Below are 57,671 nucleotides of genomic sequence, written 5' to 3'. Positions count from 1 at the left end.
TGTATCAGCGCTGGGGCGAAAAGCGTGGATTCAAAGTTGAAACGCTCGATTACCTTCCGGGTGATGAAGCGGGAATCAAATCAGTTACGATTTTATTCAAGGGACACAATGCTTACGGTTATCTGAAAGCGGAAAAAGGCGTACACCGTCTTGTCCGGATTTCACCATTTGATTCATCAGGCCGCCGTCACACGTCATTCGTGTCATGTGATATTATGCCTGAATTCAATGATGAAATTGAAATTGAGATCCGTACTGAAGACCTGAAAGTGGATACGTACCGTGCAAGCGGCGCCGGCGGTCAGCATATCAATACAACTGACTCTGCCGTGCGAATCACACATATTCCAACAGGCTCAGTCGTATCATGTCAGTCTGAACGCTCGCAGATCAAGAACCGTGAATCAGCGATGAAAATGCTGAAGTCAAAGCTCTATCAATTAAAAATTGAAGAGCAGGAACAGAAGCTTGCTGATATCCGCGGTGAGCAAAAAGAAATCGGATGGGGAAGCCAGATCCGCTCGTACGTGTTCCACCCGTATTCAATGGTTAAAGATCACCGTACAAATACGGAATCAGGAAACGTGCAGGGTGTAATGGACGGAGATATCGATCCATTCATTAACGCGTACCTGCGTTCAAGAATCGAACATTAATATTGATTCGCTGCCTGGTGAGGGTGGCGGATTTTTTATTTGGGGGATGAAGAAGCACTTAGCAAGTGGAATGTGACAATCGATTCTGACGTCAAGACCTTCGATTTGGCTGATATGACCTTCGCGGACGATCATACGACCTCCAACCCGGGTGTATCCAACCTTCGCTCGGCGTAATACGACCACCGCCAGCAAGAATACGACTTCGAAGCCCGCGTGCAGCGAAGCCGCCCTGCATGCCCTTAGGAAACAAGCTTTTAGTTTCTTGAGGGCATGAAGAGGTGAAGTGTTGCAACCTGTGGATGGGGTGATTGCAGCCAATTCTTGTGTGGCTGCAATCGCGGACTGTCTCACTGCAGCCAACCCGGGTGTATCCTGCAGCGGGGAAGCAAAACACGACATCCACCAGCCGAAATACTACAACCGCCCTTCAAAAACACACACTTCACCGCACTAACGCTCTAGCATGACAATATTCACAGAAATGTCTCTACATGCTATACTCTCTAGCGGTGTAAACTTGAATAGAGAAAGGATGAACGTCAATGGGTAAGCGTAATCGCCGGGGACAAAGTGAGCCAAAAGCCTGGCATGGTGCGATTGACTATGTATACGTGATTATCGGGGCACTGTTTGTCGCGATTTCTTTTAATGTGTTTTTACTTCCGAATGCCGTTGCTTCAGGCGGAACTAGCGGAATCAGTACAATTTTAAACGGGCTGTTCGAATGGCGGCCGGCTATTGTTCAGTACTCATTTAATATTCCACTGTTTATAGCAGGTGTCATCCTTTTAGGGAAAAACTTCGGGTTAAAATCTTTTGTAGGAACGCTTGCGCTCCCGGGGTGGGTTTTTTTAACGGAGAACTGGGCACCATGGACAGAGGAGCCTTTACTTGGCGCATTGTTCGGTGGAATTGGTGTCGGGATTGGTTTAGGAATTGTATTTAGAGGTAAAGCATCTACAGGCGGTACAGATCTGGCTGCGCAGATTATACATAAATACAGCGGCCTTGGCCTTGGGACAAGTATTGCGATTATTGACGGACTCATCGTTCTCAGTTCAGCCATTGTATTCAGTATTGAGCAGGGATTATATGCACTGATCGCGCTGTATGTGACAAGTAAAACAATTGATCTTGTACAGGTGGGATGGCAGCGTTCGAAAATGGTGCATATCATTACGAATCGCCAGGAAGAGATCAGCCGTGCTATTTTTGATGAAGTGGACAGAGGTGTGACAAAGCTGTCAGCATATGGCGGTTACACAGATCATGAGCGTCCGATTCTGATGTGCGTGATTGATCAGACAGAATTTACAAAGCTGAAAAATGTAGTAAAAAAGATCGATCCAAAAGCTTTTGTCATTGTAAATGACGCGTCCGAAGTGTTAGGAGAAGGTTTTAAACGGGAGTAAATGTTATTTTAAGAAAATTATTAAAAAAATTGAAGATGAGGTGAAGTTTGATGAAAAAATGGTGGTTAGGTGCAGCGCTAGTGTCTTCGATGATGCTTGCAGCATGCGGCGGCGGTGAAGAAGAAGCAGCGGATACAGGATCTTCAGCAGGTGAAATGGATCCGGAAACTATTTTTATTGGCAATTGTGCAGGTTGTCATGGTGACAATCTTGAAGGTGCCAGTGGTCCAAACCTTGAAGAAGTAGGATCAAGACTGAGTCAGGATGAGATTCTTCAGGTGATTCAGGAAGGTCAGGGAAGAATGCCTGGGAATTTAATTGAAGGTGAAGAGGCTGAAGTTGTAGCTGAATGGCTTTCAGGAATGCAATAATGATTCATCCAAAAGCATCTTTTTCCAATATGGAGAAAGGTGCTTTTTTATATTTCACTGTCGAAATGAAACTGTAATATAATTGTCGTTAACAAAATTCGCTAGAATGATATAATGTTCTTGTGCCAAAAATCGATAAACTGATATATTTAGCTATTTATTCCTATTATATTGGCGATTTCGGGGCCGAAGACAGCCAGAACCAGTCATCGTGAAATTTACAGATAAGGTGAGTATTTTTTATATGATACAGATGAAAGAAGTATACAAAAAGTACCCGAACGGTATCATGGCTGCAAACGGTTTTGATGTGAAGATCCAGGCAGGAGAGTTCGTCTATGTAGTCGGACCGAGTGGCGCTGGTAAATCTACATTTATCAAAATGATGTACCGTGAAGAAAAACCGACAAAAGGGACGATTAATGTTAACGGCATTGATATTGCGAAGCTCAAGACCAATCGAGTGCCTTATCTTCGCAGAAATATCGGCGTTGTATTCCAGGATTTCAAGCTCCTGAACAAGCTGACCGTTTTTGAAAATGTTGCATTTGCTTTAGAAGTAATTGAGGAAGAGCCAAAGGTGATCAAACAGAAAGTAATGGAAGTGTTGGATCTTGTAGGATTGAAACACAAAGCCCGCATGATGCCCGATGAGCTTTCCGGAGGGGAACAACAGCGAGTTTCTATCGCACGCTCTATCGTGAATTCACCTAAAGTAGTGATCGCGGATGAGCCGACAGGAAACCTTGATCCGGAGACTTCATGGGAAATTATGAATTTGTTTGAAGAAATTAACTCACGCGGCACAACAATTATTATGGCTACGCATAACCGTGAAATAGTGAACACGATCCGCCACCGTGTCATTGCCATTGAAAATGGTGTCATTGTCCGTGACGAACAACGGGGGGATTACGGTTATGAAAGCTAGAACATTACTCAGACACTTCAGAGAAAGCTTTAAGAGTCTGGCAAGAAATGGATGGATGACATTCGCATCCGTCAGCGCTGTTACCGTTACATTGCTACTTGTCGGCGTGTTCACAGCATTGATGCTGAATATGAATAAGGCCGCTGATGATATTGAAAACGACGTTGAAATGAATGTCTATGTTGATCTTGAAGCAGATCAGCAGGCAGTCACAACGCTCGAACAGGAGATAGAACAGCTCTCCGGAGTCGAGTCGATTGAATACTCGACCAAGGAAGAAGAATTATCCGGCTTAATTGACAGCTTCGGTGAAGAGATGGCACTGTTCGAACAGAACAATCCACTCCGTGATAAATTCGTCGTCAAGGCCGTTGATCCGAGACAGACTGAACGCCTTGCATCCCAGATCGGCACATTCGAGAGTACGTACTCAGTTGAGTATGGGGAAGGCAAGATCGAACAACTATTCAGCGTACTTGAAGTCAGCAGAAATGTCGGTGCAGTTTTAATCTTTGGTTTACTGTTTACCGCAATGTTCCTGATTTCAAACACAATTAAGATCACAATTGTTGCAAGAAAAACAGAAATTGAGATTATGAAACTGGTTGGGGCTTCTAACTGGTTTGTCAGAATTCCATTCATTCTTGAAGGAATCTGGCTCGGTATCATCGGTTCCATTCTGCCGATCGCAGCCGTATCCATGATCTACTACAACGTGTATGAATATATGCAGCCACGGTTAGAAAATTCATTTATCCAGATCCTTGAATTCTCACCGTTTATATACCAGATTAACGCATTAATACTTCTGATGGGCGTCGTAATCGGCGTATGGGGAAGCTTTATGTCCGTTAGAAAATTCCTGCGTGTATAAATTATAAAGCTATGTAAAAGTTACATGTCGTTTTTGCACAGCTGTTGATTGAAGCGGAAGGGGACGACTCCAGCAGGAGAAGTCGGACAGGTGAGACCCCGCAAGCGCCCCGCGCTGAGGAGGCTCACCGCCGGCCCTGCGGAAAGCGTTCCCCTGGAGCGAAAATCAACAGCCAACTTTTATAAAGCCAAATAGAAAACAGTAATGCTAGATTCGAAGGGAGAACAGTTTTGTGAAAAAGTCATTCGTCAGCCTGTCATTGGCAGCAGCACTCGTTGCAGGAAGCATTCCGGCAATCAACACAGCTTCTGCTGAAACTTTAAATAACTTAAAAGAAGAACGTTCATCAATTGAGAACCAGCGTGAAGAAATCAGCGGTGAGATCAGCACAACAAACAACCGCATTGAAGAGATTATAAAAGAGCAGGAGAAAGTAACTGCTCAAATCAAAAAACTTGATAGCAAGATTGAAGATACAGAAGGTAAGATCAATTCAGTTTCAGGTGAAATTGATGATACAAACGCTCAGATTGAAAAGCTCCGTGGAGAAATCGAAGAGCTGAAGAAAAAGATTGAAGAGCGTACAGCACTTCTTGAAGAACGTGCACGTGCAATCCAATTGACAGGCGGTTCAGTCAGCTATGTTGACGTACTGCTTGGCGCTGAAAACTTCGGAGATTTTATTGACCGTTTCTCAGCAGTGAACACACTTGTTTCTGCTGACCGCAAAATCATGGAGGAACAGCGTCAGGATAAAGAGTCTTTAGAACAGAAAGAAGAAGAAGTACAGCAGCAGCTTGCTGAACTTGAAGCTCAGAAAGCTGAGCTTGACGGATTAAAATCAGAGCTTGATGGCCAGAAAGCTGACAAGGGTTCACTAATGGACGAACTTGAAGCGAAGCAGGCAGAGCTTGAAGATGAAAAAGCAGAACTTGTTGAACAGGATGAGCACCTGCACGAAATGGCAGCAGATGTTGAAGACAAAATCATTGCTGAGCAGGAACGCCTTGCAGAGCTTGCAAGACAGCGTGAAATTGAGCGCCAGAAAGAACTTGAGCGCCAGCGTCAGGCAGAAGAAGAGCGTAAGGCGGCGGCTGCTGCGGCAGCATCTGCATCACAGACAAGCGGATCTTCAGCATCATCACCTTCTCCTGCACCGTCTGCACCGGCAGTTTCAGCACCGGTATCAGGTGGAGACTGGACAAGTCCTTCTTACGGAAGAATGACTACTGAATTTGGTTATGATGTTTTAAATGGAAAAACAAGATATCATTACGGTATTGATATTGCGAATTCACCTGGAACGCCTGTTTCTGCAGCAGCTTCAGGCTATGTAGTTGAAGCCGGTTATAATGACGGTGGATATGGCAATATGGTATTAATTACGCATAACATCAATGGCCAGTCGATTACAACGCTATATGCTCACCTAAGCAGCATCGGTGTTTCTCAGGGAAGCTACGTTGAAAAAGGTCAGTATATCGGCGGCATGGGTAATACAGGTTACTCATTCGGCTCACATCTTCACTTCGAAGTTCACGAAGGTGGATGGAACGGATCTAAATCAAATGCTGTAAACCCTCGTAAATATATCTCATTCTAATCTGGTAAGCTCCCAAACTTCGGTTTGGGAGCTTTTTTGATGTCTAACTATTTTTACACCTGCATATACTCCCACCGAGGAGGGACTGTATATGTCTGTTCAAAGATTGAAGGCTGTGGGGTGGACATTTGCTGTCATGTGTTGTGCCGGATTGTTTTTAATAATCAATATAGAACCTGAAACCAGTGAGCCGGTGATGAAAGAACAGCGCATTGCAGCGCCGGATTTCACACTTCAGTTGCAGGATGGCAGCACCGTGACAAAAGAGGACTTGTCAGGTAAACCGCTGATCCTTAATTTCTGGACAAGCTGGTGTCCGCCTTGTATTGAGGAAATTCCGGAGCTGAAGTCTTTTGTGAAAGCGCATCCGGATATCACATTAATCGGTGTAAATATGACAAAGGAAGAATTCAAGAAAGAGTCTGCTGAACAGTTTATAAAAGATCATGAATTTAACTTTCCGGTTGCTTATGACGAAGAAGGTACAATGCAGAAAGCATTCCGGATTTTTACAATACCGGTTACGGTGATCATTGTGCCTGACGGATATGTGGGTAAGACGTTTTTCGGTCCGGTGACAGCCGCTAAGCTTGAGGAAGCGATGAATCAACTTCTAAGTGAAAATACTGCCTCATAGCGTATAAAAGGGAGGGGGAAGCTGGTGAAAAGAGTACTGATGATTATTTTATGTATGGTCCTTGGGGCCGGCGTTTATTACAGTGCTGACCGTTTTTTGATGAAGCGTGTTCCAGAAGAAGTGTCACTTGAGCAATCTAAAATTGAAAAGGCGCAGCAGATGATCAAGGACAGTTATGTTGAAAAGGTCGATGAACAGGTGCTGCTTGACGGTGCGCTAAAAGGCATGGTTGCAGCGCTTGGTGATCCTTATTCAGTCTATATGGATGAACAGGCGTCCAAGCAGTTTCACCAGTCACTGGATTCCACGTTCAGCGGAATTGGAGCAGAGATTACACAGGAGGAAGGAAAGTTTTTAATCGTGGCGCCGCTGAAAGATTCTCCGGCAGAAGAAGCGGGTCTGAAGCCAAATGACGTGATCACTCACGTCGATAACGAAGAAATTAACGGGCTGACGATCTATGAGCTGACAGCTAAAATTAGAGGTCCTAAAGGCAGCCGCGTGCAGCTTGGCATCGAGCGCAGCGAGTCGGAAAAATCACTGACAATCAATGTTGTCAGAGACGATATTCCTGTAGAAACCGTAACGCATAAAATGTATGAGCGTGAAGGAAAGAAAACCGGTTACATAGAAATTAAAACGTTTGGTGAAGGAACCGGTAAGGATGTGAGACTTGCTTTAGAAGAGCTTGAAAAATCAGAGCTCGCCGGACTGATTGTTGACGTTCGCGGAAATCCGGGTGGCCTGCTTTCAAGTGTGGAGGAAGTGCTCAGTCATTTTATTACAGATAAAAAACCATTTATGTATGTAGAACAGCGCTCAGGGAAACGGGAAGCACTGACTTCAGCAACAAAAGCTAAGAAGGAGTATCCGATCACGGTGCTGATCGATGAAGGCAGCGCGTCAGCATCGGAAATTCTGGCGGCAGCGATGTATGAAGTGGAAGGCTATACGCTGATCGGTACAACAACTTTTGGCAAAGGGACAGTCCAGCAGTCACTCGAACTTGGTGATGGCAGTCAGATGAAGCTGACTGTATCCAAATGGCTGACGCCAGACAAGCGCTGGATTCATAAAAAAGGCATCCAGCCGACACTTGAAGTCGTACAGCCTGATCTATTCGAACTTTCACCGGTGCAGTCATCGATCATTCTGAAAAGAGGGATGAACGATGAACGGGTGTCAGCACTTCAAAAGCTGCTCATTGGACTTGGATATGAAGTGGACCGCACTGATGGTTATTTCAGTAACAGTACGGAAAAAGCGATCCTTTCATTTCAAAAGAAATCTAATCTGAAAGAAACCGGTGAAGTGAATACTTCCACACTGAAAAAACTCACTACAACGCTTGAAGATTATAAGAAAAACCCGAACCACGATCATCAGCTTCAGTCAGCAATTGAATTTATCGCCCGTCATTAAGCGGCGAAATTCCTATACAGCGATTGCTCCCGGTCTGATACAATAAATAGAAGAATTTGTTTTTGACCGGGGGGATCGTATGTTAAGTAACTGGCTGAATGAATTGCCTGGCGCACTCCTGTCAGGCGTACTCAATCCGGTTTTCATCATTGCTGTACTTGCAGCCGTCATTGCAGGAGTAGTCAGAGTCAAAAGAGAACGGCGTGACTTAAGAACAGCTGTGAAGCCATGGTACATAGAAAGTTTCAGCTTAATTGGCGTTTCGCTGATTATCGGAATTGTGCTCTCCGGGGTGATCAGCGGAGCGGGTTTTGTGCTCGAAACATCGTGGATCTATGCAGTCAGTCTGCTGATGATTCTATTCACAGTGACTGGTCAGTTCAGGCTGCTATCTGCAGGTTTTATATTTCCAATCGCTTTTATAACAATGAATACAATGAGTTATTTTAATGTGACTCTGCCTGATTGGGTGCCATCATTGCCGCAAACCTTTGTTGCAGCAGGTATAATCATGGGTCTGCTGCTGATTGCAGAAGGGCTGCTCATTCAGATGAACGCAGTCAAACAGACGTCACCACGCTTTGTAAAAACGCCGCGCGGAATGAAAGCCGGCGCATTTTTCACCAAAAGAATCTGGCTTGTCCCTTTATTGATTCCCGTTCCTGATGGACTGATCAGCGAGGCAGGCTGGTGGCCACTGCTTAGTATGGGTGATTCGTATTCACTGATGATCCTTCCAGCAGTGCTCGGCTATCAGCTGACAGTCGTTCACGATCTGCCGCAAAGCATTCTGAAAGTAAACGCAGCGCAGGTCATCTGGCTCGGCGTACTGACTTCGGTTCTTGCAGCAGGCTCAATCTGGGCACCGTATTTGATTCTTGCTTCATTCGCAATCGCGTTTGCAGGTAAAGTTTTCATAATGCTAAAAACGCGTAAAGTCTGCAGAAGGTCCGGATATCATTTTATCAATGGAGATAAAAGCGTCATGATCATCGACGTCCTGCCTGGCACGCCCGCTGCTAAAATGGGTCTGCTGCGCGGTGAAATGATCCATAAAGTAAACGGTCAGATCGTCAGCAACGAACGCGAATTTTATCAGGCGGTCCAAAAAAGCCGTGCGCACTGCAAACTCGAAGTTCTTAATCATGCAGGAGAAGTCCGCTACACCCAGGCTGCCCTGTATGAAGGCCAGCACCACCAGCTCGGATTAATCTTAATAGATGACCGGAAACGTGAAACAGCCTGAGGGATCAGGCTGTTTTTTGTTTGTGGGGCCGGGGATGTGAGGGAGATGAATAATTAGCACAGGTGATAGTATAAATGAGGAAGGTGAGGGATAAATGGTAAGAGGTGTAACAATTATCATGATGTCAGGCTCATCAGGATGAAATAAATGAATAAGGTGATTGAATCATTCTAAAAGGTGATAGAAAAAACTCCTCCCACTTCCTCAATGCCATTGAGACAATTATTTTACAAACTCTGTATTGTACAACGTTACCTGTCAATGCTACTATTAGCTAAATTATATAATGGGGTGAGCTTATGGGGATCCATCATTACTTTAAAAGTCTGTCAGACATGGAAAAGCTGTACCGCTGTCCGGGTAAGTTCAAATACAATGAACATACAGTAGCAGCCCATTCTTTTAAAGTCACAAAAATCGCCCAGTTCCTCGGAACAGTCGAAGAACATCACGGTAAAACAGTTAACTGGAAAAATCTTTACGAAAAAGCATTAAACCATGATTACCCTGAAATCTTCACAGGTGATATTAAAACACCAGTGAAATACGCCTCCTCAGAATTGAACCGCCTCTTCAGTGAAGTGGAAGAGGAGATGGCGCACAAATTTGTACTGGCTGAATTCCCTGATGAATACCAGTCGATCTATCTGTCGCGCTTTAAAGAGGGGAAAGACCGTACACTTGAAGGAAACATTTTATCCGTAGCAGATAAAATCGACCTGCTGTACGAATCATTCGGTGAAATCCAAAAAGGCAATCCGGAGCCGATTTTTCTTGAGATCTACCAGGAAGCTCTTTCTACGATCTTAAGATTCCGTGAAATGACGAGCGTTGCATTCTTTCTTGAAAAAGTACTGCCGGATATGCTCGCTGAAAAGTTTATTCCACACTCAGAGCTGAGTAAAATTACGGAAAATCTTATTGCAGCATCAAAGTGAGTCCAGTATGATGAAAACGTGAGGTGATCATATGGGCACAAAAATTCTGATGGCCATGTTTCTGCCGGCACTGTTAGTCGTCCTTTTCACCCGCATCACCTACAGCCGCACGATCGCGATGCTGCTGACAATTGCGCTGATTGCAGGGTCTTCTTACAAAGGATATACAGGCAGCTGGTACGTCATCATCGTAGACGCTGCTTCACTGACACTCGGTCTCTGGTATGCCAACAGATATATGAAAAAATATACAGATAAACAGCGCGGAATCGCTTAGGTTCCGGGCTGTTTTTTGATGTTGGAGATGGGACGGCTGAGGAAGTAGCATTTTCAACATTCTGATGACCTGTTTATCTGCCCTGAATAACTAATTAGAATGTATGTTCGCTTTTCGCTGTCCTTTTTTATCTCAAGGTGGTAAACTTATTGAGACAATTAATTTGCCTAAAACCCTGTTTCATTTCATCATAAAGGGTATGAATATAGAAGAAGGTTTTTCACGGAATGATTTTTAGGAGGCGTTTGATACATGGTGCAGGAATTTGATTTGCAGTCAAAATATCAGCCGGCGGGGGATCAGCCTGCTGCAATTAAGAAACTGGTAGAGGGTGTTGAAAAGCAGAAGAAGCATCAGACATTACTTGGTGCAACGGGTACAGGGAAGACCTTTACGGTTTCAAATGTTGTACAGGAGGTAAAAAAACCAACGCTGGTTATTGCCCATAACAAGACGCTTGCTGGACAGCTGTATAGTGAATTCAAGGAGTTTTTCCCGAATAACGCAGTTGAATACTTCGTCAGTTATTATGACTACTATCAGCCTGAAGCTTACGTGCCTCAGACAGATACATTTATTGAGAAAGATGCAAGCATCAACGATGAAATCGATAAATTACGTCACTCTGCTACTTCTTCACTGTTTGAGCGGGATGACGTCATTATTATTTCATCTGTGTCCTGCATCTATGGTTTAGGTTCCCCGGAAGAATATAAAGAGCTTGTGGTCTCACTCAGAGTCGGTATGGAAATTGAACGGAATCAGCTGTTAAGAAGACTTGTTGATATTCAGTATGAGCGCAATGATATTGCCTTCACACGTGGTACGTTCCGCGTGCGTGGTGATGTTGTTGAGATCTTTCCAGCTAAAAATGATGAGCACTGCATTCGCGTCGAGTTTTTCGGTGATGAAATTGACCGGATCAGAATGGTTGATGCACTGACAGGTGAGATTCTTGGTGACCGTGACCACGTAGCTGTTTTCCCGGCATCCCACTTCGTTACACGCGATGAGAAAATGCGCAAAGCCATTGAAAATATTGAGATCGAACTTGAAGAGCAGCTGAAAATTTTAAAAGAAGAAGATAAGCTGCTCGAAGCACAGCGCCTTGAACAGCGTACGCGTTATGACCTTGAGATGATGAGAGAGATGGGATTCTGTTCGGGAATTGAGAACTATTCCAGACACTTAACGCTCCGAGAAGCAGGGGCTACCCCTTATACGCTGATTGACTATTTCCCGGATGACTTCCTGCTGGTTATTGATGAGTCACACGTGACGCTGCCGCAGATCCGCGGTATGTATAACGGTGACCAGGCGCGTAAAAAGGTATTGGTGGATCACGGTTTCCGTCTGCCTTCAGCTATGGATAACCGCCCATTAAAATTTGAAGAATTCGAAACGCATGTGCATAATGCGATCTATGTATCTGCAACGCCGGGTCCTTATGAAATCGAACACACAGATGAAATGGTCGAACAGATTATCCGTCCAACCGGTTTGCTTGACCCGACAGTTGAGATCAGACCGAGTGAGGGACAGATAGATGACCTGCTTGGTGAGATTCAGGACCGGATTGCGAAAAATGAGCGGACACTGATTACTACGCTCACGAAAAAAATGTCTGAAGACCTGACAGATTACTTAAAGGAAATCGGCATTAAAGTTCAATACCTGCATTCAGAAGTGAAAACCCTGGAACGGATTGAGATTATACGCGATCTCAGAATCGGGAAGTATGATGTACTGATCGGAATTAACCTGCTCAGAGAAGGACTGGATATTCCGGAGGTTTCACTCATCACGATACTGGATGCTGATAAGGAAGGTTTCCTGAGATCTGACCGTTCACTGATTCAGACGATTGGACGTGCAGCCCGTAACTCAAACGGCCACGTTATTTTATATGCAGATAAAGTCACTGATTCCATGCAACGCGCAATGGAAGAAACAGCCAGACGCCGTGAAAAGCAGATTGCTTATAACGAAGAACACGGCATTACGCCAGTGACGATCAATAAAGAAATCCGTGACGTCATCAGAGCAACGCATGCTGTTGAAGAAGCGGAAGAGTATGTATCACCTGCTGAACAGATGAAGAAGCTTTCTAAGCAGGAGCGTGCGAAAGTCATTGAGTCTATGGAAATTGAAATGAAGGAAGCAGCCCGTGCGCTTGACTTTGAAAAAGCGGCTGAGCTGCGTGACCTGATTTTAGAATTGAAAGCGGAAGGATGACCTGACAATGGGTAAAGATCAAATTATTATACAGGGCGCCCGTGCGCATAACTTAAAAAACGTTGATATTAAAATTCCGCGTGACAAACTAGTGGTGATGACGGGGCTTTCAGGCTCCGGTAAATCATCACTCGCATTTGATACGATCTATGCGGAAGGACAGAGACGATACGTTGAATCACTGTCTGCTTATGCAAGACAGTTCCTCGGTCAAATGGATAAACCGGATGTAGACACAATCGAAGGACTGTCACCAGCGATCTCAATTGATCAGAAAACGACGAGCCGCAACCCGCGTTCAACTGTTGGTACAGTAACAGAGATCTATGATTACTTACGTCTGCTTTTTGCAAGAATCGGACGACCGGTCTGCCCGGACCACGGTATCGAGATCACTTCACAGACTGTCGAACAGATGGTTGACCGCATCTATGAGTATCCGGAACGGACAAAGCTTCAGGTACTTGCTCCACTTGTGTCAGGACGTAAAGGTACACATGCCAAGATACTTGAAGATGTGAAAAAGCAGGGTTACGTTCGCGTTCGTGTTAATGGTGAGATGATGGACGTCGGAGATGAAATCGACCTTGATAAAAATAAAAAGCATTCAATTGAAGTCATTATTGACCGTATTGTTGTAAAAGAAGGGGCAGAAGCAAGATTAGCTGACTCTCTTGAAGCCGCACTTCAGCTCGGCGATGGAAATGTCATTGTTGACGTAATCGACGAAGAGGAAATCAAGTTCAATGAGCACCATGCCTGCCCAATCTGCGGGTTCTCAATCGAAGAGCTTGAGCCGAGAATGTTTTCATTTAACTCTCCCTTCGGTGCGTGCCCTGACTGTGACGGACTTGGAACAAAACTTGAGGTGGATCTCGACCTTGTCATACCGGACTGGACCCGTTCACTTAATGACCATGCCATTGCCCCGTGGGAACCGACAAGCTCACAATACTATCCATCTATGCTAAAAGCAGTGTGCGAGCACTATGATATTGATATGGATATTCCGGTGAAAGACATTCCGAAGAAAAAGATGGATAAAATTCTAAAAGGATCAGGCCGTGAAAAAATCTATTTCCGCTATGAAAATGATTTCGGTCAGGTACGCGAAAACAATATCAATTTTGAAGGGGTTCTCAAAAACGTTGAACGCCGTTATCGTGAAACCAGTTCAGATTATATCCGTGAGCAGATGCAGAAATATATGGCCCAGCATCATTGCCCGACCTGCGGGGGACACCGTCTGAAGCGTGAAAGTCTTGCGGTAAAAGTACAGGATCTGCATATTGGACACATTACTTCATATTCAATTGAAGAAGCTAAGGCATTCTTTAATGAAGTGGAGCTGACGGAAAAAGAAATGCAGATCGCACGTCTTATTCTGCGTGAAATTAATGAGCGTCTCAGCTTCCTTGTGAACGTCGGACTTGATTACCTGACGCTCAGCCGTGCAGCCGGTACCCTATCCGGTGGTGAAGCACAGCGGATCAGACTGGCTACACAAATCGGTTCTCAGCTGTCAGGTGTGCTTTATATCCTTGATGAGCCTTCTATCGGACTTCATCAGCGTGATAATGACCGCCTGATTGAAACATTGAAAAACATGCGGAATATCGGTAATACACTAATTGTCGTAGAGCACGATGAAGACACAATGCTTGCAGCGGACTACCTGATCGACGTTGGACCTGGCGCAGGTGTCCACGGCGGTGAAATTGTCGCGGCCGGCACGCCAAAGCAGGTAATGCGAAACGGAAAGTCACTGACAGGTCAGTATTTGTCAGGCAAAAAGTTTATTCCGCTGCCATCTGAACGCAGAAAGCCTGATAAAAAACGTCAGCTTCAGATTAAAGGGGCAAAGGAAAACAACCTGAAAGAAGTGGACGTGAATATTCCACTTGGCGTCTTAACATCTGTTACCGGTGTATCCGGTTCAGGTAAAAGTACGCTGATCAACAGCATTCTGCATAAGTCACTCGCACAGAAACTTCACCGTTCCAAAGTGAAGCCTGGTGAGCACAAAGAGATCAAAGGGATCGATCAGCTTGAAAAAGTCATTGATATTGATCAGTCACCAATCGGAAGAACACCGCGTTCCAACCCGGCGACTTATACAGGCGTATTTGATGATATCCGCGACGTTTTCGCTACAACGAATGAAGCAAAAGTCCGCGGTTATAAAAAGGGCCGTTTCAGTTTTAATGTAAAAGGCGGACGCTGTGAAGCCTGCCGCGGCGATGGGATTATTAAAATTGAAATGCACTTCCTGCCGGATGTATACGTGCCGTGTGAAGTCTGTCACGGTAAACGCTATAACCGCGAAACGCTTGAAGTAAAATATAAAGGTAAAAATATTGCAGATGTACTGGCAATGACTGTGGAGGACGGCCTGTCATTTTTCGAAAACATTCCAAAGATCAGCCGTAAGCTGCAAACGATTGTAGATGTAGGACTCGGATACATTACACTTGGTCAGCCCGCTACAACACTTTCAGGTGGTGAAGCGCAGCGTGTTAAGCTGGCTTCAGAACTGCACAGACGTTCAACAGGTAAATCAATGTATATTCTTGATGAGCCAACAACCGGACTGCACGTCGATGATATTTCCAGACTGCTGAACGTCCTTCAGCGTCTCGTTGATAACGGAGATACCGTGCTGATCATTGAACACAATCTGGATATTATTAAAGCATCAGACTATATTATCGACCTCGGCCCTGAAGGCGGGGACAGAGGCGGTACGATTCTTGCGTGCGGTTCACCTGAGGATATTGCTGAAGTGAAAGAGTCCTATACAGGAAGCTATCTGAAACCGGTTCTTGAACGTGACCGCAGCCGAATGGAAGAAAAAATGGCTGAACGTACCGGAGAAAAAGTAAATGCTTAAAAATCGTCCCGGGGCTTTAGGACAATCTCAGTCCTGAGACGGGTGGTCAGTTCCCTTTTTTCTGTCATGCTTATAATCAAATGAAACTTTTATTTCAGTCATTCGTATAAAAGGTAGTTCAGGATTGTAGAGACAATTTCAAAATCAGAGGAGAGTGTCAAATACATGGAAAACGAACGTCAAAGAATTTTAAGTATGGTGGAAAAGGGTACGATCACAGCTTCAGAAGCTTTAACACTTTTAGAAGCGCTTGAAAAGGATGGTTCAGCTAAAGCTTCGGCAGATAGCAGAACTTCATCAGAAAGCACAACTTCTAGCACGACGTCACACCAGGAAAAAACGTATGAACAGCAAAGCCGTTCATCTGATCAGTCACGTGAATATAATGATTCAGGCAGTTCACAGAAAAAAGAATTCCCATTCAATCTCGATGAAATGATCAATGATCTGTTTGGAACAATTGAGAAGAAATCAAAGGAATTCAAAACTGAACAGAATAAGAAAAACACCCGTCAGCAGCAGAAAGATAAACTGACAGATTTCGTTCAGACAGCATTTGAAAAAGTAAAAGGGCTTGACCTTGAATTCAATATGGGCCCGTCCCTTGAGTTCAAACATGTCTTTGAATCTGAAAAAGCTGAACTGATTGATATCGAAACAAGTATTTCAAACGGAAAGCTTACTATTCGTCCGTGGGATGAAGATTTTGTCCGTGCAGAATGTAATGTGAAAGTATTCCGCAGTGATGATGAATTTAAAGCCAAGCAGCAGCTGAAGGATTCAGTTATTTTTAACACGAACTTTAAAAAGCTTCGATTTGTCTCTGATCTCAAAATGATGAGCCTTGATACCGTTCTTTATGTACCAAAAGCGAATTATGAGAGATGGGATATCCGCCTGTTCAACGGTAAATTCCAGGCTGAAGGCGGAAACGTCAATAAAGTTAAAGTCCGTACAGCGAACGGAAAGATCGAGCTTTCAAATATGCTGATCGAAAAGGCAGAACTTGAAACAGCAAACGGCGGAATCAATGTTGAAAACACACGTGCTGATGTGATTGAAGCAGAATCAGTCAACGGTAAAGTCAATGTTGAAGGCGCCCTTGATGAAATTGACGCGCAATCTGTTAATGGAAAGATTGTCTGCAGCACATCAAGCTCCTCTGCGAGAAGAATCGAAGCAAAATCCCTTGCCGGCCCGATTGAAATCAACGTGCCGGAGACAGTATCTCTTGATGGAACACTCAGAACCAACTTTGGTAAGCTGAGAGTCGATTTTGACCAGATGGACCATGTTGAAGAGCGCGAGGAAATGATGCAGCGCAGATTGAATTTCAGAAAAGATCGTGAAGGCGCATCAAAGCTCTATATCACAGCAGATGCAAAAACAGGAGCCGTAACTGTCAAATCTTATTCAAAAAATCGTGAAACAAACGCGTAACTCATTCGTCTATATAGATGACCAGGATTCACACAAATAAAAAACAGCCTGATGCGCGTCCCCCCAGACATGCGTGTCAGGCTGTTTTGTTATGTAAACAGGGTAGAGATAGGGTTGTACTTGCGGGTTCATACCAGTTGCTGCGGTGTACGTTCCATGACAACTTAACCTCCATCCCCATAATACGCACAACATAATATGTTTCCCTACTCCTATTTCAAGGTATAATACAATAAATACATAAGGCGGGTGAGGATGATGGAGACGTTTATTAACCGGATCATGTGGTTTGGATTCAGTACAGTAGGTGCAGCTTTTCTTGGGACTGGTATCCTTTTTGTCGTGCTGGCTTTTGTAACAATGAATGCCGATATTATGGGATTCTTTAAATGGGTACTGCTCATTTTCCACTGGGGTGTAGGCGGGATCAGTCTGCTGTTATCCCTTGCGATTTTAGCGGTGGGGCTCAAACTGAGATTTTCATCAGGTAAAGAAAACCCTGAAGTATCTAACGCAAATTAAAAAGAAGTCGGGTGCGCATTTGACTGTGCATCCGACTTCTTTTTCGTTTACTTAATGATTGCTTCAAAGCCTGCTTTTTCTAAAGCGGCCACCTGTTTTTGAGCGAGTTCTTTCTGAGAGAAGGCGCCGGCCTGTACATAATAAATCTTTTTCGACCTTCCCAGATAATCAAGAATGCCCTCAGCTATAGCTTCCCCGCATTTGGTCCGGTAATCCTCACTTGCAAGCAGCTGCTTGTCTTCCCGGTTCGTCATAAACCCGCATTCAAAAAGTACAGCAGGCATTTTTGTTTCCCTTAACACGTGAAAGTCAGCTGTTTTAATGCCCCTGTCCGGTCTGTTAACTGCTTGTATCAGCTTGCTGTGTATAGTATGAGCAAGCTGTTTTTCATCATGCGAGTGAAGAGGGTGGATATAAGTCTCAATCCCTTTTACCCCATTCCACACGCTACCGCCGAATGCATTTGCATGAATAGAGACAAACAGATCTGCCTTACTGTCATTCGCAAGGTTTGTTCTTGCTGATAAAGGTACATCGTGATCATCACGGTGTGGTGTCAGCACAGTGATCCCTTCCTTCTGCAGCATTTGCTTAGCAGCCAAAGCAGCCGCCCTGTTAAAAGCATACTCATTCATCCCATCCGGACTTCTTTTACCCGGCGTGTCATAACTGTGCCCTGCATCAATACAAACAATCGTCATGTGTTCCCCTCCTGAATTTGTAGTGGAGTGTAAACTCCGTCCCCAAAGCCCTCCGCTCCGTGCCAAGTCTGTCCCCTTGGAGTGGAGTGTAAACTCCGTCCCCGGAGCCCTTTGCTCCGCGCAAAGTCTGTCCCCCTGGAGTGGAGTGTAAACTCCGTCCCCAGAGCCCTTTGCTCCGCGCCAAGTCTGTCCCCTTGGAGTGGAGTGTAAACTCCGTCCCCAGAGCCCTCTGCTCCGCGCCAAGTCTGTCCCCCTGGAGTGGAGTGTAAACTCCGTCCCCCGTAAAACAGATCGTTCCCCGCCACCCTTTCAGACACCTTTTGTCAAAACATTTCGGTTTTCTAATGTAGTCCTTCATTTTTCAAAGTGCTACAATAGACTGTATGTGAGATGAGCAGGGAGGATCGATATGGCTAAGGTAACGACGAATGAGATTATTGAGAAGTTTAAGATGGAGCTTGTGAGCGGTGAGGAAGGGATTCACCGTCCGATCACGACGAGTGATATTTCAAGACCGGGTCTTGAGATGGCTGGTTACTTCAGCTATTATCCTGCTGAGCGGATTCAGCTGCTCGGCCGGACGGAGATGTCATTTTATGAGCTGCTGTCAACGGATGAGAAGAAGGACCGGATGAGGCAGTTATGTACGGATAATACGCCTGGCATTATCTTGTCACGTGATATTGAAGTGCCAAAGGAATTAATAGAAGCTTCTGAGCTGGGCCAGGTGCCGGTCATGAGAACGCCTGTGAAAACGACGCGATTTTCAAGCCGACTGACAAATTTCCTGGAAAGTAAGCTTGCGCCAACAACGGCACTTCACGGAGTGCTTGTAGACATTTACGGCGTTGGTGTGCTGATTACAGGTAAAAGCGGCGTCGGTAAGAGTGAAACTGCACTTGAGCTTGTCAAGCGGGGACACCGCCTTGTTGCTGATGACAGCGTAGAGATTCGCCAGGAGGATACCGATACACTGATCGGGTCATCTCCTGAACTGATTGAGCATCTGCTTGAGATCAGAGGACTTGGCATTATTAATGTCATGACGCTGTTCGGAGCTGGGGCTGTGCGCAGTCATAAGCGTGTGACACTTGTGATTGACCTTGAGATCTGGGATAAGACGAAGCAGTATGACCGTCTTGGGCTGGATGAAGAAACGATGCGGATTATTGATACAGATATTACGAAGATCACGCTGCCTGTCAGACCCGGACGAAACCTTGCAGTTATTATTGAAGTAGCCGCAATGAACTTCCGTCTGAAAAGAATGGGCATGAATGCAGCAGAGCAATTTTCAAACCGTTTGAACGATATCATTGTTGACGGCGACCATGACGATATTTAATCAGGAGGAAAAGAGATGATGTTATTAACAGCCCAGCCGATCGATCCGGTTGCGTTCAGCATTGGACCGCTCAGTGTGGCCTGGTATGGACTGATTATCGGAACGGGGATTGTGCTTGGTTATCTTCTTGCCAACCGAGAAGCGGACAGGCTTGGGATGCCAAAGGATATGTTTGCTGACCTTTTAATCTGGGCAGTGCCGATTGCGATTATCAGTGCGAGAATTTATTATGTGATTTTTCAATGGGACTATTATTCACAGAATCCGGGCGAGATCGTCGCAATATGGAATGGCGGGATTGCCATTCACGGGGCACTGATCGGTTCAGTTGCAACAGGTGTTGTGTTTGCGAAAATGAGAAAACTATCATTCTGGAAAATTGTCGATATCGCAGCACCAAGTATTATTTTAGGACAGATGCTTGGGCGCTGGGGGAACTTTATTAATCAGGAAGCGCACGGCGGTGAAGTGTCGCGCAGTTTCCTTGAAGGACTTTTTATTCCGGACTGGATCATCAATCAGATGTATATAGAGGTAAATGGCAGCTTCGCTTACTATCACCCGACATTTTTATATGAATCTGTCTGGAACTTTGCAGGACTGATCCTGCTTCTGCTTCTTCGAAAAGTGAATCCGGTCCGCGGGGAGATTTTCCTCAGCTATGTGATCTGGTATTCAGTTGGACGTGCATTTGTAGAAGGGCTGCGGACTGACAGCCTGATGCTCACTGAGACGATCCGCGTTGCACAGGCGATTTCTATTCTGCTTGTGATCGTTGCGATCGCGCTGATTCTGTACCGCAGATTTGGCCAGGGCATCACAACCCGTTATGCTGATAAACGAAATTAGGTGAAGGACATGAACCAACAGACAATAAAAGACGGCTTGAAAGCAGGACTGAATACGACGTGGACACTGGGGAAGATCATTTTTCCGATCACGTTTCTGATTACGATTCTTCAATTCACTCCTGTGCTCGGCTTCATCACTGACCTGATTGCCCCTTTTATGGGACTGTTCGGCCTCAGCGGTGAAGCAGCCGTACCGCTCGTTTTAGGAAATCTCTTAAATTTATATGCCGGAATTGCCGGAATCCTATCGCTTGAAATGACAGTGAAAGAAGTATTTATCATTGCAGTCATGCTGTCTTTTTCACATAACCTGTTAATTGAAACAGGTGTTGCGTTAAAGGTGGGCGTGAAGCTTTGGGTGATTCTGCTTGTCAGACTCGGACTCGCATTTGGTTCAGCGATTGTCATCAATCTGGTCTGGAGCGGCGGCGAAGAGATCGCCCAGTACGGTATGGTGCCTGTGAGTGAACCGGATGTGAGCGGATGGGGATCGATTCTGATTCTGGGGCTTGAGAAGGCAGCGTTTGGTGTTCTGCAGCTGGCGATGATCGTGATTCCGTTAATGATTGTCATCCAGATCATGCGTGACCTGAAATGGCTGGACGTATTCTCACGCTGGATGGCTCCGGTTACGAGAGGGCTTGGCATGAAGGAAAATACGTCAATGACCCTTGTAGCAGGCCTGACAATCGGCCTCGCCTATGGTGCAGGTGTCATGATCAAAGCGGTTCAGGAAGACGGTGTCAGCAAAAAGGATGCCACACTTGCGTTTATTTTCCTCGTTGCCTGTCACGCAGTCGTTGAGGATACGCTGATCTTTATTCCGCTGGGCATTCCGATCCTGCCGCTTTTATTAATCCGTCTGATAACAGCAGTTTTACTGACCATTACTGTAGCTGCAATCTGGAATCGGGCTGAGAGGAGAGAACCAAGCTATGAGCAACCGCATTGATACTGTGCTGTTTGACCTTGATGGCACATTAATTAATACAAACGAGTTAATCATTTCTTCATTTTTACACGTGATGGATCACTATTATCCAGGTGAATACCGCCGCGATGACGTGCTTCAATTCATGGGGCCGCCGCTCGTTGATTCATTTCAGTCGCTGAACCCTGAAAAAACGCAGGAAATGGTCGACTACTACAGAGCTTACAATATGCAGATGCACGACGAACTCGTCACCCCTTTTGAAGGAGTGGATGAGGCAGTCAAAGCACTACATGAACGCGGCATCAAGCTCGCCATCGTATCCACAAAGCGTCATGACATGGTGCTAAAAGGGTTAAAGCTGATGAACCTGGATCAGTACTTTGACGTTGTGATCGGACTCGATGATGTCGAGCGCGCAAAACCGGACCCGGAACCGCTCAACAAGGCTCTTGATGCACTTGGGTCGAAAGCTGACTCCGCCATCATGGTTGGTGATAACCACCACGACATTGAAGGCGGAAAAAACGCAGGTACATTATCCGCAGGTGTCGCCTGGACTTCAAAAGGGCGGGACTACCTTAATATGTACCAGCCTGACTATATGCTTGAGAACATGAGTGAATTATTGAAGATCATTGAGGAAAGCGGCTCATGAGAAGAACGAAGCGCTATCCAGTAGAAGGGTCAAACTCGCTTTGGCAGCTCTATAAAACCGTTTCGTTTTTTAAAGTGGCCTGGAATTTTGCCGTGCTTCAGACAGCGAGGTACACCCCATTTATCAGCTTGAAAAACTGGATGTACCGCAACCTGCTTGGTATGAAAATCGGTGAGAAGACAGCTTTTGCGCTGATGGTGATGCCAGATACGCTTTATCCTGAAATGATTAAAGTAGGCCGGAATACGATAATTGGCTATAACTCTGTGATTCTGGCGCATGAATATCTGGTTGAGGAATACAGGCTTGGTGAAGTGATCATTGGCGATAACGTCATGATCGGTGCAAACTCAACTGTCCTGCCCGGCGTTGTCATTGGAGACGGCGCAGTCATTTCAGCTGCCACGCTCGTTCATCGTGACGTGCCGGCTGGTGCATTCGCAGGGGGCAACCCGATGCAGATTATCAAAATGCCTGAACAGAAAAAAGAGCAGCTGGATTAACTCCGCTGCTCTTTTTGTATTTATGCCGGGATACTCGATTTTGCCACGCGCGTTTGCGGGAATACCTGAAGCATTTTCGCCCCGACAACCGCTGCTACAAATGAAAGAATAATATCTTTTGGAATTGTCGGCAGCATCCATACCCATGCCATCACATACGTAAATCCTTCCGGTGCGTTAAACCATAGTTTATACGCCATATACATCCAGTTGGTGCCAAGCACGTAATTGATCACTGAACCGATCAGTGCTGCTGCAACAAGTACCGCAAACGACTTATGCTTTTCAGTCATCCATCCCACAAACCATGCGACAACTATATAAGAAAGAATAAATCCAAATGTCGGACTGATCAGCGTACCAAGACCGCCGCCCCAGCCTGCAAATACTGGCATACCGGCAAGACCAATCAATAAGTAAACGGTCATTGCGATCGGACCCCACTTTTTACCGAGCAGGATTCCTGCAATTAGACAAACAACTGTCTGCAGCGTGACCGGCACGTTGCCAATCACAAGGATCGGCACAATCGAAGTAATATTAGCGCCAATTGCCATCAGTGCAGCAAAAAGTGATGCCAGCACCATTCCGTGAACGGGTGATTTAACCATATTCATTCCTCTTTTCATATAAAATGTATTGTATTATGTACAAACCAAATTATATTGGACAGTGATTTTTAAGTCAACCTAATTTTTAAAAAGGTTAACTTAAAGTGGGGGGCTGGGACAGACCCCAACTTCGTTACACCGATGTTTCAATTTAGTGAAATTAAGTGTTAAAGGTTTGCTTTTTCTCTAATATTCGTTACAATGCAATCTAGGCTTAGAAATTAGAGATTTTGGAAATTCGAAAGGGGTTTTACCGAAATGAACTTTAAAAAAATCTTTCTTCCTTTCGCTGCAGGTGCACTGGCACTAGGGCTAGCGGCATGCAGTGATGATGAGGAAGCGGCAAATACAGAAGCTGAAGGTACAGAAGAACCAACTGCTGAAGAGCAGCAGGCAACAGAAGAACAACAGCAGGCAATGGAAGACATGCAGGCTGCACTTGAAGAACAGCAGGTTGCTGAAGATGAAGTGGTTCTGACAATTAACGGTGAAGAAATTCTGGGTGAAGAATACAATGCAGCACTTGGATCTGCACAAAACAACTTCCAGCGCATGGGTCAGGACCCTACGACTGAAGAAGCAGCAGAACAGATCAAAACACAGACAATTGAATTGATCACGAATCAGACACTGATTCTTCAAAAAGCAGAAGAAGCTGGACTTGAAGCAAGTGAAGAAGAGATCGATGAAGAATACGCAACATTTGCTGAACAAAACGGCGGCGAAGAAGCGCTGAACGAAATCATGACAGCACAAGGTATGGAAGAAGCTGAACTCCGTGACCGTATGGCTGATTCTATTAAATTCGATAAGTATATCGAGCAGGTAGCTCCAGTGGAAGAGCCGACTGACGAAGAAATTCAGACATACTATGACGAAGCAGCTGCCCAGGGAGAAGAAGCTGGACAGGAAGTACCTCCGCTTGAAGAAACACGCGACCAGATCGTTACAATCCTGACTGATCAGCAACAGCAGGAACTACTGATGGCTCACCTTGAAGAGCTTAAAGCAGAATCAGAAATTGAAACAATGATCTAAATGAATGAGAGGCATCTCCTTAGGGAGGTGTCTTTTTTAGTATGTCTGAGCTTCTGTAGCGAGGCGCATGGCGGGGGTCACTGCAGCTGCGGACTGTCTCGTGACAACTGCTTAGTGCCTCACTACAGTAAACCCGGGTGTATCCTACAGCTGCAAAGCAAAACACAACAGCTATCAGCCATAACACTGCAACCAAAGCCCGTGCACAGCGAAGCCGCCCTTCATGCACTCAGGAAACAAACCTTAGTTTCTTAAAAGCATTACGAGTGACCGGCGCAAAACGATTATGATGTATTCAAACACGCGGGTCCCACTGCTGCAGACCGGTCACAAAAAACATCTCCACCATCGCACACACTTCGAAACACACCCCTTGACTAACCACACCATCCCTAGTAAACTACACAATATCTTTATTTTATTATCGTATTAGCGAACTAAAGGATTCAGTCAATTATTCGAGTATCACAAGCTTGATAGGGTATAATAATGTACATGAATGAGCTCTGTGGTTTTATTTCTACTAAATAAAGTTGACCGCCGCTCGGAAAGCCTCCGCCTGAAGCGCAGGTCAACGGTTCTAATATACAAACCATGAAAGGTTGTGGAGACGGTGTCAAAGCTGTTTATGTTTGAAAAACCGATCGGAATGAGAGATACGTTTCCTCATTTATATAGCTTGAAAAAAGAAATCCGCATGAACATTGAAAACGAAATGATGAACTGGGGCTATGAATTCATGGAAACACCGGCGCTCGAATACGACGAAACAGTCGGTGAAGCATCAGCCATTTTAGATCAGCAGCTATTCAAACTGCTTGATCAGCAGGGCAGAACATTAGTCCTGCGCCCTGATATGACAACACCGATTGCACGTGTTGCAGCATCAAAGCTGTTAAAAGACCGCAATCCCCTGAGACTTGCGTATGCAGCAAATCTGTTCCGTGCACAACAGCGTGAAGGTGGGAGACCGGCTGAATTTGAACAGATTGGCGTTGAGCTGATCGGAGATTCGACTGTTAGTGCAGACGCTGAAACAATTGCACTTATGGCTTCAGTTCTGAAAGCCTCGGGTCTTAAAGACTTCACGATTGCAGTCGGCCACGTCGGCTTCCTGCAGGAGCTGTTCCTGCAGATTGTGGGTACAGAAGAACGTGCTGAAAAATTAAGGAAACACCTTTATGAAAAGAATTATGTAGGCTACAGAAAACATGTTGACTCATTGCCGCTTTCTTCTATTGATAAAAAGAGACTGATTGATGTTCTCCATATTCAGGGTAATGGCGGATCGATTGCGAAAGCGGAAGCCCTTTTAGAAGGGGAAGGCGGACGCGGTGCATTGCGGGAGCTTGAGGAATTATTGTCAGTGTTAAAGGATTATGGCGTTGAGGATTATGTGAAAATGGACGTGTCACTCGTCAGTCACATGTCATATTATACGGGCGTGCTGTTTGAAGTATACGCAGATCACGTAGGGTTTGTGCTTGGTAACGGCGGACGTTATGACAACCTGCTGAAGAAATTCGGTGCAGAAGTGGGTGCAACAGGGTTTGGCATTAGAATGGATTACCTGATGGAAGCACTCGGTAAAAGTGTGGAGCAGGCTCAGCCGGCGCTCATCTTATTTTCAGCTGAACGGAGAAAAGAAGCTGCGGCAAAGGCAGCTGAATTCAGAGAAAATCAACAGCCTGTGATTGTACAGGATGTAAAAGGTGTAACGGACCTGGATCGTTTTACTGCAGGATTTAAAGAAGTGTATTCGTTTATTGGAAAGGCAGGGGATCAGGCATGAAGGAATTAACGATTGCCATGCCAAAAGGGCGTATATTTGAAGAAGCGGTCGTCATGTTGAAAGAGGCTGGCTACAATCTGCCGCCTGAATTCGATGATTCGAGAAAGCTGATCATTGAAGTGCCGGAAGAGAATCTGCGCTTTATTTTAGCAAAACCAATGGACGTTCCGACTTATGTGGAGCATGGAGTAGCGGATATCGGCATTGCCGGTAAAGACGTGATGCTTGAAGAAGAGCGGCACGTATATGAACTGCTGGACTTGAAAATCAGCCACTGCTATTTAGCGGTAGCAGGGCTTCCCGATACGGAAATGAATGAAGTGGCCCCACGGATCGCAACAAAATATCCGAATGTCGCATCGTCTTATTTCAGAGAACAGGGCGAGCAGGTTGAGATTATTAAGCTGAACGGTTCGATTGAGATTGCGCCGATTATCGGATTGACGGACCGGATTGTGGATATCGTGTCTACTGGCCGTACGTTAAAGGAAAACGGCCTGGTAGAGTACAAGCATATTGTGGATATTACGTCACGGCTGATTGCCAATCCGGTGAGTTACCGCCTGATGCATGACCGGATCAGTGAAATGACGGACAGGCTTGAGAAGGTTGTGAACGGATAATCAGTATGATTTTAACAAGCTGGCGCCTGATCTACGTTCCAGGCGGACGCTTTCCGGACGGAGGTTGCTGAGCCTCCTCGCCTTCGGCTGTGGGGTCTCAGCTTCCCTCTAATCGTCCCGGAGTCGCCGCCTTCCACTGCGATCAGCGCTGCGGATCACATCCTACTTTGCAGATTTAAAATGAGAAAGGAATTGCTAACTTATGGATATTCGTTTTCTAAATGAGGGCAAAATCCCGCGTCAGTCGCTTGATCAGGGGACTGAGGCGCAGCGGAAGAGTGTGCAGGAGATTATTGATCAGGTGAAGAAGAAGGGTGACGAAGCCGTCCGCTTTTACACGGAGCAGTTTGACGGTGTAAAGCTTGAGTCATTAAGAGTGACGGATGATGAAGTGGATGCAGCATTACTGGAGCTCGATGAAGAACTGCTTGCGATTTTGCAAGAAGCTTCAAATAATATCCGCTCTTTTCATGAAAAGCAGGTTCAGCAGTCATGGATGACGACTGAGGAAAACGGTACACTGCTCGGACAGAAAGTAACAGCGCTTGATGCAGCCGGTATATACGTGCCGGGTGGAACAGCGGCCTATCCTTCATCTGTTCTGATGAATGCAATTCCGGCTCAGGTTGCAGGTGTGAAGCGGATCGTAATGGTCACACCTCCAGGGAGAGATGGTAAAGTACCGGCAGGCGTTCTTGCAGCAGCCCGGCTTGCCGGTGTAAGAGAAATCTATAAAATCGGCGGCGCCCAGGCAGTCGCAGCGCTTGCTTACGGCACAGAAACGATTGATCCTGTAGATAAAATTACTGGTCCCGGCAATATCTATGTTGCCTTAGCAAAAAGGGAAGTATTCGGGATTGTTGATATTGATATGATCGCAGGTCCGAGTGACGTGACGGTACTTGCAGACGATACAGCTGTTGCACATGAAGTCGCAGCAGATCTGTTATCCCAGGCAGAACACGGTGAACTGTCCCAGGCAAACCTTGTGACTACTTCACGCACGCTTGCTGAAGCTGTTCAAAAAGAAGTGGAAGCACAGCTGAATGAACTGCCGAGACACGAAATGGCACGTGTAGCAATTGAAGAGCACAGTGCGATCTATGTAGCGGAATCGATTGATGAGGCGGTCGAAGCAGTCAATCAGATCGCCCCTGAACACCTTGAAGTGCAGACGGAAAATGCGATGGAACTGATCGGTAAAATCCGTCACGCAGGCGCGATCTTCGTAGGCCGCTACAGCTCTGAGCCGATCGGAGATTATTTTGCCGGGCCTAACCATACCCTGCCGACAAGCGGCACTGCCAGGTTCTCAAGCCCGCTGTCAGTCGATGACTTCGTCAAAAAGTCGAGCATCATCTCCTACAGCAAAGCAGCCTTCGACCAACACGGCAGCAAAGTAGCAAAATTCGCCCGCCTCGAAGGCCTCGAAGCCCATGCGAGAGCGATTGAAGCGAGATATAGAAAATAATATATTATTGAATACCGCTGAGCCTTCGGAGGACTGCGCTTTCCTGCCCCCGGGCGGTGAGCCTCCTCAGCTTCGCTTGCGGGGTCTCACCTGTCCCTTCCTGGGGCGGGAGTCTCCGTCCTCCGAAGGCTCAGCTGGATAAGGTATTTTTAAATTATTTTTGTATACTAAAGAATTAGTAGAAGTAACAAACTTAAATACTTAGAGTTGTGGGTATCAAAGGATGGATAGACTCCTTGTAAGATTTTAGATTCTAGTTCATAGGTGTTTTCTTATCAAGTACCATATAGTATATCTGCTCAGCTGATGATTGGAGCGGAAGGCGGTGACTCCGGGACGATTAGCGGGATAGCTGAGACCCCGCAGCCAAAGGCGAGGAGGCTCAGCGACCGCCGTCCGGAAAGCATCCGCCTGTAGCTCCAATCATCAGCCAGCTTATTAAATAAACATAACTGCCATACATACAAAGGAGTGGCCAACATGACCGAACGAAAAGCATCATTAAAAAGAAAAACCAACGAAACAAACATCGCCCTCGCGCTTAACATCGACGGGGAAGGGAAAAGTGATATCAAAACAGACGTCCCATTCATGACCCATATGCTCGACCTCTTCACAAAGCACGGCCACTTCGACCTCACAGTTGAGGGCCGCGGCGACGTGGATATTGACGGACACCATACAACAGAAGATATCGGCATCGTGCTCGGACAGGCACTGCTTGAAGCACTCGGCGATAAAAAAGGCATCAAGCGTTACGGAAACGCATTTGTTCCAATGGATGAGGCGCTCGCCCAGGTGACAGTTGACCTCAGTAACCGCCCGCATTTAGTGATGAATGCAGAATTTCCAGCGGAGCGTGTCGGCAATTTTGACGTGGAATTGGTCCATGAATTTCTCTGGAAGCTTGCAATTGAAGCCCGCATGAATCTGCATGTGAATGTGCACTACGGGTTCAATACGCATCATATGATTGAGGCTGTTTTTAAAGCGCTTGGACGTGCGCTTGACGAAGCGACTCAGATTGATCCACGGGTTAAAGGTGTGCCATCAACGAAAGGGATGTTGTAAATGATCGGAATTGTCGATTATGGAATGGGAAATCTGTTCAGCGTGAGTAAAGCGCTGGAGCGGATTGGCGTTCCGTATATCATCAGTGATAAAAAAGAGCAGCTTGAAAAAACTGACGGACTCATTTTACCGGGTGTTGGTGCGTTTCGCGACGCAATGAAGCTGCTGGATGAAACAAATCTGTCTGACTTTATCAAAGAACAGGCGCATGCAGGCAAGCCGATTTTAGGCATTTGCCTAGGAATGCAGCTGTTATTTGATGAAAGTGAAGAAAACGGTGTGTTCAGCGGTCTTGGCCTTTTAAAAGGAAAAGCAGTAAAGTTCTCCGGCGAGTCAAACGGTGAGCGCTATAAGGTTCCGCATATGGGCTGGAATAAGCTGAAGTTTCACCAGGATTCACCGCTGACAGCTGATGTGGAAGCGGATCATGTCTATTTCGTCCACTCTTACTATGTGTCGGGTGAAGAAAGTGACGCGCTGATTGCTTCATCTGATTATTACGAAGAAGTGCCGGCAGTGGTTGGTAAAGGGAATGTGTTCGGCATGCAGTTTCACCCGGAAAAAAGCGGTGACCTCGGCATGGCGCTGTTGAAAAACTATACGCAGTACGTACAAAATACGGAGGTGGAAGTATGAGTTTTACAGTCTATCCGGCGATTGATATGAGAGGCGGAAAGTGTGTGCGCCTGACACAGGGCGATTATGCGCAGGAAACGATTTACGGTGATTCACCGTTTGATATGGCAAAGCAATTTGTTGATGAGGGTGCAGAATGGATTCACATGGTTGACCTTGATGGAGCCAAAGACGGGAAGCGCGTCAATGATGTATTTGTTGAGCGCGTCGTAAAAGAACTGCCGGCCCGCGTTCAGGTTGGCGGCGGTATCCGCAAAGAGGAAGACGTTGTACACTACCTTGATCAGGGGGTTGACCGCGTGATCATTGGCAGTCTTGCAGTCACGAATCCTTCTTTAGTAAAAGAGTGGCTGAAGAAATACGGTGACCGCATTGCGATCGGTCTTGATGCGAAAAACGGCTACGTGGCAACACACGGCTGGATTGAGACATCTGAATTGAAAGCAGTGGACCTTGGAAAAGAGCTGGCTGAAGCAGGCGCTGAAACATTTATCTTCACAGATATCGCAACTGACGGCATGCTGAGTGGCCCGAATGTGGATGCAGTCGTTGAGCTTGCTGAGTGCACGGGTGCTGAAGTTATTGCTTCAGGCGGTGTCAGCTCACTTGAAGATTTGCGCACGCTGCAGGCTGTATCAGGCATGGGTGTGACTGGTGCTATTGTTGGTAAAGCGATCTATACGAATAAATTTACTGTCAAACAGGCGATCGAGGAGACGTCGTAATGCTGACAAAACGGATTATCCCATGTCTTGATGTAAAAGAAGGCCGCGTTGTAAAAGGCATTCAGTTTGTTGAATTGAGAGATGCAGGAGATCCTGTTGAGCTTGCCCGCGCGTATGATCAGCAGGGAGCAGATGAGCTTGTGTTTCTAGATATTTCAGCATCACATGAAGGCCGTAAAACAATGGTCGATGTCGTGCAGGGTGTCGCAGCTGAACTTGCGATTCCATTTACAGTAGGCGGCGGTATTAATGCACTTGAAGATATGAAAAGAATTCTCCGTGCAGGAGCTGATAAAGTGTCACTTAACACGGCTGCGGTGCTGCGTCCGGAACTGATCCGTGAAGGCGCAGAATACTTCGGCACCCAGTGTATCGTTGTTGCGATTGATGCGAAATGGGACGAAGAAGCCGGCACGTGGCGCGTCTATACGCACGGCGGCAGAAAGCCGACTGAAAGACTGGTACTTGACTGGGTAAAAGAAGCTGAGTCACTCGGAGCGGGAGAGATCCTGCTCACGTCAATGGACCGTGACGGAGAAAAGTCAGGCTTTAATGTAGAGCTGACAAAAGCAGTCAGCGAAGCAGTGAATATTCCTGTGATTGCTTCAGGCGGTGCAGGAGGCAGTGAAGATTTCACGGAGATCTTTACTGATGGAAAAGCAGATGCTGCGCTTGCTGCATCCATTTTTCACTACGAGGAAACAAGTGTAAAAGAAGTAAAAGCACATTTAAGAAATGAAGGAGTGAATGTCAGATGAGTATCGAAAAGGGGAACATTCGCTTTGATGATAAGGGATTAATTCCTGCTGTTGTGCAGGATGCGTCAACCGGAGAAGTACTGACGGTGGCGTATATGAATGAAGCGTCTTATAAGAAATCAGTTGAAACAGGTGAAACTTGGTTTTACAGCCGCTCGCGCCAGGAACTTTGGCATAAAGGGGCAACAAGTGGAAATACGCAGAAGATCGTGGAGATGAAGCTTGACTGTGATGGCGATTCACTCGTTGTGCGCGTTCAGCCTGCAGGTCCAGCCTGCCATACAGGTGAGCGTTCATGCTTTAACGAGACGGTGTACGAAGCAGATGAAAAAACTGCAGGCACGCAGATTTTATCAGTGCTTGAAAAGCTGATTGCCGAGCGTCACGAGGAACGTCCTGAAGGCGCTTATACAACGTATCTGTTTGAAGAAGGCGTTGATAAGATCCTGAAGAAGGTCGGAGAAGAATCTGCCGAAGTCATTATCGCTGCGAAAAACCGTGATAAAGAAGAGCTGAAGTGGGAAACAGCTGATCTGCTCTATCATACACTTGTGCTGCTTCGCGAGCAGGGACTGCCGCTTGCAGATGTGATGAATGTATTGGAAGAGCGACATAATAAATAATGTGATGGCACCCGTTTTCCTTTTGGAGCGGGTGTTTTTTGTGTAGTGCTGTTCTCGGGCGTTGGCTCAATGGTCGCATGATTGCTGGTAATGGTCCTGTTTTGCAAAGGAGTGGTCGGATACACCCGGGTTTATGGTTGTATCATAAGCGGCAATGGTCGTATCAGTCCAATTAATGGTCTTATGCAGAGAATTGGTCGCAGCGCCCCACCCACTTGATGCCCTTAAGAAACTAAAGCCTATGTACTAAGTGCATGAAAGGCGGCTGTGCTGCCCGCGGGCTTGGTTGCAGTGTTTTGGCTGGTGGTTGTCGTGTTTTGCCTTGCAGCTGTAGGATACACCCGGGTTTGTTGCAGCGAACCGCCACGCAGTTGTAGTGAAACGCTCCGCAGCTGCAGTAAGCCTGCAGGCGACTGACGCACGCCACCATCCGACAAAACCAACCCCTTTCCACATGCAGTAATCCGTGCTAAAATTGATTAGTTAATACACAGTACGGAGGCTATACATGAAAAAAGGATCGGATCATCAAAAAGGAAAGCTTGTGCCATTTACCCAGACAGGTGAGAGTATGTATAAAAGGGGAATGGCCATTTATCAGAAGGGCCAGCTCGAGAAAGCTGTGAAATACCTTGGAAAAGCCGCTGAACTTGAGCCGGAAGAGCCGATGATTGCGCTGCAGATTGCGATGATTGAAACGGAACTGGGGCATTTCCAGGAGTCGAATGAGCGTTTGAAACGTATATTTGAATCAACCGATCCGTCAATGACAGAGGTTCACTATTTTATGGCGAATAACTATGCCCATCTTGGTTTGTTCCAGGAGGCTTACCGCCATGTTAATAAATATTTAGACGATCAGCCTGAAGGTGAATTCTCTGAGGATGCTGAGGATTTACTGGATTTGCTTGAGTTTGAGGATGAAGATGGTTTTGACGAAGGTTTTGAGCAGGATGAGCTGATTGTTCATCAGGAGAAAGCGGGAAAGCTGCTTGCTGATGGGAAGTTCAATGAGGCGATCGAAGTACTCGAAGGCGTTGTGGAACGTTTTCCGGATTACTGGTCTGCTTACAATAACCTGGCTCTTGCCTACTTCTACCAGGGGGATACAGAACAGGCTTCAGCAATTTTGACTGAAGTGCTGAACAAAAACCCGGGGAATCTTCATGCACTGTGCAACCTGGCCGTGTTTTATCATTATGAAGGTCGCGATCAGGAGCTAAAAGAACTGACGAAAGCACTAGAAACAGTGCGGCCGTTTCTGATTGAACACCGTTTTAAGCTCGGTGCGACATTTGCTTTGCTCGGTCAGCACGACCAGGCGTATGCGTGGCTTAAAAGCCTGTTGAAAAGAGGGTTTGAAGGTGACAGTGGATTCTATTACTGGCTGTCGCATTCTGCATGGCAGACAGGTCATAAGAAAGCGGCAGAGGATGCGTGGAAGCGTGTCATTGAAGAGCAGCCTGAAAAGAAAGGCCAGGAGCCATGGAACCGTGCGACCACCCGTAATGATGAAAAGCTGAAGACATTTTATCCGGAAGAGCGGATGTTTATCCTGTTCAAGGATATTCAGGAGTCAGACCGGTTTTTAAAAGAACCTCCTCCTGACTATTTTACGCAGATTGAAATGGATTATTATATGATGCTGCAATCTGATGAGCCCCAGGATACACCAATCAGCAGGGCTCACAGCGTAGCAGGTGAACTGCTGAAGCATTTTGAACTGAATGAGGCATCTCATCAGGGGCTGTTTTACATGTGGTTCCATATTGTTTATCATGGCTCGGTAAACGGGTATCCTTTTACTAATATTGAAGGACTCGCAGCTGCGGTGGAGTACTTGTGGAGAAAAGTGAGAGGGTCTAAGCTGACGCAAAAAGATATCGCTGCTAAATATGGCGTAGCACCCGGAACGCTGGCAAGATATAAGCGGGAAATTGAGTGTTACCTTCCATAAGCAGATGATTGGACGATTATTCACACTTGGATTACGATTAATGATGATATAAACCTATGAACTCATCTAAAAGGAGTGTCATTTCATGACTGAAGAAAAAATTTATGATGTAATTATTATTGGCGCAGGTCCTGCAGGGATGACAGCTGCTGTATATACTTCAAGAGCAAACCTATCTACACTGATGCTTGAGCGCGGTGTACCGGGCGGACAGATGGCAAATACAGAGGACGTTGAAAACTATCCTGGATTTGACCATATTCTCGGACCGGATCTTTCTAATAAAATGTTCGATCACGCGAAGAAATTCGGTGCTGAATATGCGTATGGTGATGTGAAAAGTATTGAAGACGGCAAAGATTATAAAACAATCAAAGCCGGATCAAAAGAATATAAAGCACGTGCTGTACTCATAACGACTGGTGCAGAATACAAAAAGCTTGGCGTACCTGGTGAAAAAGAACTTGGCGGCCGCGGTGTATCTTACTGTGCAGTATGTGACGGCGCATTCTTCAAGAACAAAGACCTTGTTGTTGTAGGCGGCGGTGACTCTGCTGTTGAAGAAGGTGTCTACCTGACACGTTTCGCCAACAAAGTAACGATCGTTCACCGCAGAGACGAACTGCGCGCGCAGAAGATTCTTCAGCAGCGTGCATTCGACAATGACAAAATTGATTTCATCTGGAACTCAACAGTGAAGGAAATCAATGAAAAAGACGGTAAAGTCGGTTCTGTGACGCTTGTCTCTACTGAAGACGGATCAGAAACAGACTTCGCAGCTGACGGGGCATTCATCTATATCGGAATGGTGCCGCTGACGAAGCCGTTTGAAGGTCTTGGAATTCTAAATGATGAAGGCTATATTGAGACGGATGAGCTGATGCGTACGAACGTGCCTGGTATTTTTGCTGCAGGTGATGTGCGCGATAAGACGCTTCGCCAGATTGTAACGGCAACGGGTGATGGCAGTGTGGCATCACAGGCAATCCAGCACTATGTGGAAGAGCTTGCTGAGTCGTTGAAGGTGCAGTCTTAATTGTAGATAAGAACCGCTGATCATTTCCGTGGAGGGCTGCGTTTCCTGCCCCCGGGCGGTGAGCCTCCTCGAGCTTCGCTCTGCGGGGTCTCACCTGTCCCTTCCTGGGCGGGAGTCTCCGCCCTCCACTCCAATGACCAGCTTTTTTATCTTTAAACTAATTTTGAAAGCATCTGAATTCCAATACATCTGTTGATCTTCGCTGCAGAGATGACTCTGGAAAACAATCCTCTGAAGTGGACAGCACCAATTAGCTTAAACAAAGCATGTTAGATTAATAATTCTTTATCTAATCGTTACCAAACTGTAACCATAGTGCAACAATAAGTGGGTATAGTAAAACCATAAGTAATTGACCCCCTTTAAGTATATATTTTGGCACGGACTTCAAACAGGTCCGTGCCCTTTTTTTGTCCTCATATAGAAGAGGAGATTTGCATAAAGATAGAGAAGGAATCAATACGGCTTAATTGTGAGTGACTTTGAAAGCATGTATAATGTAATGAATGAGCAAAAATGAGCAGGTGATGATATGCAGAGAATAACGAATTGTGTCTATATAAAAGATAATCAGGCGCTTCTTCTACAAAAACCGAGAAGAGACTGGTGGGTTGCGCCGGGCGGTAAGATGGAGCCGGGTGAATCAGTCCGTGATGCCGTGATTAGAGAGTACCGAGAAGAAACAGGTATTTATGTAAAGAACCCTGAAATTAAGGGTATTTTCACGTTTATTATAAAAGATGGTAATGACGTCGTCTCTGAGTGGATGATGTTCACGTTTCTTGCGACAGAAGGTGACGGTTTGATGCTTGAAGAGTCGCCTGAAGGAATTCTTGAGTGGCAGCCGGTTGAAGCGATTCAGTCCCTCGATATGGCTGAGGGTGACCGCCACATTCTTGAATATGTGGTTCATGGTCAGGGTGTTATCTATGGAACATTCACTTATACAAAAGATTTTGAGCTTTTATCTTATCGTCTGGATCCTAGCTGAGAGGGAGTGTCGTGATGTCAACAGATATGGAATTAGTGATTATTACTGGAATGTCCGGAGCAGGTAAAACGGTAGCGATCCAAAGTTTTGAAGATCTCGGTTTCTTCTGTGTGGATAACCTGCCTCCGACGCTGCTGCCGAAATTTCTTGAACTCATGAAAGAATCCGGGGATAAGATGAACCGGGTGGCAGTTGTAATGGATTTACGAGGCCGTGAATTTTTTGATTCACTTTTTCAGGCACTCGATCAGTTTGATAAAGAAGAAATGCTGAAGCCGCGCATTCTGTTTTTAGATGCAGAGGATCAGGCGCTCGTCCGACGCTATAAAGAGACGCGCCGCTCGCATCCGCTGGCGCCTGCCGGTTTGCCAATGGAAGGAATTAAGCAGGAGCGGGTGCTGCTTGCAGATCTGAAAGGACGCGCACAAACGATTTATAATACGTCTAATTTAAAACCAAGAGAACTGCGTGAGAAAATTCTTCAGGAGTTTTCAGTGAATAAGCAGTCATTATTTACCGTCAATGTAATGTCATTTGGATTCAAACATGGTTTGCCGATTGATGCTGACCTGGTTTTTGATGTGAGATTCCTGCCGAATCCCCACTATATTGACCATATGAGACCCCAGACAGGCCTGGATGAAGAAGTTTCTGAGTATGTGATGAAATGGACAGAGACGAAAAAGTTTCTGGAGAAAACAATTGATCTGCTGCAATTTATGCTTCCGCATTACAAACGTGAAGGTAAGAGTCAGCTTGTGATTGCGATCGGCTGTACAGGCGGTCAGCACCGTTCTGTTGCGCTGACTGAAGAAATTGCGCGTGCATTTGCTAAGGATTATCACACTCAGATCACACACCGTGATATTCATAAAAAGCAGGGACTGCCTAAGACATGACCAGGCAGGGAAAAGTAGTCGTGATCGGAGGCGGAACAGGCCTGTCTGTTCTGCTGCGGGGGCTGAAGCAGCACCCGCTCGATCTGACGGCAATTGTAACAGTGGCAGATGATGGAGGCAGTTCGGGAAGAATCAGGGATGACCTGAAAATTCCGCCTCCGGGTGACATTAGAAATGTCATTGCAGCATTATCTGATGTCGAACCGCTCGTTGAAGAAATGTTCCAGTACAGATTCGCAGGGAAAAATGAATTGGACGGTCATTCGCTGGGGAACTTAATTATCGCAGCGATGACATCGATCACCGGAGACTTCGCGCATGGCGTTGAGGAAATGAGTAAAGTGCTGAATGTCAGAGGGCGCGTTCTGCCGTCTGCCAATCAGAGCATTGTCCTGTCTGCCGAAATGGAAGACGGATCGATCATTAAGGGTGAGTCTAAAATTCCATACAGCGGCAAGAAAATCAATCGTGTCTTTTTATCGCCGAAGCATGTCAAAGCACTGCCGGCAGCTGTAGAAGCGATTGAGGAAGCTGATATGATTATTATTGGACCAGGCTCACTTTACACAAGTATTCTGCCAAACCTGCTTGTCAAACAGATTGGACAGGCAGTATTGAAAAGCAGCGCGCCAAAAGTGTATATATGCAACCTGATGACCCAGGCTGGTGAGACGATGAACTACACTGCCTCACAGCACGTAGAAGCCATCTATCAGCATATGGGGTCAAGATTTATGGATTATGTACTTGTTAATAATGAAGATGTACCGGCTGAAATCCGCTCACTTTATGATAAGGAAATGGCGGAACCCGTAAAATTTGATGTAGATCGATTAAAAGGGCTCGGACTTCAGGTGGTTTATGATAAAATAATCATTAATCGCGACGGGCTGATCCGTCATGATACAGACCGGGTCGCAGAAATTGTTGTCCGCTTAATGGCTGAATCAAAAGGCCAGCTCGCGTAGTTAGTGAAAGAGGGAGGCGGAAAAGACATATGTCGTTTGCGTCAGAAACGAAAAAAGAACTCACCCAGATTGAGGCAAATGATTGCTGTTCAAAAGCAGAATTATCCGCGCTGATCAGAATGAACGGAACACTGTCTTTTTCAAACAGAGTCTTAATCGTTAATATTCAAACAGAAAATGCGGCAATTGCCCGCAGAATCTATACGCTTATTAAAAAGAATTATACTGTGCAGGTAGAGCTGCTCGTCCGTAAAAAGATGCGGCTGAAGAAAAACAATGTCTATATCGTCAGAATCGCCGAACAGGCGCGCGATATACTTGAAGATCTGAATATCCTCGGTGAAGGCTTCAGTCTGAACCATGATATTTCACCTGCCACAATCGGTAAGAAATGCTGTCAGCGTGCTTATCTGAGAGGCGCATTCTTAGCAGGCGGTTCAGTAAACAACCCTGAAACATCTTCTTATCACCTTGAAATTTTCACGCTTTATGAAGAGCATAATGATTCACTGGCCAATCTGATGAACCAGTTCAATCTCAACAGTAAAACGATTGAACGCAAAAAAGGATTTGTCACCTATCTGAAGGAAGCTGAGAAAATCACTGAATTTTTCAGCCTGATCGGTGCACACCAGGCGCTGTTGCGTTTTGAGGATGTACGGATTGTCAGAGATATGAGAAACTCTGTGAACCGTCTTGTGAATTGTGAAACAGCAAATCTGAATAAGACGATTGGTGCAGCACTCAGACAGGTGGAGAATATCCGTTTTATTGAACGTACAGCAGGCCTTGGCATCCTGCCTGACAAGCTCCGTGAAATCGCGGAACTCAGAGTTGCCTATCAGGATGTAACGTTAAAAGAGCTTGGTGAAATGGTCTCCGGCGGCGCTGTCAGCAAGTCCGGAATTAACCACCGTCTCAGAAAGATTGATCAGATAGCAGAAAAGCTTCGTAAAGGAGAAATGGTACAAAGTTAAATTCAGGCAGGGGGAGATCAGATGCAGCAAAAAGTAGTGACAGTTAAGTTGAAAAGTGGATTGCAGGCGAGGCCTGCATCCATCTTCGTTCAGGAAGCAACAAAGTTTCAGGCAGAAGTGTTTATTGAAAAGGACAACAAGAAAGTAAACGCCAAAAGCATCATGGGACTGATGAGTCTGGCACTCGGCACAGGTGAGACCTTCACGTTAATCACAGATGGCAATGATGAAGAAGCTGCTATGCAAACGCTTGCTGAGTACGTGGAAAAAGAAAATTGATAAGGACCCCTTATCCGGCATTGCTGGAGAGGGGTTTTTACGTACTCTATTAAGAATCGGGCTGGAGTTGCAGCATTGAGTCCAGTGGATATGACACTCTTCTGAGGTGAATGCTACAAGCGTCCGGGTGTATCGCTACCACCTGAGCGCAGATTGCTACCTGTCGAGCGAAAAAAGCTACCTTCTTAGCACACACCGCTACCTCCTAACCCCAAACCACTGAATACCCAACAAAAAAGCCGACCACTCATCAGAGTGATCGGCTAACTGTACGCCCTCGAAGGGAATCGAACCCCTATCTCAAGAACCGGAATCTTGCGTCATATCCATTAAACTACGAGGGCACGTTTTTACAATGCTTTTCTATTATAATAAAGGAGTTTTCGGAATGCAAGCGAAGTTTTATAGGAAAGAAGAAGGTTTAGACTTGTTAATCAGCCGCTCAGATGGGTATGATGAAAGGAAGAACGAATAAGTCATTTTGTTTGACCTTATTTGACCTTCATTGTAAGATGACAGTACATATTGTTGCAACACCATCAAAGATCGTTAAAGGGAGGATTTATCAATGAATTTAATTCCTACAGTTATTGAACAGACTAACCGCGGTGAGCGTGCTTATGACATTTATTCACGCCTGCTGAAAGACCGTATTGTTATGCTTGGAAGCGGAATTGACGATAACGTTGCGAACTCAATCGTTTCTCAGCTGCTATTCCTTGAAGCGGACAATCCGGATAAAGATATCTACCTTTACATCAACAGCCCTGGCGGAAGCATTACAGCGGGTATGGCAATCTACGATACAATGCAGTTTATTAAGCCAAAAGTACACACAATCTGTATCGGTATGGCAGCATCAATGGGGGCATTCCTATTAGCTGCAGGTGAAAAAGGCCACCGTTATGCACTTCCAAATGCTGAAGTGATGATTCACCAGCCACTTGGCGGCGCACAGGGTCAGGCAACTGAAATTGATATCGCAGCAAAACGTATTCTGTTCCTTCGCGAAAAGCTGAACAAGATTCTTGCTGAGCGCACTGGTCAGGATTTCGATACAATTGCGAAAGATACTGACCGCGACAACTTCATGACTGCTGAGCGTGCACTTGAATATGGTCTTGTTGACCAGATCATGGACCGCAATAAGCTTGCTGAAGACAAAAAATAATTTTACGGGCCGGTCTCTCTTGTGAGGGACCGGTTTTATATTGAGGCACAGGGGGACGGAGTTAACTGTGCCACTTTTAGAATCATTCTAAAAATGACTCACTAAGCTCCGTCCCTACTGTGCCACCCAAATAATGTAATAAACCGAAACCAACAGAGGTGATACCTATGATCGTACATTTCTACACCCGCAATAACTGCGGATTATGTGAAGAGGGTAAGTTAATGCTTGAATTGGCGCAGGAGGATCACGATTTTGAAATAGAAGAGCGCGATATTGATACGTCTGATGAATGGACTGAAAAGTACGGGCTGATGATTCCTGTAGTGGAAGTTGGCGGTGAAATCATCCAGGCGGGTAATATTGATTTTGTGACAATAAGTAAACGTTTTCAAAAAATGTCTTGACTTTATTTCTTGAAACGTTCTAAGAACCTTGCTATGATTAGAGTTGTAGCAGGGATCTTTTTTTGGTCTGGATGGGACATAATATGTCTATGCGGGACAAAAAATGACCAGGAACACTTCGATGTCAGGATATTGCCGGGCCTTGAAGTGATGTTTCACTGAAAAGGAGCTTTGATATGGCAAACATTATTGACATCCAAAAGCGTCTGGTGCCTGACCTGCTTGATGAGATTCAACTAAAGTACCAGGTTTTGAGGTCAGTCAGGTTTTTACAGCCTGTCGGCAGAAGAAGTCTTGCACAGTCTCTTGGTATGACAGAGCGGGTTTTGAGGAAAGAGGTTGAGCAGTTAAAAGCTCAGGATCTGATCCACATTCATTCTTCAGGCATGAGCCTGACCAAGGATGGAATGGAAATTCTTATCCCACTTGAACGCATGATCAATGAGATATCGGGTATAACCTTAATGGAGCGATCATTAAAAGAGATGCTCAAAGTCAAAGAGGTTATGATCGTACCCGGTGACAGTGACGATTCGCCGTGGGTAAAGGAAGAGCTTGGCCGGGCAGCAATACAGAGTATGAAGCCTTATGTCGGCACTGACACAGTGATTGCAGTGACCGGTGGGACAACAATGTCTGCAGTAGCGGGCATGCTGACGCCTGATTTTGCCACACCGGAAACATTATTTGTACCGGCGCGTGGCGGTATTGGTGAGGATGTTCAGAACCAGGCGAATACAATCTGCTCGACGATGGCACTCAAATCAGGTGCGAGGCACAGAGTCCTATATGTGCCGGATCAGGTCAGCCGGGAAGTCTATGAAACCATTACGAAAGAGCCTGCGATTAAAGAAGTGATGTCACTCATTACTTCAGCAGACCTTGTGCTTCACGGAATTGGCGATGCGCATACAATGGCAAAGCGCCGTAATACTTCTGAAGAGCATTTTCGTACAATTTCATATGGACAGGCTGTTGGCGAAGCATTCGGTTATTATTTTGATGTGGAAGGCAATATCGTCCATAAAGTAAAAACCATCGGGCTTCAGCTGAAGGATCTCAGCGATGTACCTAACGTATTTGCCGTTGCCGGAGGTCACTCCAAGGCACAGGCAATCCGCGCTTATTTTAAAGGCGCACCACAGACTTCCTCAACGCTGATTACAGATGAGGGAGTAGCAAAAGAGCTTTTGAAAGGGTAAGCCCTTTTGAAATATATTAAAGCACCATCCCCAAACATTCTAAGGAGGAATTATTCATGACAGTGAAAATTGGAATTAACGGATTTGGACGTATCGGACGTAACGTATACCGTGCAGCACTCAACAACCCGGACGTAGAGGTTGTAGCAGTTAACGACCTTACTGATGCAAATATGCTTGCACACCTTCTACAGTATGACTCAGTTCACGGCAAACTAGATCAGAAAGTAGAAGTTGATGGCGATGATAACCTTCTTGTTGACGGACACAAAGTAAAAGTACTTGCTGAACGTGACCCTGCAAACCTTCCATGGGGAGACCTTGGCGTTGAGATCGTAATCGAATCAACTGGTATCTTCACTAAAGGTGAAGCTGCTGCCAAGCACCTTGAAGGCGGAGCGAAGAAAGTAATCATCTCTGCACCAGCGAACGGTGAAGATCTTACAGTGGTTATGGGTGTTAACGAAGACAAGTATGACCCTGCAAGCCACAACGTTATCTCTAACGCTTCTTGTACAACGAACTGCCTTGCACCATATGCGAAGGTTCTTAACGACAAGTTCGGTATCAAGCGCGGTATGATGACAACAGTTCACTCATACACAAATGACCAGCAGATTCTTGACCTGCCACACAAAGACTACCGTCGTGCGCGTGCAGCTGCTGAAAACATTATCCCAACTTCAACTGGAGCTGCAAAAGCAGTATCTCTTGTACTTCCAGAACTTGAAGGCAAGCTGAATGGTATGGCTATGCGTGTACCAACGCCTAACGTATCACTAGTTGACCTTGTAGTTGAGCTGGATAAGAACGTAACAGCTGATGAAATTAATGGTGCACTTAAAGAAGCTGCTGAAGGCAACCTTAAAGGAATCCTTGCATACAGCGACGAGCCACTTGTATCAACTGACTACAATGGCAACACAAACTCTTCAATCGTAGATGGTCTTTCTACTATGGTTCTTGAAGATAACATGGTAAAAGTACTTTCTTGGTACGATAACGAAACTGGTTACTCAAACCGTTGTGTAGACCTTGCTGCTTACATGGCTGCTAAAGGACTGTAAGCATTACGGTTGAAAATAGAGTATGATTGGTCTTTCGACTGGTCATCCCTTATAATAAGAGGGTGAAACGGGGAGCGGGGAATGATCCCCACTCCCTTTTTTCATCCGCTTGCCAATATTTGAAGGAGGCCTGGATTCAATGAATAAGAAAAGCATGAAAGATGTTGATCTTAAAGGGAAACGGGTATTTTGCCGCGTCGACTTTAACGTGCCGATGAAGGACGGAGAAGTAACTGACGACACACGCGTTCGCGCAGCCCTTCCTACGATCAAGTATTTAACAGAAGCAGGAGCTAAAGTCATTTTAGCGAGTCACCTGGGACGTCCTAAAGGTGAAGTTGTTGAAGAACTTCGTCTTGCACCCGTCGCTGCACATCTGTCTTCACTGATTGGAAAAGATGTGAAAACAGTTGAAGAAGCATACGGTGAAAAGGCGGAAGAAGCTGTCTCTTCATTAGAAGAAGGCGACATTCTTGTTCTTGAAAATGTACGTTTCTATCCTGGCGAGGAGAAAAACGACGCTGAGCTTGCGAAGCATTTTGCTAACCTTGCAGATGTGTATGTTAATGATGCATTCGGTGCAGCACACCGCGCACACGCTTCAACTGCAGGTATCGCAGAACATCTTCCGGCTGTATCAGGTCTGCTGATGGAAAAAGAGCTTGACGTGCTAGGTAAAGCATTATCTAATCCGGAGCGTCCGTTCACAGCGATTATTGGCGGAGCGAAAGTAAAAGATAAGATCGGTGTGATCGATCACCTTCTTGATAAGGTGGATAACCTGATTATCGGCGGCGGACTTGCTTATACGTTTGTAAAAGCACAGGGCCACGAAATCGGAAAATCACTTTTAGAAGAAGACAAGATTGATCTTGCCAAAGAATTTATGAAAAAAGCAGAAGACAAAGGCGTGAAGTTCTATATGCCGGTCGATATCGTGGTAGCGGATGATTTCTCTGACGATGCCAATATTAAAGAAGTTCCTGTTGATGAAATTCCATCAGACTGGGAAGGTCTTGATATCGGACCGAAAACACGCGAATTGTACCGTGACGTGATCCTTCAGTCAAAGCTTGTGATCTGGAATGGACCAATGGGTGTATTTGAACTTGATTCATTTGCAAATGGTACAAAGGCGGTAGGACAGGCCCTTGCTGATGCACAGGATACATATTCTGTCATCGGTGGAGGAGACTCAGCTGCAGCAGTCGAAAAGTTCGGCATGGCTGATAAAATGAGTCATATTTCAACAGGTGGCGGTGCCTCTCTTGAGTTTATGGAAGGTAAAGATCTTCCAGGCGTTGTCGCACTAAACGATAAGTAAACCGGGAAAGGATGATTTTCAATGCGTAAACCGATTATTGCAGGAAACTGGAAAATGAATAAAACAGCATCTGAGGCGAAAGCTTTTACTGAAGAAGTTGCTTCAAAAGTACCTTCAAAAGAGAAGGTTGATGCTGTAATCTGTTCACCGGCACTGTTTTTAGCAAACCTTGTGGATCTGACGAAGGATTCAGAAGCTGCTGTTGGTGCCCAGAACATGCACTTTGAGGAAAACGGAGCATTCACAGGCGAAACAAGCCCTGTGGCACTTCAGGACCTTGGTGTACAATATGTGATTCTTGGACACTCTGAACGCCGTGACATGTTCAATGAAACGGATGAGTCAGTGAACAAGAAGACACATGCTGCATTCAAGCACGGACTTACACCCATCGTATGTGTAGGCGAGTCTCTTGATCAGCGTGAAAACAACGAAACAAAAGACTTTGTCGGCGGACAGGTAAAGGCTGCACTTGAAGGGTTATCTGAAGAACAGGTAAAACAGACAGTGATTGCATACGAGCCTATCTGGGCGATCGGCACTGGTAAATCTTCAACTGCACAAGATGCAAATGAAGTATGTGCACATATCCGTTCAGTTGTTGCTTCAACTGTGTCAGAAGCTGCTGCAGAAGCAGTACGTATTCAGTATGGCGGCAGCGTTAAGCCTGCTAACATTGAAGAGTACATGGCACAAAGCGATATCGACGGAGCACTTGTCGGCGGTGCAAGCCTTGAAGCAGATTCATTCCTTGCACTAGTGGAGGCTGGCGCAAATGCGTAAATCGCCAGTTGCTTTAATCATTCTTGACGGTTTTGCACTGCGTGACGAAACAAAAGGTAATGCAGTAGCTAAGGCTAACAAGCCGAATTTTGACCGCTACTGGGAAAACTATCCCCACAATACACTGACAGCATGCGGTGAAGCTGTTGGACTTCCGGATGGGCAGATGGGTAACTCAGAGGTTGGTCACTTAAATATCGGCGCCGGGCGCACAGTCTATCAGAACCTGACGCGCATTAACATTTCAATTCGCGATAAAGAGTTTTATTCTATCCCGGAATTTCTTCGCGCAGTTGACAATGCAAAGCGTCACAACAAAGCACTTCATATTATGGGGCTGCTTTCTGACGGCGGCGTACACAGTCATTACGAACACCTCTTTGCACTGCTTGAGCTTGCAAAAGAGAATGGTCTGACAAAAGTGTACGTACACGGATTTTTAGATGGACGCGACGTGGCTCCTTCATCAGGTCTTCAGTATATTGCGGATGCTGAAGAAAGAATGAAAGAGATCGGCGTTGGCGAGTTCGCTTCAATTTCCGGCCGTTATTATGCAATGGACCGTGACAACCGCTGGGAGCGCGTTGAAAAGTCATACCGTGTAATGGTTGATGGAACTGGTCCAACGTTTGATTCCGCGGCTGAAGGCATTCAGGCGTCATATGATGAAGAAGTATATGATGAGTTTGTTATTCCTTTTGTCATCGAAAAGAATGGTGAGCCGGTTGGCAGAATTGAAAGTCAGGATTCAGTGATCTTCTTCAACTTCCGTCCTGACCGTGCAATTCAAATGTCAACTGCACTCACAAACCCTGATTTTAAAGGATTTGACCTTGGTCAGAACAAGCCTGAGAATCTGCAATTCGTCAGTTTCACGCACTATAGTGATAAAGTGCGCGCTGATGTCGCATTCAAAGCAAAAGATTTGAAAAACACAATTGGTGAAGTGCTGTCAGCCGAAGGTCTTACGCAGCTGCGTATTGCTGAAACGGAAAAGTATCCTCACGTAACGTTCTTTATGAGCGGCGGACGTGAAGAAGAATTCCCGGGCGAAGAGCGCATCCTGATTGATTCACCTAAAGTGGCAACGTATGATCTGAAGCCTGAAATGAGTGCATATGAAGTGACGGACGCGTTACTTGATGCAATCAATGAAGACCGATTTGATGCGATCCTGCTGAACTTTGCGAATCCGGATATGGTCGGCCACAGCGGTATGCTTGAGCCGACTGTTAAAGCAATTGAAGCTGTAGACGAATGTCTTGGTAAGATTGTTGATCTGATTCTTGAAAAAGGCGGACATGCCATAATCACAGCAGACCATGGTAATTCGGATGAAGTGATCACTTCTGAAGATAAGCCGATGACTGCGCACACGACAAATCCTGTACCGGTAATTGTAACGAAGGAAGGCGTGGAACTTCGCGAAGGCGGAATTCTCGGCGACCTTGCACCGACGATGCTTGAGTTGCTGAAGGTTGAAAAGCCTGAAGAAATGACTGGTGAGTCGCTTATTAAGAAGTAGGGTTTATAATAACCGCAGATCTACGCTCCAGGCAGATGCTTTCCGAGCGGTGGTCGCTGAGCCTCCTCGGCTTCGCCTGTGGGGTCTCAGCTGTCCCACTTATCGCTCCGGAGTCACTGCCTTCCGCTTCGATCTGCTGGATACTTCTATAGTAAGGGAAGCAAAGGATCTTCCGGACTTTGTTTCGTACACATGAAAGAATCAGTTATAAAGTTGCTGACGCAGCGTAACTTCCGGCCTGCTGAGTAACATTGACATGAAAGTTTTATGCACAAAGTTGATTGGAGCGAAAGGCGGTGACTCCAGCGGGATAAAACGGACAGGTGAGACCCCGCAGCGCGAAGCGCGAGGAGGCTCACCGCCGTTCCCGCGGAAAGCGTCCGCCTGCAGCGGAAATCAGCGGACTAAGTATTGAAAGCAAACTATCCCGAAAAATCATTTAAAAAGAGGAGAGATTTTAACATGCCATTTATCGTAGATGTATACGCACGTGAAGTAATCGATTCACGCGGTAATCCAACAGTAGAAGTTGAAGTTTACACTGAAAGCGGCGCGTTTGGCCGTGCACTTGTTCCATCAGGTGCTTCAACAGGTGAATATGAAGCAGTAGAACTTCGTGACGGTGACAAGGACCGCTTCCTTGGTAAAGGTGTTCTTCAGGCAGTAGAAAACGTAAATAACGTGATCGCGCCTGAACTAATCGATAGCTATTCAGTACTTGATCAGGTATCAATCGACCATGCAATGATCGAGCTTGATGGTACTGAAAACAAAGGTAAATTAGGTGCTAACGCAATTCTTGGTGTATCTATGGCAGTTGCACACGCAGCAGCAGATTACCTTGATGTACCACTTTATCAGTATCTTGGCGGATTCAATGCGAAGCAGCTTCCGGTACCAATGATGAATATCCTGAATGGTGGAGAGCACGCTGATAACAACGTGGATATCCAGGAGTTCATGGTTATGCCAGTTGGCGCGGAAACATTCCGTGAAGGACTTCGTATGGGTGCAGAAATCTTCCATTCACTAAAATCAGTTCTTAAAGACAAAGGTCTTAACACTGCTGTTGGTGATGAAGGTGGATTCGCTCCAAACCTTGGTTCAAACGAAGAAGCTCTATCAACAATTATTGAAGCAATCGAAAAAGCTGGATACAAGCCGGGAGAACAGGTTCTTCTTGCAATGGACGTAGCTGCTTCTGAGATCTTCAATAAAGAAGATGGCAAGTACCACCTTTCTGGAGAAGGCGTTGTGAAGTCTTCTGAAGAAATGGTGAACTGGTATGCTGAAATGGCTGACAAGTATCCAATCGTATCAATCGAGGACGGCCTTGATGAAAACGACTGGGATGGGTTCAAGCTGTTAACTGAAAAGATCGGCGACAAAGTTCAGCTTGTAGGTGACGATCTGTTCGTTACAAACACTGAAAAACTTTCTCGCGGTATCGAGCAGGGTATTGGTAACTCAATCCTGATCAAAGTGAACCAGATCGGTACACTGACTGAAACATTTGATGCAATCGAAATGGCGAAGCGTGCAGGTTACACTGCAGTTATCTCTCACCGTTCTGGTGAAACTGAAGATGCTACAATCGCTGACATCGCAGTTGCTACAAATGCAGGACAAATCAAGACTGGGGCTCCTTCACGTACTGACCGCGTTGCGAAGTACAATCAGCTTCTTCGTATCGAAGATCAGCTTGGGGCTACAGCACAGTATCTTGGTGCTAAAACATTTTATAACTTACGCTAATATTAAAATCCCTTCTGTCAGCGATGGCAGAGGGGATTTTTTTGGCGGCACAGCAGGGACGGAGGTATCTGTGCCATTTTTAAAATCATTACAAATGTGGCACACTCAGCTCCGTCCCTGCTGTGCCCCTTGCGCCTCACCTGCAAAAAGACATCTTTCAAAGCGTTTTTCATACAATGATTGAGAGGTGAAAAACGTGGCGAGAGTGAAACATACCAGTAAGGATATTGATTTGATCGCAAGGATGATGAGAGCTGAAGCTGAGGGAGAAGGAAAGCTGGGTATGCTGATGGTTGGCAATGTGATCGTCAACAGGGCAGTAGCGGATTGTCTTGATTTCAGGGATGTCAGAACGATCAATGATGTGATCTTTCAGATTCAGGGTGGAAATTATTCTTTTGAAGCCGTGCAGAAAGGCAATCTGTTTTACAGTCCGGCAAGAGATTTGGAGAGAGACTTAGCAAGGCAGGTTGTGCAGTCGTGGAGGCAGCATCCTTCTAAGTATGCGCTGTGGTACTTTAATCCATATGCACCTTGTCCGCCGACATGGTATGACCAGCCTTTCTCAGGACAGTTCAAGCAGCATTGTTACTATGAACCGCAGGCGAATACGTGTGATAGTGTTTATAGGTAGAGCACATATACTCTGATTCGCTCATATAGAATAAGCGGCTGCCGCGTGCAGCCGCTTTTCTCTGTCTTAATCCGTACTGACAGCTTTTTTAGCTGAAACAGCTGAGAATGTGATCGTGATGGCGCATAGACCTGCAATGACAAGAAATCCGAGCACAATCGGCCAAGTGTCTGTGAAACCGTCAATCAACACCGTACGCATCGCTTCAAATAAATAAGTCACTGGATTGATTGACGCAGCGACCTTTAACCAGGCAGCATCAATCAGTTCATATGGAACAAATGTGGTACTGAGAAAAATCAGCGGGAAGAAGATAAACGTTCCTGCCTGCGCTGACTGGGCATTCTTCGCACGGAGCGCAACGCCGACAGAGTAACCTGCAAACGCCAGTCCCCAGCCAAGTGTCAGTAATAAGACAACTACAACACCAAGCGCTCCTCCGGCTACCTCAAGTCCTAAGAAGAATCCGACGCAAATGATCAGCCCGGCCTGAATAACAAGCTGAAGCATTCCGGCAATAATCGGCCCAAGCACAATCGCAAGCCGTGAGCTGGGTGTTAGCAGGAGCCTTGAGAAAAATCCGTTATCAAGATCCTTCACAAGCGCCTGGCCAGCGCCGCCCGCTCCACCAATGGCAGCAGATACAATAGAAACAGGTAAGATGAAAGCAAGATAATTTGCCCCTTCAAATGCAGGCAGATTGGCGATTCCGCTCAGCCCGGCTTCATAGACAAAAAGAAAAAACATACTGATCGCAAGGTTTGGAATAAAGATCAGAGGATTTCTGAGAATCGTGACAATACTCCGCTTTGTCATCACTAGCGTATCTGAAAAGAAATTACCCTGCTGCTTATTCATTGAGTCCACCTTCTTTCTGTTCATTGGTTACCTGAATAAATACATCATCCAGGGAAGGCGGCTTAACGTTCAGCTGCGCAGGATGAAGATTCCGCTCATCAAGCTTTCTGATCACATCAGCTAAAATAGACGTACCATTTTCAGCAAGGATTGTCACATCATTTTTCACGCGTTCAGTCTGATACTCATCAGTAGCTACTGCATCGTACGCGCTGATTGCTTCCTCCTCTTCATCAAACTGCAGAACAATGGCATCTAGTCCGAGTGTACGCTTCAGTTCAGCAGGTGTTCCAGTAGCGACAATCTGCCCTTTATTAATAATTGAGATTCTGTCAGCAAGCTGATCAGCTTCTTCTAAGTACTGCGTTGTTAAAAAGATGGTGGTACCTTCTTCTTTATTCAGCCGCTTAATCTCACGCCAGATCGCTTTTCGGTTTGCGGGATCAAGTCCTGTCGTCGGTTCATCAAGAAACAGAATTTTCGGCTGATGCACAAGCGTCATCGCAAGATCCAGTCTTCGTCTCATACCGCCTGAATACTTTCCGCTGAGGCGGTCAGCGTCTTCAGTTAGACCAACGAGTTCCAGCAGCTCTTCAGCCCGTTTTTTGGCTTCCTTTTTTGAAAAACCGAACAGTCTTGCCTGAAACTCAAGCAGTTCCCGTCCTTTTAAGTCGGGATCAATGCCGGTTTCCTGAAGTGCGACGCCAATAGAGAGCCTTACCTTTTCAGGATCCTTATTCACATCATAACCTGCCACTTCAAGCTTGCCTGAAGTGGGTTTCAGCAGCGTTGTCAGCAGCTGTACTGTTGTTGATTTGCCAGCTCCATTGGGTCCGAGAAATGCGAAGAATTCCCCGTCTGCAACGTCAAAAGATACACCCCTGACAGCTCTCACATCACCTTTAAATGTTTTTTCGATATTTTCAACATGGATTGTACCGTTCATCATCGAACCTCCCGACATTTGTGTCAGTTTTGATATTATTCTATGCCTAATTCAGTTTTCTGACAAATTTGAGTGTTTTTAAATAATGACAAAAACAAAGATTGTATGCCTTATGGGCGTATGATAAAATGGTACGAGTGTAAGGTCGGTTCAGGAGGTGGAACATATGGAAACATTATTAACTGTCCTATTAGTCATTGTATGTATCTCGTTGATCGTCGTGGTTCTTCTGCAGTCAGGTAAAAGTTCTGGTCTTTCAGGCGCCATTTCAGGTGGAGCTGAGCAGCTTTTCGGCAAGCAGAAAGCACGTGGGATTGATCTTGTTTTAAACCGTATTACAATTGTTCTTTCGGTACTGTTTTTCGTTCTGACGATTTCAGTTGCCTTTGTTGTAAAATAAATGCTTGAAACCCGATCGGATGGTCGGGTTTTTATTTTTTTGTTTGATAAAACTAATTGGGATGGCTCGATATAAATTGAGTGGTGGATGTAACCGTTGAGCTGCGCTGCAGGGGGACGCTTTCCGCGGGGACGGCGGTGAGCCTCCTCAAGCTTCGCTTTGCGGGGTCTCACCTATCCGTCTGCTCCCGTTGGAGTCGCCCCCCTTCCGCTCCGCTCAACTTGTGTGGTTTACAATAAGTTGTGAATACTCAAACCTTATTGAAAGAGATCCAACCATTAAGAAGCCGGATATCACCGGCGTATTCTGTATCAACGTGGCTAATAACTGCAGTCAAATGGCGTCTCACTGCAACCGGAAGCTGTCTCACTGCAGTCAACCCGGGTGTGTCGTGCACTCACGCCGCAAAACACTGCAACCACCAGCGGAAACCCTGCAACCAGCAGTCTCTCCCCGCCTGCAAGTCCGCTCTGAAAGAATTGAAATGCGCACAAATAGCTTTCCGGCGCGTTTTCTACTAAAATAGAACAAGATGAAATTGCAATTGGAGTGACGAAAAATGAAATTGAATTTACCAAAACCATTTACATTTGAAGGCGGGAAGCGTGCGGTGCTTTTACTGCACGGTTTTACAGGTAATTCTTCCGACGTAAGAATGCTTGGCCGCTTTTTAGAAAAAAATGGCTACACGTCGCACGCCCCTCATTATAAAGGGCATGGCGTACCACCGGAGGAACTTGTTGAGACAGGTCCTGAAGACTGGTGGAAGGACGTTGAAGCAGGCTATGAGCACCTGAAGAGTCAGGGCTATGAAGAAATTGCAGTTGCGGGACTTTCACTTGGCGGTGTATTTTCACTGAAGTTAGGTTACACTGCTCCTGTAAAGGGTATCGTGACAATGTGTGCGCCGATGTACATTAAGAGTGAAGAAGTGATGTACAAAGGAGTTTTAGAGTACGCCCGCGAATTTAAGAAGTATGAGAAAAAAGATGAGGATCAGATTGAAGCTGAAATGAAGGATTTTGAAAAGACGCCGATGAATACGCTGAAGGCACTTCAGGAACTGATCGGTGATGTGAGAAATTCTGTGGATATGATCTATACGCCAACTTTTGTTGTGCAGGGCAGACATGATCACATGATTAACACAGATTCAGCCAATATTATCTATGAAGGCATCGAAACTGATCAGAAGAAGCTGAAATGGTATGAGGAGTCAGGCCACGTGATTACGCTTGATAAAGAGAAGGAGCAGCTGCATGAAGATGTGCTGGCATTTCTTGATTCCCTTGACTGGTCAGTTGAAAAATAACAGCTGAAAATGGAGGGGTCGTCGATGGAAGAATCGGTGATGATAATGAAAGACAAGCTGCTGACATTTATGCGGGAGGAAGCATATAAACCGCTGACAGTGCAGGAGCTCGAGGAATCGTTCGGTATTCATGATTCTGCTGATTTCAAAGCCCTTGTAAAGTCACTTGTGATTTTAGAGGAAAAAGGTGAAATCGTCAGAACGAGAAGCAACCGTTACGGACTTCCTGAGAAAATGAATCTGGTACGCGGAACGCTTTCAGGACATGCGAAAGGGTTCGCTTTCCTTATTCCTGATGAGCCTGGCAGGAAAGATATCTTTATTCCGCCAAATGAATCCGCACACGCCATGCACGGAGATAAAGTGATGGTGCGTGTGTCCCGTGAATCAAGAGGGGACCGCGAAGAAGGAACGGTTGTCCGGATCCTTGAGCGCGGCACAAAACAGGTTGTCGGAACGTATACAGAAAGTAAAAACTTCGGTTTTGTCATGCCGGATGATAAAAAAATGACAAGTGATATCTTTATTCCGAAAGAAGGAAGTAAAGGGGCAGTTGAAGGACATAAGGTAATCGTTGAAATTACTGCTTATCCTGATGGCCGCAACAGTGCTGAAGGTGAAGTGATTCAGATCCTCGGTCATAAAAATGACCCGGGTGTGGATATCCTGTCGATTATTCATAAGCATGGCATTACAATCGAGTTCCCGGATGAAGTGATCCAGCAGGCAAATGATGTGCCTGATGAGATTGATCCGGCAGATTTGAAAGACCGTCGTGATCTCCGGGACGTGACAACCGTTACAATTGATGGGGCAGATGCGAAGGACCTTGATGATGCGATTTCACTCAGCAGACTGGATAACGGAAACTATAAGCTTGGCGTTCACATTGCGGACGTCAGCCATTACGTAACAGAACATTCCCCAATTGATGAAGAAGCATATGAGCGGGGGACAAGTGTCTACCTCGTGGACCGCGTGATTCCAATGATTCCACACAGACTGTCAAACGGAATTTGTTCACTGAATCCGAAAGTGGACCGTCTGACACTGTCGTGTGAGATGGAAATCGACCAGAACGGCGGCGTGATAAAACACGATATTTTCCAAAGTGTGATCCGTACAAATGAGCGGATGACGTATTCTGATGTGAATAAAATTCTTGTTGATGAAGATGAAGCGCTGATTGAAAAATATGAGCCGCTTGTGCCAATGTTCCGTGAGATGGAAAAGCTTGCAGCAATTCTGCGCGGTAAGCGTTTTGACCGCGGGGCAATTGACTTTGATTTTAAAGAAGCAAAAGTGCTCGTCGATGAGGAAGGAAATCCGACTGAGATCGGAATCCGTGAGCGCTCTGTCGGTGAAAAGCTGATTGAGGAATTCATGCTTGCAGCAAACGAAACGGTTGCTGAACATTTCCACTGGATGAACCTGCCGTTCATTTACCGTATTCACGAGGATCCAAAGGCTGAGAAGCTCGAGCGTTTCTTTGAGTTCATCACGAACTTCGGTATTACGGTCAAAGGTACAGGTAATGAAGTACATCCGCGTGCGCTTCAGGAAATCATTGATGATATTCAGGGCACACCTGAAGAAATGGTCATTTCAACGATGATGCTGCGCTCTATGCAGCAGGCGAAGTATGATGAAAACAGCCTGGGTCACTTTGGTCTGGCGACTGATTTCTATACGCACTTCACTTCACCAATCAGACGTTATCCTGACTTAATCGTTCACCGCCTGATCAGAACATATCTGATTAACAAAAAGGTAGACGAAAAGACGCAGCGCAGATGGTCTGAACAGCTGCCTGAAATTGCTGCACATACGTCAGGTCGCGAGCGACGCGCAGTTGATGCTGAACGTGAAACGGACGAGCTGAAAAAAGCTGAGTATATGATGGATAAGATTGGCGAAGAGTTTGACGGCGTCATTTCATCTGTTACGAACTTTGGTATCTTTGTAGAGCTGTCTAATACGATTGAAGGTCTTGTGCACGTCAGCTACATGACTGACGACTATTACCGCTTTGATGAACGTCATATGGCGATGATCGGTGAGCGGACAGGCAATGTCTTTAGAATCGGTGATGAGATTTCTATCCGCGTTGTGAACGTTAATAAAGATGAACGTGCGATTGATTTTGAAATTGTCGGTATGAAAGGCACGCCAAGAGTCCGCCGTGAAACAGCACGTGTTGTCGACAGCCGAGGCCGCGGAAAAGACAGTAACCGCGACAGAAAGAAAAAGCGCAAACGTGATGACGGCGGCAAAGGCGACAAGAAGAAGTTTTATAAAGGTGCGCCTAAGAATAAGAAGAATAAAAAGAAGAAGAGAAAGTAAGGTGCGCGGGGTCTGTTTCGACCCTGCTACCTTTAGATAGGGGGATTGTTACTCATGCCTAAAGGAGAAGGTAAATTACTCGCGCAGAATAAAAAGGCGCGTCATGACTATTTTATAGAAGAAACATTTGAAGCGGGGATTGTGCTTCAGGGAACAGAAATCAAGTCTATCCGCAGAGGGCGTGTGAACCTGAAGGATTCATTTGCACGAATCAGTAATGGCGAAGTGTTTTTAAATAATGCACACATCAGCCCTTACGAAGAAGGGAACCGTTATAATCACGATCCGCTGCGTGAAAGAAAGCTGCTTTTACACAAACAGCAGATTAATAAGTTAATAGGCCTGACAAAACAGCAGGGCTATTCAATCGTGCCGCTGAAACTGTATATCAAGGACGGCTATGCAAAAGTACTGATTGGTCTTGGTAAAGGTAAGAAGAAATATGATAAGCGTGAGACGCTGAAGAAGAAGGACGCGAAGCGTGAAGTGGCACGCGCATTGAAGGAACGCCAGCGGTAAGACGTTCCAGTTGAAAAAAGACGGTACTGTGTTATAATTGATTATGCCGTTAACAGCGGCAGGACAACCGGATTAATTTTTCCGGATCCCGTACTGAATAAGGCAGATGCCTGATTCATCCTTATCATGGGGACGTTACGGATTCGACAGGAATGGTTCGAGCTTGAGTTGCGAGTCGGAGGGATCGTCTCCGTCATCAACGTCAACACAAATAGTTAACAACGAACAAGATTACGCTCTAGCTGCCTAATAAGCACTTGAGGCCTCACTTGTCTATCACCCATGTAGACCTGCCTGAGGTTCACTTATAGTGGGATACGCAGTCTGCTGCCACCTGAAGCAGCCTGAAGAGACTAATCAGGATAGCCGTTCGGACGCCTGTCAGTTGGCATAAGTTACGGTGAAATGCGAATAGGCTGACTACGCTCGTAGAAGCTTAAGTATTGAAGTTTCTGGACGTGGGTTCGACTCCCACCGTCTCCACCAAATATTTATTTGGTGGTTTTTTATTTGTCTTTTTTAAAAAGGTCAATTAAATATAGGGAAGATAACAAATAAACCTATTAGTATTCCGGCAACGAACATTAAAGGATAATACAGTCTTTTACGCAATTTAGTTTCCCCTTTCAGAAAATTTTTTTAGGTCATACACCAAATAGTATAAATCTCTTTGATTTTAAATTTACTAATTTTGTTAAAAAATAATTATTTAGTATGGTGCTTTTAATCATTTTAAAATTAACTAAAAAGATACAATTTGCTACAGCTTTTTTATTCTTCAGCATACGTTATTTCGTTATTGTAATAATTTGTTAGATTAATTCCTTCTGTCTCCTCCACATGATTATTTGGAGGTTTTTTTTCTGTAACAAGCGTTTATAACTTTATAGATTAGCATCTTTAAATAAGGGGTAAAGTGTCACAGTACATTGAATGGATGTACTTATTAATTTCGTAATAAGTGTTTTCAGTGAGTAAGATAATGATGCGAAAAATGGAGGAAATAACTGAATGAATAAAACTCTTTTAGCTTCAACTAATAGTGAAACTGGTGATGCTGACCCAAATAGTGACAGGCGATCTGTTCAGTTCTCTGGTGATTGCAGGCAATCAATCTGCATGAGTAAGGTGGTGGACCGTAAATGCTAACAGCCATTCTGACTTTACTGCTCGGCATCATTGTCATTCTGGCAATCATCGCTGCAAATGGCTATTTTGTAGCCCAGGAGTTTGCATATATGTCAGTTGACCGTTCACGTTTGCGGGCAATGGCAAAACAGGGTGATGCTGCCGCAAAGCGTGCATTGAGTGTAACAGAGCGAACATCATTTATGCTTTCAGGCGCACAGCTTGGTATAACCGTAACAGGACTTCTGATTGGTTATGTAGCTGAACCGCTTGTTGGTGAAAGCTTGAGCGTCTTACTTGATGGGGCAGGGGTTCCTGCAGCAGTTAGTATCTCTGTCGGGACAGTGCTTGCTTTAGCTGTTTCTACGATTGTACAGATGATTTTTGGAGAGCTGTATCCTAAAAATCTTGCAATTGCAAAACCTGAACCATTAGCAAGAAAGCTTGCCCGTTCTACCAATATTTATCTTAAGATTTTTGGATGGCTAATCAAGTTTTTCGATCAGTCAGCTAATAAATTTTTAAAACTACTAAGAATAGAGCCGGTGCATGACCTGGACAGTAGTGCGAATGCACGTGATCTGGAATATATCGTAGCTGATTCGCGTGACAGCGGTGACCTGCCAAAAGGTCTGTCAATTTTGCTTGACCGTATCCTGGACTTTCCTCAACGTAATGTTGAGCATGCCATGACACCGAGATCACGTGCAGATATTGTCGAGCCGGACATAACGATTGGTGAGGTCCGGTCATTAATGGCAAAGGAGCATACACGTTATCCGGTCGTTAACTTAGATGACGAGCCTTTTGGTGTTGTGCACCTTGTAGATTTATTGTCTTCAACTGTAGATGACAATGATCCTGTTACTGAAATTATGAGATTTCCTTTGGTGATCCCGACGCTCATGGCTTTGCCGAAAGCACAAGTACAAATGAGTGAGTCGAAAGAGGATCTTGCCTGTGTGATCGATGAATATGGCGGCTTTACAGGAATCCTGACAATAGAAGATCTTGCTGAGGAAATAGTAGGTGAGGTTTCGGATGAATATGACAGTGAAGAAAGTGAAGTTGTTGAACCTGAAGGAGACGATTCCTGGCAAATGAGTGGAGACGTTCATCTTGATGAGGTTGAAAGGGAAATTGGCTATCAGCTGCCTCGTGGGGATTACGAAACCATAGCGGGCTTACTGATTGCCTATAGCGGAAAACTTCCTGCTGTCAATGAACAGGTTACAGTTGAACTTCCGGAGGATCCGGCTGACCTGGTAGAGGATGTGCCAGTCAAACGGGACCTGATAGCACAAATCCTTGAAGTGGATAAATGGGTACCTACTATGGTCTCTCTGACAATCGAACAGCAGGAAAAGGACGATGAATCTGAACAGATGAGGAGGGA

55 protein-coding genes, 1 tRNA gene and 1 other RNA gene (2 of these 57 running past the window's edge) are annotated in these 57,671 nt (G+C 45.6%); 52 read left to right on the top strand and 5 right to left on the bottom strand.

The features are described 5' to 3' along the window. The 16 genes from prfB to KP77_RS13180 form a co-directional block, all read left to right on the top strand. Positions 1-656 (top strand): peptide chain release factor 2 gene (gene prfB, locus KP77_RS13255; RefSeq protein WP_407637933.1); it begins 449 nt to the left of the window's first position. Within the gene, positions 1-656 belong to an annotated coding region that runs on past the window's edge; the region does not span the whole gene. A 289-nt stretch (positions 657-945) separates the two neighbouring features. Then, positions 946-1,113 carry a hypothetical protein gene (locus KP77_RS18200; RefSeq protein WP_160289531.1) on the top strand — a complete coding sequence of 56 codons (168 nt, stop codon included), beginning with the start codon at positions 946-948 and terminating at the stop codon, positions 1,111-1,113. Between the two features lie 88 nt (positions 1,114-1,201). Continuing rightward, on the top strand, positions 1,202-2,071 hold the full coding sequence (locus KP77_RS13245; protein WP_041123206.1) for a YitT family protein: 870 nt from the start codon (positions 1,202-1,204) through the stop codon (positions 2,069-2,071). Positions 2,072-2,121: 50 nt separating this feature from the next. Continuing rightward, positions 2,122-2,442 (top strand): cytochrome c551, encoded by a 321-nt coding sequence (cccB, locus tag KP77_RS13240; protein ID WP_041123205.1) that lies wholly within the window; start codon positions 2,122-2,124, stop codon positions 2,440-2,442. 244 nt (positions 2,443-2,686) lie between these two features. Next, entirely contained in the window at positions 2,687-3,373 is a 687-nt protein-coding gene (gene ftsE / locus KP77_RS13235) for a cell division ATP-binding protein FtsE (RefSeq protein ID WP_041123204.1), read from the top strand. Then, positions 3,363-4,247: a permease-like cell division protein FtsX gene (gene ftsX, locus KP77_RS13230; RefSeq protein WP_041123203.1), complete on the top strand. Its 885-nt coding sequence runs from the start codon at positions 3,363-3,365 to the stop codon at positions 4,245-4,247. Before ftsE ends, ftsX begins: the two co-directional genes overlap by 11 nt. Positions 4,248-4,479: 232 nt before the next feature. Beyond that, positions 4,480-5,850: a murein hydrolase activator EnvC family protein gene (locus KP77_RS13225; RefSeq protein ID WP_041123202.1), complete on the top strand. Its 1,371-nt coding sequence runs from the start codon at positions 4,480-4,482 to the stop codon at positions 5,848-5,850. A 91-nt stretch (positions 5,851-5,941) separates the two neighbouring features. After that, the gene (locus KP77_RS13220) at positions 5,942-6,487 is read left to right on the top strand and encodes a TlpA family protein disulfide reductase (protein ID WP_052474212.1); all 546 of its coding nucleotides are present in this window, start codon (positions 5,942-5,944) and stop codon (positions 6,485-6,487) included. A gap of 24 nt (positions 6,488-6,511) precedes the next feature. Then, on the top strand, positions 6,512-7,909 hold the full coding sequence (locus tag KP77_RS13215) for a S41 family peptidase (RefSeq protein WP_235420720.1): 1,398 nt from the start codon (positions 6,512-6,514) through the stop codon (positions 7,907-7,909). Between the two features lie 79 nt (positions 7,910-7,988). Next, positions 7,989-9,155 carry a PDZ domain-containing protein gene (locus KP77_RS13210; RefSeq protein WP_041123200.1) on the top strand — a complete coding sequence of 389 codons (1,167 nt, stop codon included), beginning with the start codon at positions 7,989-7,991 and terminating at the stop codon, positions 9,153-9,155. A 299-nt stretch (positions 9,156-9,454) separates the two neighbouring features. Continuing rightward, the gene (locus KP77_RS13205; RefSeq protein WP_041123199.1) at positions 9,455-10,093 is read left to right on the top strand and encodes an HD domain-containing protein; all 639 of its coding nucleotides are present in this window, start codon (positions 9,455-9,457) and stop codon (positions 10,091-10,093) included. Between the two features lie 31 nt (positions 10,094-10,124). Next, positions 10,125-10,370, top strand: a complete 246-nt coding sequence (locus tag KP77_RS13200; protein WP_041123198.1) for a CsbA family protein — start codon at positions 10,125-10,127, stop codon at positions 10,368-10,370. A gap of 252 nt (positions 10,371-10,622) precedes the next feature. Beyond that, positions 10,623-12,605: an excinuclease ABC subunit UvrB gene (gene uvrB / locus KP77_RS13195; RefSeq protein WP_041123197.1), complete on the top strand. Its 1,983-nt coding sequence runs from the start codon at positions 10,623-10,625 to the stop codon at positions 12,603-12,605. Positions 12,606-12,612: 7 nt separating this feature from the next. Continuing rightward, entirely contained in the window at positions 12,613-15,495 is a 2,883-nt protein-coding gene (gene uvrA / locus KP77_RS13190) for an excinuclease ABC subunit UvrA (RefSeq protein WP_041123196.1), read from the top strand. A gap of 165 nt (positions 15,496-15,660) precedes the next feature. Continuing rightward, positions 15,661-16,935, top strand: coding sequence for a DUF4097 family beta strand repeat-containing protein (locus KP77_RS13185; protein WP_041123195.1), 1,275 nt, complete (start codon positions 15,661-15,663; stop codon positions 16,933-16,935). Between the two features lie 255 nt (positions 16,936-17,190). Beyond that, complete coding sequence (locus tag KP77_RS13180) at positions 17,191-17,457, top strand: hypothetical protein (RefSeq protein WP_041123194.1); 267 nt, start codon at positions 17,191-17,193, stop codon at positions 17,455-17,457. A 47-nt stretch (positions 17,458-17,504) separates the two neighbouring features. Here the strand turns inward: KP77_RS13180 and KP77_RS13175 are convergent, their stop codons facing one another. After that, the gene (locus tag KP77_RS13175; RefSeq protein ID WP_041123193.1) at positions 17,505-18,158 is read right to left on the bottom strand and encodes an N-acetylmuramoyl-L-alanine amidase; all 654 of its coding nucleotides are present in this window, start codon (positions 18,156-18,158) and stop codon (positions 17,505-17,507) included. Positions 18,159-18,567: 409 nt separating this feature from the next. Between KP77_RS13175 and hprK the strand changes: the two genes are divergently transcribed. The 5 genes from hprK to KP77_RS13145 are packed head-to-tail and all read left to right on the top strand — an operon-like array spanning position 18,568 to position 22,446. Further along, positions 18,568-19,503: an HPr(Ser) kinase/phosphatase gene (hprK, locus tag KP77_RS13165; protein ID WP_041123191.1), complete on the top strand. Its 936-nt coding sequence runs from the start codon at positions 18,568-18,570 to the stop codon at positions 19,501-19,503. Between the two features lie 18 nt (positions 19,504-19,521). Continuing rightward, positions 19,522-20,352 (top strand): prolipoprotein diacylglyceryl transferase, encoded by an 831-nt coding sequence (lgt, locus tag KP77_RS13160; protein WP_041123356.1) that lies wholly within the window; start codon positions 19,522-19,524, stop codon positions 20,350-20,352. Between the two features lie 9 nt (positions 20,353-20,361). Beyond that, positions 20,362-21,306 carry a nucleoside recognition domain-containing protein gene (locus tag KP77_RS13155; protein ID WP_041123190.1) on the top strand — a complete coding sequence of 315 codons (945 nt, stop codon included), beginning with the start codon at positions 20,362-20,364 and terminating at the stop codon, positions 21,304-21,306. After that, positions 21,290-21,943: a pyrophosphatase PpaX gene (gene ppaX / locus KP77_RS13150; protein ID WP_041123189.1), complete on the top strand. Its 654-nt coding sequence runs from the start codon at positions 21,290-21,292 to the stop codon at positions 21,941-21,943. The genes KP77_RS13155 and ppaX overlap by 17 nt, the downstream gene beginning before the upstream one ends. After that, on the top strand, positions 21,940-22,446 hold the full coding sequence (locus KP77_RS13145) for an acyltransferase (RefSeq protein ID WP_041123188.1): 507 nt from the start codon (positions 21,940-21,942) through the stop codon (positions 22,444-22,446). Before ppaX ends, KP77_RS13145 begins: the two co-directional genes overlap by 4 nt. A gap of 20 nt (positions 22,447-22,466) precedes the next feature. Here the strand turns inward: KP77_RS13145 and KP77_RS13140 are convergent, their stop codons facing one another. Next, positions 22,467-23,057, bottom strand: coding sequence for a biotin transporter BioY (locus tag KP77_RS13140; protein ID WP_235420719.1), 591 nt, complete (start codon positions 23,055-23,057; stop codon positions 22,467-22,469). A gap of 258 nt (positions 23,058-23,315) precedes the next feature. On the opposite strand from KP77_RS13140, the gene KP77_RS13135 reads away from it, so the two are divergent. From KP77_RS13135 to KP77_RS13060, 16 genes are all read left to right on the top strand, one after another. Next, the gene (locus KP77_RS13135) at positions 23,316-24,095 is read left to right on the top strand and encodes a SurA N-terminal domain-containing protein (RefSeq protein ID WP_041123186.1); all 780 of its coding nucleotides are present in this window, start codon (positions 23,316-23,318) and stop codon (positions 24,093-24,095) included. 613 nt (positions 24,096-24,708) lie between these two features. Continuing rightward, a complete protein-coding gene (locus tag KP77_RS13130) occupies positions 24,709-25,887 on the top strand; it encodes an ATP phosphoribosyltransferase regulatory subunit (protein WP_041123185.1) in 1,179 nt (392 codons plus the stop codon). Next, positions 25,884-26,510: an ATP phosphoribosyltransferase gene (hisG, locus tag KP77_RS13125; RefSeq protein WP_041123184.1), complete on the top strand. Its 627-nt coding sequence runs from the start codon at positions 25,884-25,886 to the stop codon at positions 26,508-26,510. The genes KP77_RS13130 and hisG overlap by 4 nt, the downstream gene beginning before the upstream one ends. 202 nt (positions 26,511-26,712) lie before the next feature. After that, positions 26,713-27,981: a histidinol dehydrogenase gene (gene hisD / locus KP77_RS13120; protein WP_041123183.1), complete on the top strand. Its 1,269-nt coding sequence runs from the start codon at positions 26,713-26,715 to the stop codon at positions 27,979-27,981. A 480-nt stretch (positions 27,982-28,461) separates the two neighbouring features. After that, positions 28,462-29,052 (top strand): imidazoleglycerol-phosphate dehydratase HisB, encoded by a 591-nt coding sequence (hisB, locus tag KP77_RS13115; protein ID WP_041123182.1) that lies wholly within the window; start codon positions 28,462-28,464, stop codon positions 29,050-29,052. Then, positions 29,053-29,688: an imidazole glycerol phosphate synthase subunit HisH gene (hisH, locus tag KP77_RS13110; RefSeq protein WP_041123181.1), complete on the top strand. Its 636-nt coding sequence runs from the start codon at positions 29,053-29,055 to the stop codon at positions 29,686-29,688. After that, the gene (gene hisA, locus KP77_RS13105) at positions 29,685-30,413 is read left to right on the top strand and encodes a 1-(5-phosphoribosyl)-5-[(5-phosphoribosylamino)methylideneamino]imidazole-4-carboxamide isomerase (protein ID WP_041123180.1); all 729 of its coding nucleotides are present in this window, start codon (positions 29,685-29,687) and stop codon (positions 30,411-30,413) included. The genes hisH and hisA overlap by 4 nt, the downstream gene beginning before the upstream one ends. Continuing rightward, a complete protein-coding gene (gene hisF / locus KP77_RS13100) occupies positions 30,413-31,171 on the top strand; it encodes an imidazole glycerol phosphate synthase subunit HisF (RefSeq protein ID WP_041123179.1) in 759 nt (252 codons plus the stop codon). Before hisA ends, hisF begins: the two co-directional genes overlap by 1 nt. Next, the gene (hisIE, locus tag KP77_RS13095; protein ID WP_041123178.1) at positions 31,168-31,794 is read left to right on the top strand and encodes a bifunctional phosphoribosyl-AMP cyclohydrolase/phosphoribosyl-ATP diphosphatase HisIE; all 627 of its coding nucleotides are present in this window, start codon (positions 31,168-31,170) and stop codon (positions 31,792-31,794) included. Before hisF ends, hisIE begins: the two co-directional genes overlap by 4 nt. Before the next feature lie 508 nt (positions 31,795-32,302). Next, entirely contained in the window at positions 32,303-33,751 is a 1,449-nt protein-coding gene (locus KP77_RS13090; RefSeq protein WP_041123177.1) for a tetratricopeptide repeat protein, read from the top strand. An 85-nt stretch (positions 33,752-33,836) separates the two neighbouring features. Beyond that, positions 33,837-34,787 (top strand): thioredoxin-disulfide reductase, encoded by a 951-nt coding sequence (gene trxB / locus KP77_RS13085; protein WP_041123176.1) that lies wholly within the window; start codon positions 33,837-33,839, stop codon positions 34,785-34,787. A 532-nt stretch (positions 34,788-35,319) separates the two neighbouring features. After that, the gene (locus KP77_RS13080) at positions 35,320-35,778 is read left to right on the top strand and encodes an NUDIX hydrolase (protein ID WP_041123175.1); all 459 of its coding nucleotides are present in this window, start codon (positions 35,320-35,322) and stop codon (positions 35,776-35,778) included. 14 nt (positions 35,779-35,792) lie between these two features. Further along, entirely contained in the window at positions 35,793-36,677 is an 885-nt protein-coding gene (rapZ, locus tag KP77_RS13075; RefSeq protein WP_041123174.1) for an RNase adapter RapZ, read from the top strand. Continuing rightward, on the top strand, positions 36,674-37,645 hold the full coding sequence (locus KP77_RS13070; RefSeq protein WP_041123173.1) for a gluconeogenesis factor YvcK family protein: 972 nt from the start codon (positions 36,674-36,676) through the stop codon (positions 37,643-37,645). Before rapZ ends, KP77_RS13070 begins: the two co-directional genes overlap by 4 nt. A 29-nt stretch (positions 37,646-37,674) precedes the next feature. After that, on the top strand, positions 37,675-38,622 hold the full coding sequence (whiA, locus tag KP77_RS13065; protein ID WP_041123172.1) for a DNA-binding protein WhiA: 948 nt from the start codon (positions 37,675-37,677) through the stop codon (positions 38,620-38,622). 21 nt (positions 38,623-38,643) lie between these two features. Further along, complete coding sequence (locus tag KP77_RS13060) at positions 38,644-38,901, top strand: HPr family phosphocarrier protein (RefSeq protein ID WP_041123171.1); 258 nt, start codon at positions 38,644-38,646, stop codon at positions 38,899-38,901. 272 nt (positions 38,902-39,173) lie between these two features. Here the strand turns inward: KP77_RS13060 and KP77_RS13055 are convergent. Further along, positions 39,174-39,245: transfer RNA gene (locus KP77_RS13055), tRNA-Arg, on the bottom strand. 224 nt (positions 39,246-39,469) lie between these two features. On the opposite strand from KP77_RS13055, the gene clpP reads away from it, so the two are divergent. The 9 genes from clpP to KP77_RS13010 all read left to right on the top strand — a co-directional run bounded on the left by clpP (position 39,470) and on the right by KP77_RS13010 (position 48,769). Then, positions 39,470-40,072: an ATP-dependent Clp endopeptidase proteolytic subunit ClpP gene (clpP, locus tag KP77_RS13050; protein ID WP_041123170.1), complete on the top strand. Its 603-nt coding sequence runs from the start codon at positions 39,470-39,472 to the stop codon at positions 40,070-40,072. Positions 40,073-40,239: 167 nt separating this feature from the next. Further along, entirely contained in the window at positions 40,240-40,479 is a 240-nt protein-coding gene (locus tag KP77_RS13045) for a glutaredoxin family protein (protein ID WP_041123169.1), read from the top strand. Positions 40,480-40,655: 176 nt separating this feature from the next. Then, entirely contained in the window at positions 40,656-41,681 is a 1,026-nt protein-coding gene (locus tag KP77_RS13040; protein WP_041123168.1) for a sugar-binding transcriptional regulator, read from the top strand. A gap of 56 nt (positions 41,682-41,737) precedes the next feature. Beyond that, positions 41,738-42,748 (top strand): type I glyceraldehyde-3-phosphate dehydrogenase, encoded by a 1,011-nt coding sequence (gap, locus tag KP77_RS13035; protein ID WP_041123167.1) that lies wholly within the window; start codon positions 41,738-41,740, stop codon positions 42,746-42,748. Positions 42,749-42,887: 139 nt separating this feature from the next. Continuing rightward, the gene (locus tag KP77_RS13030) at positions 42,888-44,072 is read left to right on the top strand and encodes a phosphoglycerate kinase (RefSeq protein WP_041123166.1); all 1,185 of its coding nucleotides are present in this window, start codon (positions 42,888-42,890) and stop codon (positions 44,070-44,072) included. Positions 44,073-44,093: 21 nt separating this feature from the next. After that, entirely contained in the window at positions 44,094-44,855 is a 762-nt protein-coding gene (gene tpiA / locus KP77_RS13025; RefSeq protein ID WP_041123165.1) for a triose-phosphate isomerase, read from the top strand. Next, positions 44,848-46,380, top strand: coding sequence for a 2,3-bisphosphoglycerate-independent phosphoglycerate mutase (gpmI, locus tag KP77_RS13020; protein WP_041123164.1), 1,533 nt, complete (start codon positions 44,848-44,850; stop codon positions 46,378-46,380). Before tpiA ends, gpmI begins: the two co-directional genes overlap by 8 nt. 462 nt (positions 46,381-46,842) lie before the next feature. Continuing rightward, a complete protein-coding gene (eno, locus tag KP77_RS13015; protein ID WP_041123163.1) occupies positions 46,843-48,135 on the top strand; it encodes a phosphopyruvate hydratase in 1,293 nt (430 codons plus the stop codon). A 196-nt stretch (positions 48,136-48,331) separates the two neighbouring features. Then, positions 48,332-48,769 carry a cell wall hydrolase gene (locus tag KP77_RS13010; protein WP_041123162.1) on the top strand — a complete coding sequence of 146 codons (438 nt, stop codon included), beginning with the start codon at positions 48,332-48,334 and terminating at the stop codon, positions 48,767-48,769. 66 nt (positions 48,770-48,835) lie between these two features. On the opposite strand, the gene KP77_RS13005 is transcribed toward KP77_RS13010, so the two are convergent. Together KP77_RS13005 and KP77_RS13000 are read right to left on the bottom strand one after the other, a co-directional pair. Continuing rightward, complete coding sequence (locus KP77_RS13005) at positions 48,836-49,627, bottom strand: ABC transporter permease (RefSeq protein ID WP_041123161.1); 792 nt, start codon at positions 49,625-49,627, stop codon at positions 48,836-48,838. After that, on the bottom strand, positions 49,620-50,576 hold the full coding sequence (locus tag KP77_RS13000) for an ATP-binding cassette domain-containing protein (protein ID WP_235420718.1): 957 nt from the start codon (positions 50,574-50,576) through the stop codon (positions 49,620-49,622). The genes KP77_RS13005 and KP77_RS13000 overlap by 8 nt, the downstream gene beginning before the upstream one ends. A gap of 163 nt (positions 50,577-50,739) precedes the next feature. Between KP77_RS13000 and secG the strand changes: the two genes are divergently transcribed. The 6 genes from secG to KP77_RS12975 all read left to right on the top strand — a co-directional run. Further along, a complete protein-coding gene (secG, locus tag KP77_RS12995; protein WP_041123159.1) occupies positions 50,740-50,973 on the top strand; it encodes a preprotein translocase subunit SecG in 234 nt (77 codons plus the stop codon). Positions 50,974-51,532: 559 nt separating this feature from the next. Then, positions 51,533-52,285, top strand: a complete 753-nt coding sequence (locus KP77_RS12990; protein WP_041123158.1) for an alpha/beta hydrolase — start codon at positions 51,533-51,535, stop codon at positions 52,283-52,285. Between the two features lie 24 nt (positions 52,286-52,309). Further along, on the top strand, positions 52,310-54,628 hold the full coding sequence (rnr, locus tag KP77_RS12985; RefSeq protein WP_041123157.1) for a ribonuclease R: 2,319 nt from the start codon (positions 52,310-52,312) through the stop codon (positions 54,626-54,628). 54 nt (positions 54,629-54,682) lie between these two features. Next, a complete protein-coding gene (gene smpB, locus KP77_RS12980; protein ID WP_041123156.1) occupies positions 54,683-55,147 on the top strand; it encodes an SsrA-binding protein SmpB in 465 nt (154 codons plus the stop codon). Positions 55,148-55,275: 128 nt separating this feature from the next. Then, positions 55,276-55,633: a transfer-messenger RNA gene (gene ssrA / locus KP77_RS17870) on the top strand. 656 nt (positions 55,634-56,289) lie between these two features. Then, positions 56,290-57,671 carry the 5' portion of a hemolysin family protein gene (locus tag KP77_RS12975; protein ID WP_041123155.1) on the top strand. Its footprint extends 13 nt past the window's final position, so 1,382 of the gene's 1,395 nt are visible here — the first part of the coding sequence; its start codon is at positions 56,290-56,292; its stop codon lies off the right edge, out of view.

The organism is Jeotgalibacillus alimentarius, from assembly GCF_000829445.1.
Taxonomy (GTDB): Bacteria; Bacillota; Bacilli; order Bacillales; family Jeotgalibacillaceae; genus Jeotgalibacillus; species Jeotgalibacillus alimentarius.
Note: the sequence above shows the minus strand (reverse complement) of the source record. Positions and strands in the feature narration are given on the sequence as shown.

What these genes read in the sequence shown, in the direction of transcription:
- KP77_RS13245 (WP_041123206.1), top strand. Translation starts at nt 1,202, where the DNA reads ATGGGTAAGCGTAATCGCCGGGGACAAAGTGAGCCAAAAGCCTGGCAT.
- cccB (WP_041123205.1), top strand. Translation starts at nt 2,122, where the DNA reads ATGAAAAAATGGTGGTTAGGTGCAGCGCTAGTGTCTTCGATGATGCTT.
- ftsE (WP_041123204.1), top strand. Translation starts at nt 2,687, where the DNA reads ATGATACAGATGAAAGAAGTATACAAAAAGTACCCGAACGGTATCATG.
- ftsX (WP_041123203.1), top strand. Translation starts at nt 3,363, where the DNA reads ATGAAAGCTAGAACATTACTCAGACACTTCAGAGAAAGCTTTAAGAGT.
- KP77_RS13220 (WP_052474212.1), top strand. Translation starts at nt 5,942, where the DNA reads ATGTCTGTTCAAAGATTGAAGGCTGTGGGGTGGACATTTGCTGTCATG.
- KP77_RS13210 (WP_041123200.1), top strand. Translation starts at nt 7,989, where the DNA reads ATGTTAAGTAACTGGCTGAATGAATTGCCTGGCGCACTCCTGTCAGGC.
- KP77_RS13205 (WP_041123199.1), top strand. Translation starts at nt 9,455, where the DNA reads ATGGGGATCCATCATTACTTTAAAAGTCTGTCAGACATGGAAAAGCTG.
- KP77_RS13200 (WP_041123198.1), top strand. Translation starts at nt 10,125, where the DNA reads ATGGGCACAAAAATTCTGATGGCCATGTTTCTGCCGGCACTGTTAGTC.
- uvrB (WP_041123197.1), top strand. Translation starts at nt 10,623, where the DNA reads ATGGTGCAGGAATTTGATTTGCAGTCAAAATATCAGCCGGCGGGGGAT.
- uvrA (WP_041123196.1), top strand. Translation starts at nt 12,613, where the DNA reads ATGGGTAAAGATCAAATTATTATACAGGGCGCCCGTGCGCATAACTTA.
- KP77_RS13185 (WP_041123195.1), top strand. Translation starts at nt 15,661, where the DNA reads ATGGAAAACGAACGTCAAAGAATTTTAAGTATGGTGGAAAAGGGTACG.
- KP77_RS13180 (WP_041123194.1), top strand. Translation starts at nt 17,191, where the DNA reads ATGATGGAGACGTTTATTAACCGGATCATGTGGTTTGGATTCAGTACA.
- KP77_RS13175 (WP_041123193.1), bottom strand. Translation starts at nt 18,158, where the DNA reads ATGACGATTGTTTGTATTGATGCAGGGCACAGTTATGACACGCCGGGT.
- hprK (WP_041123191.1), top strand. Translation starts at nt 18,568, where the DNA reads ATGGCTAAGGTAACGACGAATGAGATTATTGAGAAGTTTAAGATGGAG.
- lgt (WP_041123356.1), top strand. Translation starts at nt 19,522, where the DNA reads ATGTTATTAACAGCCCAGCCGATCGATCCGGTTGCGTTCAGCATTGGA.
- KP77_RS13155 (WP_041123190.1), top strand. Translation starts at nt 20,362, where the DNA reads ATGAACCAACAGACAATAAAAGACGGCTTGAAAGCAGGACTGAATACG.
- ppaX (WP_041123189.1), top strand. Translation starts at nt 21,290, where the DNA reads ATGAGCAACCGCATTGATACTGTGCTGTTTGACCTTGATGGCACATTA.
- KP77_RS13145 (WP_041123188.1), top strand. Translation starts at nt 21,940, where the DNA reads ATGAGAAGAACGAAGCGCTATCCAGTAGAAGGGTCAAACTCGCTTTGG.
- KP77_RS13140 (WP_235420719.1), bottom strand. Translation starts at nt 23,057, where the DNA reads ATGGTTAAATCACCCGTTCACGGAATGGTGCTGGCATCACTTTTTGCT.
- KP77_RS13135 (WP_041123186.1), top strand. Translation starts at nt 23,316, where the DNA reads ATGAACTTTAAAAAAATCTTTCTTCCTTTCGCTGCAGGTGCACTGGCA.
- hisG (WP_041123184.1), top strand. Translation starts at nt 25,884, where the DNA reads ATGAAGGAATTAACGATTGCCATGCCAAAAGGGCGTATATTTGAAGAA.
- hisD (WP_041123183.1), top strand. Translation starts at nt 26,713, where the DNA reads ATGGATATTCGTTTTCTAAATGAGGGCAAAATCCCGCGTCAGTCGCTT.
- hisB (WP_041123182.1), top strand. Translation starts at nt 28,462, where the DNA reads ATGACCGAACGAAAAGCATCATTAAAAAGAAAAACCAACGAAACAAAC.
- hisH (WP_041123181.1), top strand. Translation starts at nt 29,053, where the DNA reads ATGATCGGAATTGTCGATTATGGAATGGGAAATCTGTTCAGCGTGAGT.
- hisA (WP_041123180.1), top strand. Translation starts at nt 29,685, where the DNA reads ATGAGTTTTACAGTCTATCCGGCGATTGATATGAGAGGCGGAAAGTGT.
- hisF (WP_041123179.1), top strand. Translation starts at nt 30,413, where the DNA reads ATGCTGACAAAACGGATTATCCCATGTCTTGATGTAAAAGAAGGCCGC.
- hisIE (WP_041123178.1), top strand. Translation starts at nt 31,168, where the DNA reads ATGAGTATCGAAAAGGGGAACATTCGCTTTGATGATAAGGGATTAATT.
- KP77_RS13090 (WP_041123177.1), top strand. Translation starts at nt 32,303, where the DNA reads ATGAAAAAAGGATCGGATCATCAAAAAGGAAAGCTTGTGCCATTTACC.
- trxB (WP_041123176.1), top strand. Translation starts at nt 33,837, where the DNA reads ATGACTGAAGAAAAAATTTATGATGTAATTATTATTGGCGCAGGTCCT.
- KP77_RS13080 (WP_041123175.1), top strand. Translation starts at nt 35,320, where the DNA reads ATGCAGAGAATAACGAATTGTGTCTATATAAAAGATAATCAGGCGCTT.
- rapZ (WP_041123174.1), top strand. Translation starts at nt 35,793, where the DNA reads ATGTCAACAGATATGGAATTAGTGATTATTACTGGAATGTCCGGAGCA.
- KP77_RS13070 (WP_041123173.1), top strand. Translation starts at nt 36,674, where the DNA reads ATGACCAGGCAGGGAAAAGTAGTCGTGATCGGAGGCGGAACAGGCCTG.
- whiA (WP_041123172.1), top strand. Translation starts at nt 37,675, where the DNA reads ATGTCGTTTGCGTCAGAAACGAAAAAAGAACTCACCCAGATTGAGGCA.
- KP77_RS13060 (WP_041123171.1), top strand. Translation starts at nt 38,644, where the DNA reads ATGCAGCAAAAAGTAGTGACAGTTAAGTTGAAAAGTGGATTGCAGGCG.
- clpP (WP_041123170.1), top strand. Translation starts at nt 39,470, where the DNA reads ATGAATTTAATTCCTACAGTTATTGAACAGACTAACCGCGGTGAGCGT.
- KP77_RS13045 (WP_041123169.1), top strand. Translation starts at nt 40,240, where the DNA reads ATGATCGTACATTTCTACACCCGCAATAACTGCGGATTATGTGAAGAG.
- KP77_RS13040 (WP_041123168.1), top strand. Translation starts at nt 40,656, where the DNA reads ATGGCAAACATTATTGACATCCAAAAGCGTCTGGTGCCTGACCTGCTT.
- gap (WP_041123167.1), top strand. Translation starts at nt 41,738, where the DNA reads ATGACAGTGAAAATTGGAATTAACGGATTTGGACGTATCGGACGTAAC.
- KP77_RS13030 (WP_041123166.1), top strand. Translation starts at nt 42,888, where the DNA reads ATGAATAAGAAAAGCATGAAAGATGTTGATCTTAAAGGGAAACGGGTA.
- tpiA (WP_041123165.1), top strand. Translation starts at nt 44,094, where the DNA reads ATGCGTAAACCGATTATTGCAGGAAACTGGAAAATGAATAAAACAGCA.
- gpmI (WP_041123164.1), top strand. Translation starts at nt 44,848, where the DNA reads ATGCGTAAATCGCCAGTTGCTTTAATCATTCTTGACGGTTTTGCACTG.
- eno (WP_041123163.1), top strand. Translation starts at nt 46,843, where the DNA reads ATGCCATTTATCGTAGATGTATACGCACGTGAAGTAATCGATTCACGC.
- KP77_RS13005 (WP_041123161.1), bottom strand. Translation starts at nt 49,627, where the DNA reads ATGAATAAGCAGCAGGGTAATTTCTTTTCAGATACGCTAGTGATGACA.
- KP77_RS13000 (WP_235420718.1), bottom strand. Translation starts at nt 50,576, where the DNA reads ATGATGAACGGTACAATCCATGTTGAAAATATCGAAAAAACATTTAAA.
- secG (WP_041123159.1), top strand. Translation starts at nt 50,740, where the DNA reads ATGGAAACATTATTAACTGTCCTATTAGTCATTGTATGTATCTCGTTG.
- KP77_RS12990 (WP_041123158.1), top strand. Translation starts at nt 51,533, where the DNA reads ATGAAATTGAATTTACCAAAACCATTTACATTTGAAGGCGGGAAGCGT.
- rnr (WP_041123157.1), top strand. Translation starts at nt 52,310, where the DNA reads ATGGAAGAATCGGTGATGATAATGAAAGACAAGCTGCTGACATTTATG.
- smpB (WP_041123156.1), top strand. Translation starts at nt 54,683, where the DNA reads ATGCCTAAAGGAGAAGGTAAATTACTCGCGCAGAATAAAAAGGCGCGT.